Source organism: Acidicapsa acidisoli, from assembly GCF_025685625.1.
GTDB lineage: Bacteria > Acidobacteriota > Terriglobia > Terriglobales > Acidobacteriaceae > Acidicapsa > Acidicapsa acidisoli.
The window spans coordinates 748100-805770 of the sequence record NZ_JAGSYI010000003.1; the positions used below are offsets into that span (position 1 = coordinate 748100).

At 58.7% G+C, this 57671-nt stretch carries 54 protein-coding genes (2 of these 54 running past the window's edge); 34 read left to right on the plus strand and 20 right to left on the minus strand.

The window, feature by feature from the left end; translation table 11 throughout:
* From OHL23_RS20960 to OHL23_RS20985, 6 genes are all read left to right on the plus strand, one after another.
* Positions 1-754, plus strand: the 3' portion of a protein-coding gene (locus tag OHL23_RS20960) for an undecaprenyl-diphosphate phosphatase (RefSeq protein WP_263353915.1). It extends 128 nt beyond the left edge of the window; 754 of the gene's 882 nt are visible here — the last part of the coding sequence; the start codon falls outside the window, past its left edge; the stop codon is at positions 752-754.
* Positions 755-1211: 457 nt separating this feature from the next.
* Positions 1212-1655: a hypothetical protein gene (locus OHL23_RS20965; RefSeq protein ID WP_263353916.1), complete on the plus strand. Its 444-nt coding sequence runs from the start codon at positions 1212-1214 to the stop codon at positions 1653-1655.
* A 494-nt stretch (positions 1656-2149) separates the two neighbouring features.
* Positions 2150-4906 (plus strand): DNA translocase FtsK, encoded by a 2757-nt coding sequence (locus OHL23_RS20970; RefSeq protein WP_263353917.1) that lies wholly within the window; start codon positions 2150-2152, stop codon positions 4904-4906.
* Positions 4907-4938: 32 nt separating this feature from the next.
* The gene (locus OHL23_RS20975; RefSeq protein WP_263353918.1) at positions 4939-6246 is read left to right on the plus strand and encodes a YncE family protein; all 1308 of its coding nucleotides are present in this window, start codon (positions 4939-4941) and stop codon (positions 6244-6246) included.
* A 64-nt stretch (positions 6247-6310) separates the two neighbouring features.
* Positions 6311-7099 carry a response regulator gene (locus OHL23_RS20980; RefSeq protein ID WP_263353919.1) on the plus strand — a complete coding sequence of 263 codons (789 nt, stop codon included), beginning with the start codon at positions 6311-6313 and terminating at the stop codon, positions 7097-7099.
* An 80-nt stretch (positions 7100-7179) separates the two neighbouring features.
* Positions 7180-7860 (plus strand): response regulator transcription factor, encoded by a 681-nt coding sequence (locus OHL23_RS20985; RefSeq protein WP_263353920.1) that lies wholly within the window; start codon positions 7180-7182, stop codon positions 7858-7860.
* Between the two features lie 16 nt (positions 7861-7876).
* Here the strand turns inward: OHL23_RS20985 and OHL23_RS20990 are convergent, their stop codons facing one another.
* Both OHL23_RS20990 and OHL23_RS20995 read right to left on the minus strand, forming a co-directional pair.
* A complete protein-coding gene (locus OHL23_RS20990) occupies positions 7877-8257 on the minus strand; it encodes a DUF3037 domain-containing protein (protein WP_263353921.1) in 381 nt (126 codons plus the stop codon).
* Complete coding sequence (locus OHL23_RS20995; protein WP_263353922.1) at positions 8241-9023, minus strand: HipA family kinase; 783 nt, start codon at positions 9021-9023, stop codon at positions 8241-8243. The genes OHL23_RS20990 and OHL23_RS20995 overlap by 17 nt, the downstream gene beginning before the upstream one ends.
* A gap of 93 nt (positions 9024-9116) precedes the next feature.
* On the opposite strand from OHL23_RS20995, the gene OHL23_RS21000 reads away from it, so the two are divergent.
* Positions 9117-10010: an NAD(P)-dependent oxidoreductase gene (locus OHL23_RS21000; RefSeq protein WP_263353923.1), complete on the plus strand. Its 894-nt coding sequence runs from the start codon at positions 9117-9119 to the stop codon at positions 10008-10010.
* A gap of 88 nt (positions 10011-10098) precedes the next feature.
* A complete protein-coding gene (locus tag OHL23_RS21005) occupies positions 10099-10893 on the plus strand; it encodes an SDR family NAD(P)-dependent oxidoreductase (RefSeq protein ID WP_263353924.1) in 795 nt (264 codons plus the stop codon).
* Between the two features lie 18 nt (positions 10894-10911).
* On the opposite strand, the gene OHL23_RS21010 is transcribed toward OHL23_RS21005, so the two are convergent.
* A complete protein-coding gene (locus tag OHL23_RS21010; RefSeq protein ID WP_263353925.1) occupies positions 10912-11166 on the minus strand; it encodes a hypothetical protein in 255 nt (84 codons plus the stop codon).
* A 90-nt stretch (positions 11167-11256) separates the two neighbouring features.
* On the opposite strand from OHL23_RS21010, the gene OHL23_RS21015 reads away from it, so the two are divergent.
* A complete protein-coding gene (locus OHL23_RS21015; protein WP_263353926.1) occupies positions 11257-12267 on the plus strand; it encodes a zinc-dependent alcohol dehydrogenase family protein in 1011 nt (336 codons plus the stop codon).
* A gap of 93 nt (positions 12268-12360) precedes the next feature.
* Here OHL23_RS21015 and OHL23_RS21020 read toward each other — a convergent pair whose 3' ends face one another.
* Together OHL23_RS21020 and OHL23_RS21025 are read right to left on the minus strand one after the other, a co-directional pair.
* Positions 12361-14064, minus strand: a complete 1704-nt coding sequence (locus tag OHL23_RS21020) for an alkaline phosphatase family protein (protein ID WP_263353927.1) — start codon at positions 14062-14064, stop codon at positions 12361-12363.
* 204 nt (positions 14065-14268) lie between these two features.
* Positions 14269-15543 (minus strand): GAF domain-containing SpoIIE family protein phosphatase, encoded by a 1275-nt coding sequence (locus OHL23_RS21025; RefSeq protein WP_263353928.1) that lies wholly within the window; start codon positions 15541-15543, stop codon positions 14269-14271.
* Between the two features lie 363 nt (positions 15544-15906).
* On the opposite strand from OHL23_RS21025, the gene OHL23_RS21030 reads away from it, so the two are divergent.
* The 4 genes from OHL23_RS21030 (at position 15907) to OHL23_RS21045 (ending at position 21103) form a co-directional block, all read left to right on the plus strand.
* Positions 15907-16794 carry a hypothetical protein gene (locus OHL23_RS21030; RefSeq protein ID WP_263353929.1) on the plus strand — a complete coding sequence of 296 codons (888 nt, stop codon included), beginning with the start codon at positions 15907-15909 and terminating at the stop codon, positions 16792-16794.
* A 180-nt stretch (positions 16795-16974) separates the two neighbouring features.
* Complete coding sequence (locus tag OHL23_RS21035; RefSeq protein WP_263353930.1) at positions 16975-17916, plus strand: ATP-binding cassette domain-containing protein; 942 nt, start codon at positions 16975-16977, stop codon at positions 17914-17916.
* The gene (locus OHL23_RS21040; protein WP_317891712.1) at positions 17909-18760 is read left to right on the plus strand and encodes an ABC transporter permease; all 852 of its coding nucleotides are present in this window, start codon (positions 17909-17911) and stop codon (positions 18758-18760) included. Before OHL23_RS21035 ends, OHL23_RS21040 begins: the two co-directional genes overlap by 8 nt.
* A gap of 45 nt (positions 18761-18805) precedes the next feature.
* Complete coding sequence (locus tag OHL23_RS21045; protein ID WP_263353931.1) at positions 18806-21103, plus strand: hypothetical protein; 2298 nt, start codon at positions 18806-18808, stop codon at positions 21101-21103.
* 51 nt (positions 21104-21154) lie between these two features.
* Here the strand turns inward: OHL23_RS21045 and OHL23_RS21050 are convergent, their stop codons facing one another.
* Both OHL23_RS21050 and OHL23_RS21055 read right to left on the minus strand, forming a co-directional pair.
* A complete protein-coding gene (locus OHL23_RS21050) occupies positions 21155-23038 on the minus strand; it encodes a sensor histidine kinase (RefSeq protein ID WP_263353932.1) in 1884 nt (627 codons plus the stop codon).
* Between the two features lie 38 nt (positions 23039-23076).
* Positions 23077-24138, minus strand: coding sequence for a YpdA family putative bacillithiol disulfide reductase (locus tag OHL23_RS21055; RefSeq protein WP_263353933.1), 1062 nt, complete (start codon positions 24136-24138; stop codon positions 23077-23079).
* A 108-nt stretch (positions 24139-24246) separates the two neighbouring features.
* Here OHL23_RS21055 and OHL23_RS21060 point away from each other — a divergent pair, with 108 nt between their 5' ends.
* Genes OHL23_RS21060 through OHL23_RS21075 form a run of 4 tightly spaced genes read left to right on the plus strand, consistent with a single transcriptional unit; the run spans position 24247 to position 27564 of the window.
* Positions 24247-24507 (plus strand): type II toxin-antitoxin system VapB family antitoxin, encoded by a 261-nt coding sequence (locus tag OHL23_RS21060; RefSeq protein WP_263353934.1) that lies wholly within the window; start codon positions 24247-24249, stop codon positions 24505-24507.
* Positions 24504-24905, plus strand: a complete 402-nt coding sequence (locus tag OHL23_RS21065) for a type II toxin-antitoxin system VapC family toxin (protein ID WP_263353935.1) — start codon at positions 24504-24506, stop codon at positions 24903-24905. Before OHL23_RS21060 ends, OHL23_RS21065 begins: the two co-directional genes overlap by 4 nt.
* 24 nt (positions 24906-24929) lie before the next feature.
* Positions 24930-26030 carry a lysozyme inhibitor LprI family protein gene (locus tag OHL23_RS21070; protein WP_263353936.1) on the plus strand — a complete coding sequence of 367 codons (1101 nt, stop codon included), beginning with the start codon at positions 24930-24932 and terminating at the stop codon, positions 26028-26030.
* A gap of 22 nt (positions 26031-26052) precedes the next feature.
* On the plus strand, positions 26053-27564 hold the full coding sequence (locus tag OHL23_RS21075) for a fumarate hydratase (protein ID WP_263353937.1): 1512 nt from the start codon (positions 26053-26055) through the stop codon (positions 27562-27564).
* A gap of 100 nt (positions 27565-27664) precedes the next feature.
* On the opposite strand, the gene OHL23_RS21080 is transcribed toward OHL23_RS21075, so the two are convergent.
* Complete coding sequence (locus OHL23_RS21080; protein ID WP_263353938.1) at positions 27665-28414, minus strand: hypothetical protein; 750 nt, start codon at positions 28412-28414, stop codon at positions 27665-27667.
* A gap of 246 nt (positions 28415-28660) precedes the next feature.
* A complete protein-coding gene (locus OHL23_RS21085; protein ID WP_263353939.1) occupies positions 28661-29434 on the minus strand; it encodes a hypothetical protein in 774 nt (257 codons plus the stop codon).
* 168 nt (positions 29435-29602) lie between these two features.
* On the opposite strand from OHL23_RS21085, the gene OHL23_RS21090 reads away from it, so the two are divergent.
* The 6 genes from OHL23_RS21090 (at position 29603) to mqnC (ending at position 32950) form a co-directional block, all read left to right on the plus strand.
* On the plus strand, positions 29603-30184 hold the full coding sequence (locus OHL23_RS21090) for a c-type cytochrome (protein WP_263353940.1): 582 nt from the start codon (positions 29603-29605) through the stop codon (positions 30182-30184).
* Between the two features lie 51 nt (positions 30185-30235).
* The gene (locus OHL23_RS21095) at positions 30236-30706 is read left to right on the plus strand and encodes a DUF3574 domain-containing protein (RefSeq protein ID WP_263353941.1); all 471 of its coding nucleotides are present in this window, start codon (positions 30236-30238) and stop codon (positions 30704-30706) included.
* An 18-nt stretch (positions 30707-30724) separates the two neighbouring features.
* Positions 30725-30862 carry a hypothetical protein gene (locus OHL23_RS21100; RefSeq protein WP_263353942.1) on the plus strand — a complete coding sequence of 46 codons (138 nt, stop codon included), beginning with the start codon at positions 30725-30727 and terminating at the stop codon, positions 30860-30862.
* Between the two features lie 62 nt (positions 30863-30924).
* Positions 30925-31662, plus strand: coding sequence for a cytochrome c biogenesis protein CcsA (ccsA, locus tag OHL23_RS21105; protein ID WP_396127392.1), 738 nt, complete (start codon positions 30925-30927; stop codon positions 31660-31662).
* On the plus strand, positions 31655-31822 hold the full coding sequence (locus tag OHL23_RS21110; protein WP_263353944.1) for a hypothetical protein: 168 nt from the start codon (positions 31655-31657) through the stop codon (positions 31820-31822). Before ccsA ends, OHL23_RS21110 begins: the two co-directional genes overlap by 8 nt.
* A 66-nt stretch (positions 31823-31888) precedes the next feature.
* Positions 31889-32950, plus strand: coding sequence for a cyclic dehypoxanthinyl futalosine synthase (mqnC, locus tag OHL23_RS21115; RefSeq protein ID WP_263353945.1), 1062 nt, complete (start codon positions 31889-31891; stop codon positions 32948-32950).
* A gap of 24 nt (positions 32951-32974) precedes the next feature.
* Here the strand turns inward: mqnC and OHL23_RS21120 are convergent, their stop codons facing one another.
* The 3 genes from OHL23_RS21120 to bshC all read right to left on the minus strand — a co-directional run bounded on the left by OHL23_RS21120 (position 32975) and on the right by bshC (position 36583).
* Positions 32975-33877, minus strand: coding sequence for a hypothetical protein (locus OHL23_RS21120; protein ID WP_263353946.1), 903 nt, complete (start codon positions 33875-33877; stop codon positions 32975-32977).
* A gap of 74 nt (positions 33878-33951) precedes the next feature.
* Positions 33952-34914 carry an alpha/beta hydrolase gene (locus tag OHL23_RS21125; RefSeq protein ID WP_263353947.1) on the minus strand — a complete coding sequence of 321 codons (963 nt, stop codon included), beginning with the start codon at positions 34912-34914 and terminating at the stop codon, positions 33952-33954.
* A gap of 58 nt (positions 34915-34972) precedes the next feature.
* Positions 34973-36583 carry a bacillithiol biosynthesis cysteine-adding enzyme BshC gene (gene bshC / locus OHL23_RS21130; RefSeq protein WP_263353948.1) on the minus strand — a complete coding sequence of 537 codons (1611 nt, stop codon included), beginning with the start codon at positions 36581-36583 and terminating at the stop codon, positions 34973-34975.
* Between the two features lie 243 nt (positions 36584-36826).
* On the opposite strand from bshC, the gene OHL23_RS21135 reads away from it, so the two are divergent.
* The 5 genes from OHL23_RS21135 to OHL23_RS21155 all read left to right on the plus strand — a co-directional run bounded on the left by OHL23_RS21135 (position 36827) and on the right by OHL23_RS21155 (position 41605).
* Positions 36827-37726 (plus strand): NUDIX hydrolase, encoded by a 900-nt coding sequence (locus tag OHL23_RS21135; RefSeq protein ID WP_263353949.1) that lies wholly within the window; start codon positions 36827-36829, stop codon positions 37724-37726.
* Positions 37727-37919: 193 nt separating this feature from the next.
* Positions 37920-38150 carry a cold shock domain-containing protein gene (locus tag OHL23_RS21140; RefSeq protein WP_263353950.1) on the plus strand — a complete coding sequence of 77 codons (231 nt, stop codon included), beginning with the start codon at positions 37920-37922 and terminating at the stop codon, positions 38148-38150.
* A gap of 262 nt (positions 38151-38412) precedes the next feature.
* The gene (gene polX / locus OHL23_RS21145) at positions 38413-40158 is read left to right on the plus strand and encodes a DNA polymerase/3'-5' exonuclease PolX (RefSeq protein WP_263353951.1); all 1746 of its coding nucleotides are present in this window, start codon (positions 38413-38415) and stop codon (positions 40156-40158) included.
* A 190-nt stretch (positions 40159-40348) separates the two neighbouring features.
* Positions 40349-40975: a hypothetical protein gene (locus OHL23_RS21150; protein WP_263353952.1), complete on the plus strand. Its 627-nt coding sequence runs from the start codon at positions 40349-40351 to the stop codon at positions 40973-40975.
* A gap of 111 nt (positions 40976-41086) precedes the next feature.
* The gene (locus OHL23_RS21155; protein WP_263353953.1) at positions 41087-41605 is read left to right on the plus strand and encodes an REP-associated tyrosine transposase; all 519 of its coding nucleotides are present in this window, start codon (positions 41087-41089) and stop codon (positions 41603-41605) included.
* 44 nt (positions 41606-41649) lie between these two features.
* Here OHL23_RS21155 and OHL23_RS21160 read toward each other — a convergent pair whose 3' ends face one another.
* A complete protein-coding gene (locus tag OHL23_RS21160) occupies positions 41650-42492 on the minus strand; it encodes a hypothetical protein (RefSeq protein ID WP_263353954.1) in 843 nt (280 codons plus the stop codon).
* 497 nt (positions 42493-42989) lie between these two features.
* On the opposite strand from OHL23_RS21160, the gene OHL23_RS21165 reads away from it, so the two are divergent.
* The gene (locus OHL23_RS21165; protein ID WP_263353955.1) at positions 42990-44126 is read left to right on the plus strand and encodes a citrate synthase; all 1137 of its coding nucleotides are present in this window, start codon (positions 42990-42992) and stop codon (positions 44124-44126) included.
* Between the two features lie 54 nt (positions 44127-44180).
* Here OHL23_RS21165 and OHL23_RS21170 read toward each other — a convergent pair whose 3' ends face one another.
* Together OHL23_RS21170 and OHL23_RS21175 are read right to left on the minus strand one after the other, a co-directional pair.
* Entirely contained in the window at positions 44181-44597 is a 417-nt protein-coding gene (locus tag OHL23_RS21170; RefSeq protein WP_263353956.1) for a DUF2442 domain-containing protein, read from the minus strand.
* A gap of 341 nt (positions 44598-44938) precedes the next feature.
* Positions 44939-45532: a DinB family protein gene (locus OHL23_RS21175; protein ID WP_263353957.1), complete on the minus strand. Its 594-nt coding sequence runs from the start codon at positions 45530-45532 to the stop codon at positions 44939-44941.
* A gap of 222 nt (positions 45533-45754) precedes the next feature.
* Here OHL23_RS21175 and OHL23_RS21180 point away from each other — a divergent pair, with 222 nt between their 5' ends.
* The 4 genes from OHL23_RS21180 (at position 45755) to OHL23_RS21195 (ending at position 49111) form a co-directional block, all read left to right on the plus strand.
* Entirely contained in the window at positions 45755-46915 is a 1161-nt protein-coding gene (locus OHL23_RS21180) for a cysteine desulfurase family protein (RefSeq protein ID WP_263353958.1), read from the plus strand.
* A 3-nt stretch (positions 46916-46918) separates the two neighbouring features.
* A complete protein-coding gene (mnmA, locus tag OHL23_RS21185) occupies positions 46919-48085 on the plus strand; it encodes a tRNA 2-thiouridine(34) synthase MnmA (protein WP_263353959.1) in 1167 nt (388 codons plus the stop codon).
* Positions 48086-48236: 151 nt separating this feature from the next.
* Positions 48237-48731 carry an SRPBCC family protein gene (locus OHL23_RS21190; RefSeq protein WP_263353960.1) on the plus strand — a complete coding sequence of 165 codons (495 nt, stop codon included), beginning with the start codon at positions 48237-48239 and terminating at the stop codon, positions 48729-48731.
* Positions 48732-48778: 47 nt separating this feature from the next.
* Positions 48779-49111, plus strand: coding sequence for an ArsR/SmtB family transcription factor (locus OHL23_RS21195; protein WP_263353961.1), 333 nt, complete (start codon positions 48779-48781; stop codon positions 49109-49111).
* Between the two features lie 7 nt (positions 49112-49118).
* Here OHL23_RS21195 and OHL23_RS21200 read toward each other — a convergent pair whose 3' ends face one another.
* From OHL23_RS21200 to OHL23_RS21220, 5 genes are all read right to left on the minus strand, one after another.
* Positions 49119-50228, minus strand: a complete 1110-nt coding sequence (locus OHL23_RS21200; RefSeq protein ID WP_263353962.1) for a beta-propeller fold lactonase family protein — start codon at positions 50226-50228, stop codon at positions 49119-49121.
* 112 nt (positions 50229-50340) lie between these two features.
* Complete coding sequence (locus OHL23_RS21205) at positions 50341-50853, minus strand: hypothetical protein (RefSeq protein ID WP_263353963.1); 513 nt, start codon at positions 50851-50853, stop codon at positions 50341-50343.
* 160 nt (positions 50854-51013) lie between these two features.
* On the minus strand, positions 51014-51409 hold the full coding sequence (locus tag OHL23_RS21210) for a YtxH domain-containing protein (protein WP_263353964.1): 396 nt from the start codon (positions 51407-51409) through the stop codon (positions 51014-51016).
* A 363-nt stretch (positions 51410-51772) separates the two neighbouring features.
* The gene (locus tag OHL23_RS21215) at positions 51773-55399 is read right to left on the minus strand and encodes a protease pro-enzyme activation domain-containing protein (RefSeq protein ID WP_263353965.1); all 3627 of its coding nucleotides are present in this window, start codon (positions 55397-55399) and stop codon (positions 51773-51775) included.
* A gap of 232 nt (positions 55400-55631) precedes the next feature.
* Positions 55632-57461 carry an acyl-CoA dehydrogenase family protein gene (locus OHL23_RS21220; RefSeq protein ID WP_263353966.1) on the minus strand — a complete coding sequence of 610 codons (1830 nt, stop codon included), beginning with the start codon at positions 57459-57461 and terminating at the stop codon, positions 55632-55634.
* A gap of 179 nt (positions 57462-57640) precedes the next feature.
* On the opposite strand from OHL23_RS21220, the gene OHL23_RS21225 reads away from it, so the two are divergent.
* Positions 57641-57671, plus strand: partial view of an AbrB/MazE/SpoVT family DNA-binding domain-containing protein gene (locus OHL23_RS21225; protein WP_263353967.1) — the beginning only. It continues 263 nt past the right edge of the window; only the first 31 of its 294 coding nucleotides appear in the window; it begins with the start codon at positions 57641-57643; its stop codon lies beyond the right edge, outside the window.

Genomic DNA, 57671 nt, shown 5'->3' on the forward strand with positions numbered 1-57671 from the left:
CTGGAAGATGTACACGATCGTGATCCAACTGGGCGCAATTGTGGCCCTCTGTTTACTGTTTATGGGGCGGATTATCGAGTTCGTGCGCACCTTCCCCGCCGGGGAAAATGGCAATCGCACGATATGGAACCATCCGATTTCGCTCACTCTTATCGCCTTTGCGTGTACCTCAGTCCCCGCGCTGCTGCTGAAGAAGCTGATCAGCAAGAACCTTGAGAGCCTGCAACTGATGGCCTTTGCACTGCTGATTGGCGGCGTGGTGATGTGGATCATCGATGCCTGGACAGTGCGGCATGAGGCCGGGACCGTCGATGTGGAAGAGATGAACCTGGTGCAGGCGATCTTCGTTGGTCTCTGCCAGACGCTTTCGGCTGTCTTTCCGGGTACATCCCGTTCGATGTCGACGATCGCATCCGGCCAGCTCGTCGGGCTAACCCGTTCCACAGCGCTGGAGTTCAGCTTTTTGCTCTCGATTCCGACGATGATTGCGGCCACCGGATGGGATCTCTACAAGGAAGTTCTCCACCCTTCGGCAGCGGAAGCTGCAGAGTTAGTCAAGCCGCTGGTAATGAACACCGAGCGCTGGATCGTGCTGGTAATCGGCCTGTTTGTATCATTCATCGTGGCGCTTGGCGTGGTGGAATGGTTTCTGCAATGGGTGCGCAGGCACGGGCTTGTTCTCTTTGCCGTTTATAGAATTGTGCTGGCAATGATCCTACTCACTTTAGGGAAGCGGTTTCTGAACATGCAGTGATCAAGCGGGTTTTGCTAGTCGGCGCTCGTTCGCACTTGCCTGGCTCTCTTGCTCCGCAGGGCGATGCGGTACAGGCGCATTCGGATTCAATCTCATCGATCTTTCGACCTCGAATAAGCCCGAAAATCACTAACCCAACTTAGATTCAACAAGTAATAACAGAATATAAAATACTTATTCAGATTTACTTATAACAGAAATAGAATAAAACGATCATAATTCTGAACGTTTTGATCACTTATCCCGTAAGTGCATGATTTAATGCCTCTTATCGCCATCATGACGTTAGCCTCCATTTCTGCAACTTATTGATTTTATTGGATTTCCGTTCAATCGAAGCGGCGCTCGCGGCAGCGCTCGCCATGGTTCGTGCGCTTTTTCTGTTGCATCGAATAGAAGCCAGGCAACAGACGCTGACCGTAGTAAGAGATCTGTTGCGGGCAAATGAGGAGGAAAGTTGTTGTTCAATAAGAAGTCTGTTAGTGCAGTCCTTTATCTCGGTCTCATTCTCGCCGGCGGTGCTGGTGTTGCGAAGGCTCAGGTTATCGATACCGTTCAAGCTACAATTCCGTTTCAGTTCCAGGCCGGCCTTGCCGTCTTCCCGGCGGGCACATATACCATCCGAAGCGTCGATACGCTTGTTCCTTCCGAAATGGAAATCAGAAGCATCGATGGCCGGAAATCCGCACTTTTCATTGTAGAATCCGACCAGGCCAAGCAGGCACCTGAAAATAGCGAACTTATATTCGAGAAGGTTGGCGACCGCTTCTCTCTCGAGAACATCTTCGACGGCGGCAGCGCATATGGAGATGAAGTCGTCGGATATAAGCACGAAAAGCATCTCACAATGGAAGCAGCGGCCCAGCAGGTAACTGTTCCGGCAACTCACGCTGGCATGTAACACTCCTTCTGATTCCGGCAGAGATTAGTTGGCTTTCGATAAATTCAAACTCCAGGAAATTATCTTTATCCCGGAAGTTAGAGGTGGATGTCAGTGTGTCTCAGTATGCCGGAAAGCAACAGTTGGAGAAGAACTCCGGCTTGGTGACGACCAGCCCAACGGTCAACACCGAAGCAGGAAAGTGTCCTTCCCCGCTCGGATTTTGCTCCTGAGCCCATGGCACGCTCCCGGTGATGGCCGCCCGGGAGATGCGGAGGAATTCGAAGCGGGGTGCGGGGCCTCAGATTGCCATTGGCTCGCATCGCGCGATCACTGGCAGGGCGACTCAGTGCTCCGGGGGTTCGCAGCAAGGTTCCCCTGAGTCATCTTTGCCTCGGTTTCGAGTGAGATCGGGTCCAGCAAAAGCGATAATAGGAACTGCTCTGGGGTTTTCGACCGTTTTCTGGCTCGCTGAATAGATAGAAGCGGGCAGCCGATACGGTTGCGTCCCTGCCATGAAACCCATTCGTATTGCCCAGACGCCTACGCGCAATCGCCCCCTGAACATGCTTCTGGGAGTGGTGCTCATGCTTGCCGCGGCGCTCCTCCTGCTGTCTCTCGTCACGTATCATTCCTCTGATCCATCCTTCAATTCTTCAACCGGCGTCACCGGCCCCCATGCGGTGCGCAACCTGGTCGGCCCCTCGGGCGCGTATCTCAGCGACGTGCTGCTGCAGACATTTGGAATCACAGCCTTTGCTCTTCCTCTTTGGTTGGGCGGCCTAGGCTGGGTGTGGGTTCGTTCCCAGTCCAATGGCGTGGCGTGGCTGCGCTGGACGGGCGTGATTTTGACCCTGGCATTTCTGCCCGCGGTAATCGGGCTGATTCCCTGGCATTGGCACTGGCTCCATGCAATGCCCATCGAGGGTGTGACCGGCCGCCTGATGGCCGACTTCCTGACCGGCTACCTGAATTTGACCGGGGCATGGATTGTGGCCGGTGTGGTGGCTGCCGGTGGACTGTACCTTGGCTCGAATTTCAGTTTCCGCGCGGCTTGGGAGTGGAGCCAGGAACGGTCGATTCAACTCGGGGCATGGCATGATCGCTGGCGGCACTGGCAGGCCGACCGGGCCGATCGCAGAGCGGAGGAAGCTGCGATCCGGGCAGCCGAACGCGGGCCAATGGATGCCGAGGACGAGATGGACGAGGATGTTCGCGAACCCGGCATATTCGCGCGTCTCTTCGGATTCATGCGCCGCCGAAGTCGCTCCGACGAAGATCTGCTCGACGAAGTGCCCGCGTTTCAGCGCATGGCCAGCCGGAGCGAAGACGCCAACGGTGCCATTGAAGCAGCCCGGCCCGACTACCGCAGCGCCCACCGGCCAAGCATCTGGGAGAAGCGCGAAGCGTCACAGGCCCCGGCTGCCTATTCGGCTCATCCAACTCACCCGGCTCACCAGGCGGAAGAACAGGAAGAAGTGGTGCCGATTGCGGGCAGAGTCTCGAACGTTTCGGCCTTTTCAGGCGCGACACCTGATGCCGAGTCTGACAGTTTTGGAGATGTTGTCCGAATGCCCCTGCGCGGACGGGCGAAGGAAGCTGCGGAAGAAGCCGCGAGAGAGCCTGCGGAGGCGAACGCTTCGGCCTATTCGCCGATTGCGCCAATCGCTGCGGCAGCACCGTCAGCCCCGTCAGCGGCAGCGCGCGCACGGGCCGCCGCTCCGCCGCCGGAAAGCCTGCCGATCCACGAGCGAGCCGACGCGGATCTGCGCACGACGACCGTGGCTCCCAAGAATGTCAGCGGATTCAAACTGCCGCCCAGCACGCTGCTCAACCAGGGCGAGGAGCCGCTGGCGATCCGCGAAGACATGCTGCGCGAAGAAGCCCGCAAGCTGGTCGAAAAATGCGCCGAGTTCAAGGTCAACGGGCAGGTTGTGCAGATCAATCCCGGCCCCATGGTCACGACATACGAATTCAAGCCTGACGCCAGCGTGAAATACAGCCGTGTGGCCGGTTTAGGCGACGATCTCTGCCTGGCGATGCGGGCCGAGAGCATCCTGATCGAGCGCATGGCGGGCACCAGCCACATCGGCATCCAGGTGCCCAACCACGACCGCGAGACGATTCACCTGCGCGACGTAATCGAGTCCGAGACATTTGCCAAGGCGAAGTCGCGCCTGACCCTCGCCATGGGCAAGGACATCAACGGCCGCATCGTAACCGCGGATCTGGCGGGGATGCCCCACGTGCTGATAGCCGGTTCTACAGGATCAGGTAAGTCGGTGGCCATCAACGCCATGATCATGTCACTCCTCTTTCGGACAACTCCGGCGCAGGTACGGCTGATTCTCGTCGATCCGAAGCGCGTGGAACTGGGAATGTACGAGGGCATTCCGCACCTCTTCACGCCGATCATCACCGAGGCGAAGCTTGCGGCCAATGCCCTGCGCAATGCTGTCCGCGAGATGGAGCGGCGGCTCAAGCTGCTGGCCAGCCGCAGCGTGCGCAATATCGACCAGTACAACGCCAAGCTCTTGGAGTCCGGAATGGCCAGCCTGTTTACGGAAGCTGGCGAGGAAGAAACGCCGCTGCCGTTCATCGTCATCATCATCGACGAGTTGGCCGATCTGATGATGCTTGACCGGGCCAACGTCGAGGAATCCATCACGCGACTGGCGCAGATGGCCCGTGCGGTCGGCATTCATCTGGTTCTGGCGACGCAGCGGCCCTCGGTCGACGTCATCACTGGCCTCATCAAGGCCAACGTGCCAACGCGCATCAGCTTCCGGCTCGCGTCGAAGGTCGATTCGCGAACAATCATCGACGACAACGGAGCCGAGTCGCTGCTCGGTCGCGGCGACATGCTCTTCCGTCCGCCGGGAACTTCGCGGCTGATGCGGCTTCATGCGCCGTACGTCAGCGAAAAGGAGACCGCCGCCGTCGTCGATTTCTGGAAGGCGCAGGGCGAGGCCGAATATGTCGAAGGCTTCCTCGAAGCTCCCCGGGAAGAGCGCAAGGAGATGGAGGGCGACGGATCGGCTGAGGGGGATGACGACGAGTTGTTCGACGACGCAGTTCGTCTGGTCTTCGAGTTCGGCAAAGCTTCGACTTCCCTGCTCCAGAGGCGGCTGCGTATCGGCTACGGCCGCGCCGCGCACTTAATTGACCTGATGGAGCGCGACGGGCTGGTCGGTCCGGCGGACGGTTCGCGCCCTCGGGAACTGCTGAAGCATCCCGGCTGGCTGCATGAGGTTCCGACCGCAATGGAATAAATGTGAGCGCAGGGCGTCGAAAGAGCGTCAAAATGGCTGAGGAACAAACTGCGATGCGTCGAGTTCTGGCCCCAACGCGCATGGTCTGGCTGGCAATCTGTCTTCTGGCCTGCGCCGGTCTGGCGGCGCAGACTCCGCAGGCGACTGAGTTGCCGGGGCAGCCATTTGTCATCAAGAAAACATGGAACATCGGCGGCGAAGGTAACTGGGATTACCTGACGCTCGACCCGGATTCACTGCAACTCTACATCGCTCATGGCCCCGTCGTGCAAGTAGTGGACGTGGATGCAGGCACGGTCGCCGGCGAGATAGCGGGAATGCGCGATGCGCATGGCATCGCCCTCGACAGCAATGGCCAGTACGGCTATGTCAGCGATGGGCCGTCCAATGATGTCAAGGTCTTTGACCGGGAGACGCTGGCGGTCGTGGCCAGAATTCCTACCGGCAAGAATCCGCGCGCCATCGTCTTTGAGCCAGCAAGCCGGTTGGTTTTTGTCATCTGCCCGGCCACGGCGGAAGAGAGCAGGATTCCGAGACGCACAAGCAGCGGACAGCGGATTGTCACCTCATCCGACCCGCTCGTCAAATCGACCGTGACAGTGATTGACGCGGATTCCCGGAAGCCGCTTGCGGATTTGCTTCTGCCTGGCAAACTCGGCTATGCGCAGACCGACGGCAAGGGCACCGTGTATGTGAACATTACGGATCGCAGCCAGATTGCCTACTTCAATGCGCAAGGCATCGGATCGCACTTGCGCACCCTGTCTGGCAACAGTTCGCCCGATGCTGTTAAGCCTGCCGCCGCTAAATCCGAACCTGTCGATCCGTCCGCGACCTCTGTGACAATTGACTGGAGCGATACCGCTCTGGATGTACAGCCGATTCCCAAGGCGCTGCACGTCTTTCGGCTCGGCCAGGATTGTCAGGCCCCAAAAGGTCTAGCCGTCGACAGCGCCAACCTGCGGTTGTTCACCGCCTGCGACAACATGAAGTTGCAGGTGCTGAACTCCACCAACGGGCAGCTCGTCGCGTCGCTTCCGATTGGCGCGGGAACAGATGCAATCGGCTACGATGCGAACCGGGGGCTAATCTACGCGTCGAACGGCGGCGGGGTAGGCAGCCTGACCGTCATTCGCCAGCACCTGACCGACTCGTACGCCGTAATTCAGGAGTTGCCGACGCGGGCGCGGGCGCGAACGCTGGCTGTCAACCCGGTCTCCGGCGAGGTTTATCTGGTCACCAACATAACGGGATTCGATCTCACGCACAATGGCGGCATCGGTGGTCTAAAAGAGGCTCCGGTAGCCGGCAGCTTCCAGGTCCTTGTCGTTGGAAATTAAGCCGACCGCGCCAAACTCGCTTTTCCATCCCGATGAACCGGTTTGAAGTGGCAAACTAGACGGGATGGCGCATCCCAATGCAAGCTCAGCGTTTCCCAGAATTCTGCTGATTGACGACGACGTCATCAGCCTCGAAGTGCTATCGACAGTGCTTGAGATGAAGAGGTATCCGGTTGACTGCGCCGAGGATGGCGCAAAGGCGCTGGAGTTTCTCAAGACCAGCGCAGTGCTGCCGGAAGTCATCCTGATGGATTCCCAGATGCCGGGGCTGAGCGGTCCGGAGCTGGTGACGGAACTACGCCGTCTAAGCGATGCACAGCTCATCGCCATCAGCGGCAGCGAAGTGAGCGCAGAGCTGCGCCAAGCCACCGACGGATTTCTGTTGAAGCCCGTCGAAGTAGACGCTCTCATCGCGCTCCTAGAAGGCGGAAGCTCCGCAACAGCGCCAGCGGGCTCAGCAGCTGTTCCGGAAGCGAATTTGGTTGCCGCATCGGATCTGCCTTCCGTAACCGCAGAGGCAGACCTCTTAATTGATCCAATCGTGCTCGGCAAGCTTCGAGCCATGATGTCCGCATCAGCGGTATTGGAGATCTACACCGCCGTGGCCTCGGATATGAAAACTCGGCTGGTAACACTTGCCGCCGCCATCGACGCCGGAAACACGACGGAAGTATCGCGAATCGCACACACAATCAAAGGCGGTTGCGCCATGGTTGGGTTTTCAATCGCCACCGCAGCCGCCGCTCGATTGGAAAATAGTAACCGGCCAGAGACTTGGCTAAAAGAACTGTCGCAATTACACTTCGCACTGAGCGAGTTGCAAGGTATGCTTGGGAATGGATTACTGGAGTAACCTGAAACTACAATTTCCAGGCTGGATAACTGGAAATCGCTGCGGTTGAAGATGGGCGTAAACGGGGAGGTATAGCTCGAATGGATCGGACTGAAAGAAATGATCGCCAGATTCGCATTGTGCTGGCGGATGACCATCCTGTCGTACGCATCGGCGTGCGCAATATGCTCTCCGCAAATCCAGGTTTCGAAGTAGTAGGCGAGGCCTCGGATGGAGATGAGGCGATCACTCAGACGCTTGAGCTTGAGCCGGATATTCTGTTGCTGGACGTGCAGATGCCGCGCTTGCCCGGTCTCGAAGCGATGCGCGCCATCATGAACGGGACGCCGACGGTCAAGATCATCCTTCTCACCTCGCTCATCAGCACGCAGCAGATCATCGAAGCTCTACAGATCGGCGCGCGCGGCATCGTCCTCAAGGACGCGCTGTCGGACCATCTGCAGACCGCGATCAAAACCGTGATCGCCGGAGATTACTGGATCGGCGGCAAGCGCGTCGTCAACCTGGTCAGCGCGCTCCACACGCTGATGCAGCAGGCCGCCGTACCGCAGCGCAAGACCTATGGACTGACTCCGCGAGAGCTTGAAGTAGTAGGCTGCATCGTGGAAGGCTGCAGCAATCGCGACATCGCCAAGCAATTCACGTTGAGCGAGGAGACGGTCAAGCGGCATCTATCGAATATCTTCGACAAAACCGGCGTTTCAACGCGCCTGGAACTGGCTCTGTTTGCGATTGCGCATCAATTAGTCACGCCGTCGTAGAAGACTTGCCCCGTTTTCAAATATCGAGAAGCTGCTTCGCCAGCCGTTCCGGCAGATCGTCGGTGTTTTCACATAGGCCTGTGTGCACCGGCGACGGCTGGATGATGGTGCTGCGCGGAGAAATGAGCCAATGGAAGCGCTCCCGCTGCGAGAGCTTTGCTATCGGGCCAGCGGATTCGTCCCCGGCGCAGATACGGGAAATCGCTTCCAGATGCTCGCGGACGAGCTCGACGTCCGTTCCCGGCCACAGTGCCTTCAGGCGCGCCTCGTCGAGGTGAATGCGAGCCGCCAGGAATTTCTTTTCCAGGCAGAAGACGACAACTCCGGCGTTGATGAACTCCTGCCGCTCCACGCGAGGCACTACGCGAATTACAGCGTAATCAAACGAGCTGGGCATGCGCGCGCATCGCCTCCTCTTCAAAGATCCTTGAAGCAGCAAGCCGCCTGACGAAGAAGTCCGCGTACGCCGCCCGCTTTTGCGCCGGGGTCAGCGCTGTGCGGCCGTCGTCCAGCCACTCGTCCGGAACAAGATCCAGAACTCCCTCGAAAATCTCCCGCGTCAGCCGTGCATGCGCATGGGCCGAAGCCTGCTCAATCCGCGATGCCCACGGCAAAAGAATGTGGTGAGCTGTCTCCGCAAATGCGGATTCGATCTTGCTCGGCATTGTCTCCCAGTTGTGGTGGAAATACAGTGCTGCGCCATGATCGATCAGGTAGAGCCTGCGATGCCATACCAGCAGATTGGCGTTTCTCGGGGTGCGATCCACGTTCTGTGTAAACGCGTCGAACCATACAATCAACGACGCTTCCTCTGCCGAAGCGGCATCCCGCGCCGCAGGATCGAACATCGTCGAGCCGGGTAGATAATCGAGCGCGAGGTTCAGCCCGACACTGGCTTTGAGCAGTTGACGAATCTCATAATCCGGCTCGTTGCGGCTCAAAGCCGCGTCCATCTCAATGAGGACGATCTCGGGAACAGGCAGTCCCAGCGCCCGGCCAATTTCGCCCGCGACCAGCTCGGCCACAAGCGCGCTTACGCCTTGCCCCGCTCCGCGAAACTTTGCCACGTAGATTCCGAGATCGTCCGCCTCAACAATGGCGGGCAGCGAACCGCCTTCGCGCAGCGGCAGCACATAACGGGTCGCGGTCACAGTTCGGATCATGCAGCCACCAGTTTACGATGAGGCGATGCGCCTACCTCTATCCAGTCGAGCGGCTGCGGCATCAGAAACGAGGGGAATCTCTCAGGAGAGGAATTGACTTTGAAGATCGGCTTTCTAGGATTGGGCAAGATGGGTTCGCTGATGGCTCGACGGCTCATCGCTGCAGGTCATGATGTAACGGTATGGAACCGGACACCTCCGGCGGCAGAAGCACTCGCCGCCGAAGGCGCGGCAATTGCAAAAACTCCCACCGAAGCCGCGCGCAGCAAGGATGCTATCGTTTCAATGCTCTTCGACGACGCAGCCAATGAAGAAGTGCTGCTCAGCGCAAATGGCTCTGACGGTGCGATTGCAGCTCTGGACGCAGGCGCGCTGCACATCGCCTGCAGCACCATCAGCGTTGCGCTCTCCGAGCGGCTTGCTCAGGAACATGCGTTGCGCAGGCAGCAATATGTGGCTGCGCCCGTTTTCGGCCGTCCCAACGTGGCCGCCGAGGGCCGTCTGTGGATCGTCGTCGCGGGCACAGACGAGGCCGTCGCCAAAGCACGGCCCATTCTGGAGCCGCTCAGCCGCGGCATTTCCGTGGCAGGTTCGCGGCCTTCACAAGCTCATGCCGTCAAGCTCGCGGGCAATTTTCTGATTACGATGATGATCCAGTCGTTGAGCGAGGCGGTCGTCTTCGCAAAGGCGAGCGGCATCGATCCTGCCACCATGCTCGAAACGGTGAACTCTGCGCTCTTTCAATCACCCTTTTATGCCGCTTACAGCAAGGTGATGCTGGAGCCTCCCGCGCAGCCGGGAGCCACCATCGCGCTGGGAGTCAAGGATCTGAAGCTGTTTCTCGAAGCGGCCGAAGCAGGCAAAGTCCGGCTTGCCATCGCCGAAAGCATGGCCGACCGGTTTGCGGACGCCCTTGCCGCAGGGCTCGCGCGTGCCGACTGGCCCAGTGGTATGCTTGCGTCGGCTGAACTGGCCGCGCACCGGTAATGTATTTCCGGCGGACTTGAATAAACCTCAACTATTGCCGATCGCTCTCATCGGCAAATCCCTGCTTCAGATTGGATACGATAAAAACATGAGTATTTCTGGAAAAACCGTCTTCATCACCGGGGCCAGCGCCGGAATCGGCGAGGCCACAGCCTACGCCTTCGCCGCCGAAGGAGCCCGGCTGCTTCTATGCGCCCGCCGCAAGGAAAAAGTAGATATCGTCGCTGAACAAGCTTTAGTCAAAGGCGCGCAGGCCGTCCAAACCTTTGACTTGGATGTGCGGGATCATGCCGCCGTGGGCGCCTCAATCGCAGCTTTGCCCGCCGAGTGGTCCTCAATCGACATCCTGGTGAACAACGCCGGGCTGAGCCGCGGATTGGACAAGCTCTATCAGGGCCAGATCGACGACTGGGAAGAGATGATCGACACCAACGTCAAGGGGCTGCTTTATGTGACCCGCGCCGTCGTGCCGGGCATGGTGGAGCGCGGTTCGGGCCACATCGTGAACCTCGGCTCCACCGCAGGCGAGCTTCCCTACCCCGGCGGAGCGGTCTATTGCGCCACCAAGGCAGCGGAGAAGTCAATCAACGACGGCCTGCGCCAGGATCTGCTCGGGACGCCAGTTCGCGTAACGAGCATCGATCCCGGCATGGTGGAAACAGACTTCAGCAAGGTTCGCTTTCGCGGCGATGAGTCCCGTGCCGCCAAGGTCTACCAGGGCGTAGTGCCGCTCACGCCGGAGGACGTGGCCGATGCAATCGTCTGGGCAGTCGCCAGACCTGCGCACGTGAATATTGCGCACGTCCTGATGACCTCCGTGACGCAGGCCAATTCGTTGATGTTTCACCGCGAACAGACTGGAACCACAGGCAATACGCGTTAGTTTCAGTCGCAAAGGATGTTAATTTAACGCTTGAATCTGTGCCTCTATATGCGCCAGGGCGGCTTCCAAAGCCGCTCTCCGGCCAGGATTTGATGTACGTTGCGATAGAATGAATTCCCGTTGCAGGTTCAATTCCTGAATCTGACGAGTGCGATGAGCTTTATCCACTTGTTGCTTCCGGAGATCCTGCGCGCTGCCGGAAAATATGGACGACTGCTGCTGGCTTGTTGCCATTTGCTCCTCCACCGATTTGCTTTCCCAACCACGTGCCATGCTTTGATTGTACTTCGATTCTACGTGGATCGGGCGGAATCGCGTCTCATCCCGTGCGCATCGAATCACCCAGAGTTATAGGAGACCCCCTTGCAGCAGTGGCAAATTCCCGCCTTCGGCATCGATTCGCTTGTCCTTTCTGAAAAACCCTCCTCGCAACCCGGACCAGGCCAGGTACTCGTGCGCGTCCACGCTATCTCGCTCAATTACCGTGACTTGATGGTCGTCAAGGGCCTCTATAACCCGCGCCTCGCAATGCCGCGCGTACCTTGTTCCGATGGGGCGGGTGAAGTAGTGGCTGTGGGAGCAGGAGTCACGCAATGGAAGGCTGGCGATCGCGTGGCCGGAATCTTCATGCAGAACTGGCAGGATGGCCGTCACACCGCAGCCAAAGCGAAAGGCGCGTTGGGCGGCGATATTGACGGAATGCTGACCACGGAGGTCGCGCTCGCTGAATCCGGCCTGGTGCGCATTCCCGATCACCTGAGCTACCAGGAAGGCGCAACGCTTCCCTGCGCAGCGGTGACAGCCTGGAGTGCGCTCTTCAAGGCCACCGATACGCAGCCCGGAGATACCGTGCTGATTCAGGGCACGGGCGGCGTTTCGATCTTCGCGCTGCAGTTCGCCAAAATGGCCGGCGCGCGGGTTCTCGGCATCTCGAGCAGCGACGAAAAACTGGAGCGCGCAAAAACTCTGGGATTAGACGCCGGACTCAACTACCGCACCAATCCCGACTGGGAGAAGTGGGCTTTGGAGCAGACCGGCGGCACGGGCGTGGACCTGGTGGTCGAAGTCGGCGGATCTGGGACCCTGCCGCGCGCGATTCGAGCCGTTCGGCCCGAAGGAACCGTGGCCCAGATCGGCGTGCTCTCGGGCGTGGCCGAGGCCGTGGATGTTCGCCCGATCCTCTCGCGGCAAATCCGGATTCAGGGCGTTTACGTTGGATCTCGCGCCGACTTTGTAGCGATGAACAAGGCCGTCGCTCAGGCAGGACTTAAGCCTGCCGTCGACTCGGTCTTCGCCTTCGCCGAGGCTCCTGCCGCCCTGCGCCGCATGGAAGGCGCAGGCCACTTCGGCAAGATCGTGATCTCAGCGGAGTAATCGAACCGAAATCGGTGCGAACGAAAAATGCGCGGGCATCTCGGAAAGACGCCCGCGCATTTTTGCGTTTCAGTCGTAGCGGATCTTCGAGTATTACCGAGGCAATACTGCCGTTCCTTCCAGGCGAACACCATCAAGACTCTTGGGGTCAAGGCCAAGCGAATCGAGAATCGTAGGTGCAACCTGGTTGGTTCCGACGCCCGAATACACTGTTTTCGGCGCGATGGCGGGGTTGGAGACCAACAGGATCACATTGGTGTCGTCATGCCCAAATCCGCCGTGTTCCGACAGCTTCTTGTTGCTGCCCGTATAGACAACGCCGACATTGGGCGTAACGATGATGTCGGGCGTGCGAGGATCGCCGTTGGGCGGCAGGCCAGGGACGTTGTAGTTCAGCGCGAGGGAACGGGCGTCAAAGATCTGCCCGATCCCCGCCTTGGTGATGTTCGACTCGAGAGTCGATACAGCGCCCAGGGTATTAGCGGAGTTGGCTAGCCAAAGCAGCGAGACATCATCTTCCGTCGGACCGATGCCGCCCGGCGTATTGGGATTCTCCGAGGTGGGCAGCAGACTGGCAAGCAGCGTCGCCGGGGAGGTGCCGGTGTTCAGAATCGGGTTATAGAACTTGGGATCGATCGGTGATTGCCCGTGCTTGGCCGTGATGATGATCAGGGTCGACTCGTAGAGGCCGTTGTCCTTGATGGCATTGATCATTTCTCCGATGGAGTCGTCGATATATTGGAATTCGCTGAGCAGCGCCGGGGTTGGCGTTCCTGCCGCGTCCCGATAACCGCCGGTCGTGGAGTTGCTCGACTCAACCAGCTTCTGGCCGACGCTGACGGCCTGGAAGTTCATGCCGAAGATCGTCGGTGTATGGGCCGATTTGCCGTCGTGGGTCTTGCCCGCGATTTCATTGAGAATTGCATTGACCTTGAGCGTGTCGTAGCACTGGATGTTCTCGAAGCTGTTGGTCCAAGCGGTAATATCGGAGCCAGGATCGCGGACGACAGCGCACGAAACGCCCTCCGGGGTGCTGACGCCCGGCAGACCAACGACATTGGAATTGATCTCAGGCGCGTAAAAATCGTCCAGAGCGCCCGCGCCGAGAGGATTGGGCCCCGCAACGGAAGAATACGCAGGATGCTTGTCCGACCAGGCTGTGTATCCGCCAGCCGCGTGGATCACGCTGAAGATCGTGTTGGTGCGAACGAAATTCCAGGGCCACACGGGAGCGCAGCCGTTCTTGGGGTCGCGAACCAGACGCGTGGGGTCGATCGAGGCAATGCCGCCATCCGTCAGCCCCGCGCCGCTTGCGCCACCATTCACCTTGGTCTGGTCGAGATCGATGCCTTCCTCGTACTCGGTCGTCGTGCCGGTAGGCGCAGCTCCAGAAGTGCATGGACCTGAAGAGAGACCGTTGCCGGTCGTCTTCGCCGGCGCATCGAGCGAGCGATCATACGCAACGTCGTAGTAGATGCCCATGGTGCGAGGAGTCGCGCCGGTAACGATGCTCATCAGGCCGGGAAAGGAATCGGATGGCTTCGAAGTGCTCGCGCCCACGTAGTTGATCCCCGTCGTGGCAAGAGCGGCAAGATTGGGGCAGTAGGGAGCGCCGTTGTTGATTACGGAGATGCCTTCCGAGCAGTTCTTGAAATCAACGGCATGCATGCCATCGACACTGATCAACAGTACGTGGCGGATTTGGCCGTGATGCCAATCCTTTTCATTGCTTTGCGCCGTCGCATTAGCCGCCGCGAAAACGGCCATGGACAAAATCAACAGGGATGTCTTTTTCATATCCCCTCCTTGGCACCGGATGCTAGCAAGCGGAGACCCGAAAAGGGATTGCTGAATTATGAATCTTGCGTCAATTTAGTCGCGAATAATGTGCGTGCAATCAGCGACTTGGCGGGTGTAGTATGTGAGCGCTCTCGAAGCGCTCCGCGCCGATTCCGCAATGCTCTGCCCCGTCCGATCCGGATTGAGCAAGTCCTGCAGAGCCTATCGGCTGCGGATGAGAACAGCGGTTGCGTCGTCACTTTGGTCCGATCCTCCACCGAAGTGCTGGACCTCCGCGATGAGGCCGTCTACACATGCGTCGGATTGCAGAAAGTGCTCAATCAGGCGAGCCGGTCCGTAGTCTTCCTCGTTGCTATCCATGGCTTCCGTGATGCCGTCGGTATAAAGCAGCAACTTGGTGCCGGGAGAGAGCGTGATCGTGCACTGCGGGTAGGAGGACGCACCGAGGCCAAGCGGCAGGCCTGTATCTAAATCAAGAAACGCACAGTGATGATTGATCAGCAAGGGACGAAGGTGTCCGGCGCTGGCCAGGGTGAGTTCGCGGGAGTTGACGTCGAGCACTCCGTAGACCATGGTGACGAACTTGCCCGGCGGGAAATCTTCGGTGAGTATCCTGTTCAAGTGCTCGAGCGTTTCAGCCGGAGATGCATAGAGAGGCGCGAGCGAGCGCAGGATGGCGCGAGTGGCGGACATGAGGAGACCAGCCGACATGCCCTTGCCGGAGACGTCGGCCAGAGCGATTCCGTAACGCTGCTGACCAAGATCGATGAAATCGAACCAGTCCCCGGCGACGTCTCCCGCGGGATGCCAGGCCGTTTCAAACGCAAAGCCGGGGATGAGCGGCACCGGCTTCAGAAAAAGCGCTTGTTGGATGGCGCGGGCGTCGGCCGATTCCCGCTGCATGCGTTCGCGCTCACAGCGTTCGCGCATGAAGAGACGCGCGTTTTCGATGGCGATGGCAATGTGGCCGGCTAGCGCCTGAAGCACCTGGAGCTGGTCCTCGGAAAAGGCGTCGATCTCGTGATGGTCAACGCAAAGAACGCCGATAACCTGACCACCAGCTTTGAGCGGGATGCTGACTTCCGAGTTTGTTGCGGGTTCGCAGGCGATATAGTAAGCGTCCTGGTGAACATCGCGGGCATATCGCATTCTGCCCGTAGCCGCCACGTGGCCCACCATGCCGCACTTGCCGATTTGCAGGCGCATACCCTTCTGGCACACCGTGCAGCCACACACTTCCTGCAGGACCATATCGTCTGTTTCGCCGTCACGGAGCCATATCGCAACCTTAATGTTTCCAAGCGAGGCGGCGATGTCATTGACCACGCGATCGAGAATGGATTCGAGATCGAGGGCGGAGGCGATCAGATGCGTAGCCCGCTGCAGCTTCATCAGCGTCTGAACGAAATCGCCGGACGAGTGAATGCGCGGCGGGATGGCGTGGCTGGTCTGAACGTCAGGGAACAAGGTGGCCATAGGTTGCCTCCATTGAACCACAAGATATGGATTACGGAGTAGATGTACAGGTCGGAGACGCGATGCAATCTATTTGAGATCGGCATGTTCCGGTTTCCGAATGCTGCTTTCGCGCGTCCGCCGAGAGGGAAATCTCGACCGGGTAAGAATTACTCGATCGTGAAGAGAATTCCCTCCAAATCATGACTTTGCAGTTACGCCCGTCATACGCGACCCAAGGCCAACTGATTCCACGTCAATCCCTTGCGGAGATCTGCGCTGAAAGCGTCGGTTTGGCACGGCATTTGCAACTTATTTATCCCGAGACCTTCACGACCGTGTCACGCGAGGATACGGAAGCGTGGGAACCAACGGAGGTATTTCATGAAAACAGGCACAGCGCTTGTGACCGCCCTATTAGCTCTGACAAGCTTCCCCCTCCTGGCACAGCAGCCATCGCAGCAACCATCCCCAGCCAGTCCACCGGCCAATCCCACTGCCCAACAGAACCCTCCTGAAACGACGGCTCCTTCGCAGCCGGCAGCCACGGCCGCAAGCCCCAATTCGAGCCCAGAGTCGTCCCCTGCCGCCGTAATGAGTCCAGTCAACGGCGAACTTGAGAGCAAACTGGACTCAAAGACCGCCAAGACGGGCGATAACGTCGTCGTTAAAACCAAGGCGTCTGTAAAGACAGCGGACGGAACCGAGATTCCCAAGGGGTCAAAGCTCATGGGCCATGTCGTCGCCGTGAAACCGAGCGGGGCCGGAGAGAACTCCCAGGTAGCGCTCCAAATTGACCATGTTGAGCTAAAGGGCGGCCAGAGCCTGGCGGTCCATTCACAGATTCAGTCAATTGCGCCACCTGCGAGCGAAGCATTGGATAACGGGTCCGCCGCAGCCATGCCCGGTGCAGTTTCGCCCGGCGGAGCCCCGAGCGGGCTTGCTGCAAACGGCCCAAGAACAAGCGCGAATCCGGCGAGTAGCAGCACCCCGGCGGTCGGAGCGCCGCAAGGCGCAGGCGGCGCCGCTGGAGCAGTCCCCGCAGGAAGCAATATTCCCGCGGCGGGAACTGTCGTTGCGACCAACGGCAATATAGCCATCCGCACCACATCGATTCCGGGCGTGTTGTTGGCTAACAACGAAACGGGGCAGCAAGATCCCAGAATGGCTCAGGCTTCCAGCATCCTGCTCGGTGCGAAGAAAGATATCCAGTTAGAGGGCGGGACACAAATGGTAATTGCCCTTGCCGCCACAGGCGGAGGACCCCAGTAAACCTGGCGGCGAAGACCGTCGTCGATGCGCAACGGGCCGGAGTCTGACTCCGGCCCGTTGCGTTTGTCCGAGTGTTGTCCGACTGCGCAGGCCAACAGCGGGAATTTCCTCTCGACCCAATCGTAATCACCGGTACTGTAATCTGAGAAGGCAGAGTATTCCTCCCAGAGCGAGTATGCGTTGATTGTCAAAATTGAATCCTTAACCAAGGTCTACGAGGGCAAGCAGCGTGTAGTGGCCGTGGACGGCATAGACCTTGAGGTCCAGCAGGGCGAGATTTTCGGCCTCCTTGGCCCCAATGGAGCCGGAAAGACAACCGCCATCGGTATCTGCACCACACGCACGCTGCCGACCAGCGGAGTCGTTCGCATTGCCGGGATCGACGTGGTTAAGCATCCGGCGCATGCGCGGCAATTTATCGGCGTCGTGCCCCAGTTCAACACGCTCGACCGCTCGCTCTCGATCTACGAAAACCTCTACTTCCACTGCCGCTACTTCGGTTTTTCGCATTCCGAGGCCAAGTTGCGCAGCAACGAATTGCTGGCGCAGTTTCTGCTGACGGAGCGCAGTAAGGCATATCCCAACCAGCTCTCCGGCGGTCTGGCGCAGCGCGTTCAGATCGCCCGCGCAATCGCCCATCGGCCCACGGTGCTCTTCCTCGATGAGCCAAGCGCTGGGCTCGACCCGCAGAGCCGCATCGCCATGTGGACCGCGGTGCAGGGCTTGCGCAAGGAAGGAATCACCGTCGTTTTGACCACGCACTACATGGAAGAAGCCGACGAATTGAGCGACCGCGTCGGCATCGTCGACCGCGGCCGGATGCTCGCTCTCGGTTCACCGCAGAAACTGAAAGACACCTTTGGCGCCCAGACGATCATCGACCTGAAACTACGGAACATGGAAGGCGCGGAGTCGGTAGCCGAGGATCTGCGTCGGCGTGAGGGCGTGCGGTCGGCGGAAACGACGCCAGAGGGATTGCGGGTCTTTGCGGGCAGCGTCGATGGCCTGCTGCCCGAAATCATCCAGACCAGCGCCCGTCTGGGTCTGCGCGATATTGCCATCACCGAGCCGAGTCTTGAGACAGTCTTCATCCACCTGACTGGGAGGGATCTGCGTGAGTAGCCCGACCATGAATCCAAGCATCAATCTAGCCCGCCCCCCCGCGCGCAGCGCCCTGTTCCTGCGGTCATTTCTGGGCCTGTACCTGCGCGATCTGCGCGTCCTGAGCCGCGAACTTGCGCCCTTCATCCTGCGTGTCGGTATGCAGCCCCTGCTCTTTCTCTTTGTCTTCACCTTCATCATGCCGCGCATGTCCGGGGGCAACCCGATGGCCGCCGGAGCGGGTCCCGCATTCGGAACGGTCCTGTTGCCGGGGCTGATGGCTGTGGCCATCATGTTCAGCGGAATCGCCGCCGTGGCCCTACCCCTGTCGACCGAATTCGGCATCACCCGCGAAATCGATGACCGCGTGATGTGTCCGGTTTCTGTCTGGGCCGTTGCGTTGGAAAAGGTCTGTTTTTCGGCGATGCAGAGCATCATCGGCGCGCTTCTGGTCATTCCCATGGCCATCTGGATTCCGGCGACGCCTGTCTATCCCGACATTCACAACTGGTTTCTATTCATTCTTGTGCTGATTATGGCCAGTCTGCTCGCGGGCTCGCTCGGCCTCGCCATCGGTTCGATCGTAAGCCCGAAGCAGATCGGACTGGTTTTTTCCATCATTGTAGTGCCGATAACCTTTTTGGGATGCGTCTATTACCCGTGGGCCTACCTGAAAGAACTACGCTGGTTGCAGATTGCGGTACTCTTCAATCCCATCGTATATATCAGTGAGGGGCTCCGTGCGGCGGTCACTCCCGGTGTCCAACACATGCCGGTATGGGCTATTCTGCTTGCGTTGACGTTCTTTCTGGCAATTCTGGGCCGGTTTGGTGTGCGAGGCTTTCTGCGCCGGGTCATTTCCTGACGCGCAGGTGTTCGCCAAACCACCAATCAGGGTTGGAGCAGGTATTTGCATCGGAATCTGAAAAATGCGCTCGCGTGGCTGCTGGCCCCGGCGGCGCTGCTCGTGGCTGGCTGCGGCGGACGCGTCTCCGCCTCAGATGTCGGCGCTGCGCAGAACCTGTCGAGCATTTCGATTCAGGCATCCGAGACGCGCATCGACACCAACCGGACGACGCGCTACTCCGCAACGCTCGCGGACGGAGAACCGGCCAGCGTCGAGTGGTCCGTCTCCGGCGGCGACCCGACCGCCGGGCCCGGAAGCATTAGCCGGGAGGGCGTCTACACTCCGCCCAGCTATCTGACGCAGGACGCCGTAACGGTCCGTGTAAGCGCTGTTCTAACCGGTAGAGCTGCCCAGCCCTCCGGCAATACCGCCTTGACCGTTACGCCAGGATTTCTCCAACCCCTGACTCCGGCCAATCTTTCCCTGGGCGCAAACGGCTCGGTCACCATCTCCGGCTCCATGACCGAGGTTGGGGGCACCGGGGGCATGCGGTTTGCGCTGGCCAGCAACACTGCGGGTACGCCCAGCATCCAGGGAACATTGAGCGCGCCCCGCTGCGTGCGAGGCTCCGTCGGAGGTTCGAATCCCGCCTACACCGTCTGCTCGGTCACGTACACTGCTCCCGCTGTGATTCCTGCTTCGGATTCGGTCTACATTCTCGGCACCGTGGCGTCCAATCCCACGCTTAGCTGGACCCGCGTGCTCCTGAATGCCGCGGGAATCAGCAGCAATCCTGCCGAGCACCAGACGCGGTTGGCAGTGCCCGTCCCGCTCGGCTCCTCAAGCGGCAGCAATATGGATTATGACGCCAGCCGAGGTCAGCTCACCGATTGCTGCGGCGGAACGCTCGGCGCGCTGCTGCAGGACACCAGCGGCAACCAGTTTGTGCTGAGCAACAACCATGTCTTCGCGCGCAGCGACCAATCGATCCCCGGCGAGACCATCATTCAGCCCGGCTTGATCGACAATGGCTGCACTCCCTATGGCGTCGGCCCCGGAACCAATCCCGTCGCGACGCTCACCGGCTATCCGGCTCTGAGTTCCCCGTCGACTAATGTGGATGCAGCCATTGCCCGCGTAACACCCGGCCTGGTAGACCCCAGGGGAAGCATCCTGGAACTCGGCACTAAGCAGCCCGACGGCACACTTGCCGCCGCCGCGCCGGGAATTTCATCGACCGCAGGCAAGGGTGAGGCTGCTTCGCTCGGCATGATGGTTGCAAAAAGCGGCCGAACCACTGGACTGACCTGCGCAGCAGTCTCCGCTGTGGATGTCGACGTTGTTGTCGACTACTTCACCGATTGCGCCGAGACCACGCACTCGATGACCAAGACCTTTACCAATCAGATCGCCATCGCCGGCACCAGCTTCAGCGACGCGGGCGACTCCGGCGCATTGGTGGTCGACGCGGCCGATGCCGAGCCTGTAGGGCTTTTCTTCGCGGGTGGCACCGACATAAATGGAGTTGAACAGGCCATCGCGAGCCCGGCTGGCGATGTTCTGGCCGAGCTGAACAGCCAGGTGCCGGAATCGGGAGCGCCCACGACCTACAGCTTCGTCGGCGGCGTAGACCACCCCGTCTCCTGCCTCAGCTACGACGGCGCGAATAGCCAGGAAGAGACACCCGGCAAACCGGCGTTACCGGCCGCCGAACGGGAGCGCGTGGAAGCCGCGCTTGCGCAGGCCCAGCTCCTCATAAACCCTGCCAATGGAATCGTCCGCGCAGGCATCGTAGCCAGCAAAGACCACCCCGGACAGGGAGCAATTGCCCTCTTTGTCGAACCTGTCCCGGCCACGAACTCCGCCGCCAGCGCACCGGCAATTCCAGCTTCTGTCGGGGGAGTACCCACGGTCGTCCTGCCGGTAAGCGGGCCGTCCGGAGAGTCTGCCGCGCCGCCGGTTGCAACACAACCCAAGGCTGCGTCTCTGAATCAGGTGCTGGCCATCAAGCAAAAAACGGCAGCGAGCCTCTTGAAATCGCATCCTGCGCTCTTCGGTGTCGGCGTAGGCCAGAGTCTCGACAATCCCAGCGATGCCGCTTTGATTCTCTTCGTCGATCGCAAGAAAATCACCGGAAGCCTGCCGGATTCTCCTGAATTGGCCGGCGGCGTCCGTGTTCGCTACATTCTGATGGATCGGCTGCATGTTACGCGCTCGCACGGCTTTGCATCCGGTGCGGCAGCGCCTGGAGGAGCTTGCTTTTCTTCCCGCCGTACCGATGCCGCCAAGGATGCGGTTCAGGAACAATTCACCCCGCGCGACCCTGACATCTTTGAGAACCAGCTCAACCAGCCTGAGTAACACCCGTGATTGCCTCGTGCCTGTCTGAGATGAGATTCACACAATCTCATCTCAGACAGCCGAGGGAATGACCTGAGCCTCTGTGTCCGCCGCAGCCGGAACTTCGATCTCATCGGGGAAAAAGAGTTCGAAGATAGTTCCGGATTGGCCGCCCAGCTTTTCCGAATGGCTGCGGACACGCATCGAACCTCGGTGTTTCGCCACAATCTCAGAGCTGACCCAAAGTCCGAGTCCGGTTCCGGTAACTTCCTTGGTCGTAAAAAAGGGCTCGAAGATGTGCTTCCTTACCTCCGGCGTCATGCCAGAGCCCGTATCCGCAACCTGAAAGCGCACCCCAAGTTTGCGCGGATCGCTCCAATCGCGAGAGCGGCGAGCTCGCAGCACCAGCCTGCCGCCGCCCTGCATCGCGTCAATCGCGTTCCCAATCAGATTGGCAAAGACCTGCCGCAATTCCCCTGCAAAGCAATAAAGGTTTGTATTCGAGTCGTACCGCCGTTCGACGGTGATTCCGAGGTTGCGCAAACGCCCCTGATGCAGGCTGAGCACCGAATCCAGCAGTTCTGAGAGATTAGTGAGGGCCGGCAAGGTCGATTGGCGATAGAAGCGCAGTGTCTGCTGCGTAATCTCGGAGATTCTGCGAACCTCATGCTCCGCCATTTCCACGTAGCTGCGCGCCGGTTCTTCCAGCTGGGCGTGGTTGCTGAGCAGATAAAGCAGGTTGGTAATCGCTTCCAGAGGATTGTTGATCTCGTGAGCAATCGAGGCTGCCAGACGGCCCGTCGCAGCGAGCTTTTCGGTCTTGCGCAGTGCCTCTTCGCTGCGTTTCCGGTCGCTCGCATCCATCACGATCAAACCCACCCAGCGAACCTGCTCCGAAGTGGTGTGGATCGGATAAGCACTGACAATCCACGTTAGCGCCCGCAACGCGGATTCGGCGCTACCGGTTACCTCAAGATCGCGCACCGGCGTGTCCTGATCGAAGACGCCTTGCACAGCCTTCTCCAACTGGTATGCGACGGAAGTTGGAAGCACCTCCGGCAATGTTCGCCCCAGATGACGGCTGAGCGGAATCCCAGTGGTTTCCGCAAAAATACGGTTCACGCGAACGAAACGGCAGCGTCGATCGAAAAACGCTAGCCCGATCGGCGCGTTGGCAAGCATCGAATCCAGCAGCGAAAGGGTGTCGCTCAGGCCAGCGCGCTGTTCCTCAATCGAGGCGACCATGCGGTTGAAGGTCTCGATCAGTTCTCCGATCTCGTTATGCACAGTCACCGGCAGGGGAAAATGCGTTTCGCCCTCCGGCGACCGCATCAAGGCCCTCGTGCCGCGGTGAAGCAAGGCCAGCGGACCGGTAATCGAACGCGCCAGCCCCCAGGCCAGCAGGATAGAAGCGCCGATCCAGATCCCGCCGAAGACCGCCGTTGATCTCAGGACGGACTTCAGTAGCTCTCCGTCCCAGTCCTTATCCGTCTTTACCCACGCAAAGCCGTAGAGCTTACGTTGGACGTAAATCGGCCTGACCCCCTCCCAATCCCCGGCACTCAGCGGAATAAAGTACGCCTTGTTCTGGTTCAGGCGGGGGATGAGGGCAAGCTGTTGTGGCCGCAGCGGTTGGCCCACCGAGAGGCCATCGCTGGCAAACAGCACCTTTCCCTGAGAATCTGTGACCCGCGCCGTATCCACGCTGGGTGCCTGGCCCATCATGGTGACAGAGATGCTTATGACCTCCGGGTGTGCATCCTGCAGCGCCTGCTCCGCCTGCACCGCTACCGACGTAGCCTGATGCTCCAGCCGCTGTTGCGCGCGTTCATAGCCTTCACGTGTCTGCTGGCGGCGAAGAACAAAGACAAACAGCAGCAACGAAAGGGCTTCCAGCAGCACCAGCCCGCACAGCAATTGAATTCGAATGGATCGCGGCCATCCTCTAACCTTCATCAGCGAAGCACCCCCGGGAGTTCGCGACAACACACAAGTCAGTATTTAGATGCAGAAAGTGTGGCACCACTGAGCTTGTTTGCCAAATCTCCCGCGATTTGCTGGCCGTGGAACCTGCCATTTTCGATGAAAATCTCATTCGTCCGCGCCCCAGCCACGATGACCCCAGCCAGATAGACTCCCGGAACATTACTCTCCAACGTCTTAGGATCGCAAATCGGCAGGCGATCCTTGCCCTCGGAACGCACTCCGAGGCTTTCCAGGAATTCGAAGTCGGGATGGTATCCGATCAGCGCAAAGACGAAGTCGTTTTTGAGCACCAGATTTCCCGATGGCGTCTCGATCAGCACCGTGTCTGGCGTGATCTCCGCCACCTGCGATGAGAAATGCGCGGTCACCTCGCCTGCTTTGATGCGGTTCTCAATATCCGGCTTGATCCAGTACTTGACGTGCCGGTGAATGTCGGGTCCCCGATGAACGAGGGTAACACGAGCCCCATGCCGCCATAACTCCAGAGCCGCAATCGCCGCCGAGTTCTTACCTCCAATCACCAGAACGTCCAGACCGGAATACGGATGTGGATCGTCGTAGTAGTGCATTACCTTGGATAGATCTTCACCCTGAATCCCAAGATAGTTGGGCAGGTCGTAATATCCTGTCGCAACCACCAGCTTCCGTGCCGTGAGAACTCCCGCACGACCGAACCGGTCCCGGATCTGAACCTGAAAGCCGCCGTCGGAGCCCGTCACCCGCTCGACATTCTGGTACTGGCGCACATCGAGCCGGTAGTGCGCGGCTACCTGGCGGTAATATTGCAGCGCTTCATTACGGCTGGGCTTCGGATTGGGGCTGGGAAACGGGATATTGCCGATCTCGAGCAACTCCGGAGTAGTAAAAAAAGTCATGTGCGACGGATAGTGGTACAGCGAATTGCACAGGCACCCCTTATCCACCAGCACCACGCGAAATCCCGCGTTCTGCGCGTCAATGGCGCAAGCCAGCCCGGTCGGCCCAGCACCGATCACCAGCACATCGTAGATTGGGTGGTTTGCCCCGTTTGTGTCTGCGCCAGCGCCCCGCTCCGGAATGAAATCGCTCATGTCCTTTAGATTAGGCCATCCGTGCATTCGAAGCAGAATGTGTCTGTTATGCAGTTCCATGCAGGTCATCTGGTAGAATGGTAGAATTAAACAGCAGAAAGGTAGACCATGACCAGCCTGAATATCAAAAATGCGGAAACCGTCCGGCTGGTGCGGGAGCTAAGTCAGCGCACCGGACAAAGTATGACGGGAGCGATTACGCTCGCCGTGAAGGCTCAGTTGGCGCAAGACCAGCCCAATCCCAAGGCCGGGCTGGCCAAATGGTTGGATGAAGTTACCTGCGAGACGTCTGCCATGATGAACGACGGGCGCACCTCCAAAGAGCTGATCGATGAACTATACGATCCTGAAACGGGTTTGCCCATATGATCGTCGACTCGTCGGCGCTGATCGCTATTCTCAAGGATGAGCCAGAAGCAAAAGCATTTAAAGCGGCGATCCTTGGACCAGAGACGGTCGCTATTTCTGCCGCCACCTACTTTGAGGCGTCCATCGTGGTGGATGGCTACAAGGACCCACGGCTGAGAGCGCGCTTCGATGCAATCCTCGAAGCGACGAACTTCCTGATCGAACCGTTTACAGCTGAACAAGCACAGATCGCCCGCCAAGCTTATCGCGACTACGGCCACGGCAGCGGACACCGAGCCAACCTGAATTTCGGCGACTGCTTCGCCTACGCCCTCGCGCGCGTCAAACGCGAACCCCTGCTCTACAAAGGTGACGACTTCGTGCATACGGATATCCGCCCGGCAGTACAACAGAGCTAAGACCCCTGCATTATCCTTCTTCGCATGGGAAAGTATTGTTTTGTGCTGCCGGTGCTGGTCGCCTTCGCCATACCCACGTTCGCGCAGGTCGAATACGCCGACGCGAAGACCAAAGCTGAGTGCACGCAATACGCGCAAACGCCGCTTCCCGCCGAGGCAGCTTCCTTCTCGGCTCCGGCGCAATGGCCAGCTTGCGCATCCTACAAACTTCACTCCGGCATCGGGACTAAAGTTGACCTCGAAGCTGCCCGCAAATGCGCATGGCAAGAGCGGCTCGCCTCTCAGGCCGGGCTTGAACCCCGCCACACAGTCGCCAGCGTTCTGGGTGGAGCGGCAACGCTGGCGCAACTCTACGCGAACGCGGATGGAGTAGAAAGAAACATCCCGTTAGCCATTCGCTTTGCCTGCGAAGCTGGCGGCGCTCCGGCAGAAATCGGAGGACGCATCGAGCATCTTGAATCTCTCGCGAAGCAAACCATTCCCCCAAAGGAAAATTTCAAATTCTGCGACGACATCACCAGCGGATTCATGCAAGGCTTCTGCGAAGCCTACGAATCCGAACTCGCCGATCAAAGTCGCGCCAACGCACTGAGCAATCTGTCGTCGAAATGGTCCGAGTCGCAAAGGCAAGCTTTTGCAACTCTGACCAAGGCCCACGCAGCATACGCCAAAGCACATGGGAGCGGCGAAATAGACACATCTGGCACCGCGAGAGCCGCAGAAGAAATCAGTGCCGAGCAAAGCCTCCGCGACAGCTTCCTCGCCGCTATCCAAATCTTCGAAAAGGGCAGCCTTCCCAACTATTCCGCCACCGAAGTTCAAAAAGCCGACACAGACTTGAACCAGATTTATCGCAAGGCCATTACCGATGCCGAAGCCAACAAATCGAAATACGGAGCAGTCCAGCCCGAGGGCATTCGCGCAGCGGAACGCGCATGGCTCACGTATCGCGATGCTTGGACTCAGTTCGCCAAACTGCACTATCCAGCAGTAAGCGCTGAATCCTGGCTGACATTGCTCACCAAAGACCGCATTGCCACCATCCAAGGCGGTCCATGTGAGTTCGATCCCGACAACTCGCAATGCGAGCAACAGGACACTCACGCTCCTCGTCCGTTACCCTAGATAGTTCTGAGGAGCTTCGAGCATGACGGTGATTCGCCAGGAAGATTTTATCGCCAGCGTTGCAGGCGCATTGCAGTACATCAGCTACTACCACCCAGTCGACTACATTACAAGCCTCACAGCTGCTTACGAAAAAGAGCAGTCCCATGCCGCCAAGGACGCGATGGCGCAGATCCTCATCAACAGCCGCATGTGCTTCGAGGGCCACCGCCCCATCTGCCAGGACACTGGCATCGTCAACGCCTTCGTCAAAGTCGGCATGGACGTGCGCTTCGACGGCGACATGGACCTGCAGGCCATGGTCGACGAAGGCGTCCGCCGCGCCTATCTCGACCCCGACAACAAGCTGCGCGGATCGATACTCGCCGACCCTGCCGGCGCGCGCAAAAACACCAAGGACAATACGCCCGCCGTGGTCAATGTCGAACTGGTGCGCGGCAATACCATCGAAGTGACCGTAGCGGCCAAGGGCGGCGGCTCCGAAGCCAAAAGTAAGTTCGTCATGCTCAACCCCTCCGATTCCGTGGTCGACTGGGTGTTGAAAACCGTCCCGACCATGGGCGCAGGCTGGTGCCCGCCGGGAATGCTCGGCATCGGCATTGGCGGCACTGCGGAAAAAGCCATGCTGCTAGCCAAACAATCGCTCATGGACCCCATCGACATTCAGGAACTCATAGCGCGCGGCCCCAAAACCACAGCCGAAAAACTCCGCGTCGAGCTCTACGACAAAGTCAACCGCCTCGGCATCGGAGCACAGGGACTGGGCGGCCTCACCACCGTCCTCGACGTCAAGGTGCTGGACACTCCCTGCCACGCCGCCAACCTGCCGGTCGCCATGATTCCCAACTGCGCCGCCACGCGGCACGCCCACATCGTGCTCGATGGCTCAGGCCCCGTTTTCCTCGATCCGCCGTCGATCAGCGACTGGCCGAAGTTGACCTATGACGTTTCGACAGCCAAACCGGTCAATCTCGACACCGTAACACGCGCCGAAGCCGATTCCTGGAAGCCCGGCGAAGTCCTCCTGCTCACCGGCAAGCTGCTCACTGGCCGCGACGCCGCGCACAAGCGCATGACGGACATTCTCAACCGCGGTGAAAAGCTGCCCGTCGATTTCAAGGACCGCTTCATCTACTACGTCGGCCCGGTCGATCCCGTCCGCGAAGAGGTCGTTGGCCCCGCAGGTCCCACCACGGCCACGCGCATGGACAAATTCACGCGCCAGATGCTCGCCGAAACCGGCCTGCTGGGTATGATCGGCAAAGCCGAGCGCGGCCCTGCGGCGATTGATGCAATTCGCGAATTCGGAGCCGTGTACCTGATGGCCGTAGGCGGCGCAGCCTATCTCGTCTCAAAGGCCATTCGCGGCTCGCGGCTGCTGGCCTTCGACGATCTCGGTATGGAAGCCATCTACGAATTTGACGTAGTGGATATGCCAGTTACCGTGGCCGTCGATGCCAAAGGCACCAGCGTTCACCAGACCGGCCCAGCCGAATGGCAGCAACGCATCGCTGGCATTCCGATCCTGCAGTAGGAATCAAAAGAAGAAACTGCCGCAATAGAAAAGAGGCACGGACTCGGGTCCGCGCCTCTTTTTGCTGTCTTCGGAAATCGTCCGCTCTTGCGCGATCCGCTTACTGCTTACCCCAGCGAACCACGATCCCGCCAGTAAAGCCCAGGTTGTTCTGCGTCGTGGAACCGAAGTTGGTAAGCAGATACTCGGGAGCAATGCGCAGGCCAACCCCCGGGCTTACGTTGTACTCAACCGGAACGCTTGCACTCAGGGCGAGGCCCGCCCCGTTGGGATACAGCCCGAGTTCCGCGGGCGTAAACGAGCCAGTATCGCCGGAGAAGTTGCCGAAGGCGCCCCCGACAAGAATCCTGCCAGCGACCGAATATCGGGGCTCCAATAGAAACCGGTACGTCGGCCCGGCCATCGCGGTATATTCGCTGATTGCCGGTTTGTAAACGGCGGTATCGCTGGCTGCATTGGGACCGATGTACGCAGAGCCATAGGTTCCGCGTCCATCGACCGTTACACCGAAACGCTCGCTGTAGTAACGGGTAACGCCGACGTTCCAGGAATACTCATTCACGCGCTGCAAAGCCGTTCCCGGGGTAAAGCGGAGGTATCCTGTGCCGACGTAAGCCTCATAAAGGTGACTGTAGACGTCATGAATGGCAGCCGCGCGACGCTGTTCGCGGCGAGCCTTGAGACGAGCCTGTACCGTCAAAGGTCCCGTGGTCTGGGGCTGTGGAGCAGCGGCAGGCTCAGCGGGCTGAGAGCTGCTGCTCGCCTGTGCTTGCAATTGCGGAGCCTGCGATCCGAGGCACGCGGAAACGGTAAAAGCGAGCAAAAAAGCAGAACGACGAAACGAAAACATCAGGATCGAGATACCTCCAGGTCTTTCAAGAAGCGCACCAACGGTTACAAGACCGGGCAGCGGTCCCTTTCGTATTAAAGCATCTTGGGCCATGGCCGCGCGAAGCCACTCCCGCCATTCCTGGCTCCAGACCAGCGGCCAGCCAGCAAATCTCCGAAGTAACAGCAGTCTGACGGCTGAAAACGCCGTTTGGTATCCCCACCAGCCACATCAACGCGATTTTTGCCCGCGTCGTTACCCGTCCCTCTACTTGATCCGTCCCAGGTCGGCCTTCAGCTCGTCAAGATCGAATCCCGATGGCGCTCCCTTTTGCTCCAGCCAGTCATGACTCAGCAGCGCGTGGGCCTCATCGACATATTCCTTCCAGAAGGCGACCGTCATCTGCTTGAGCGCTCCCCACGTGATGCAGGTGAAACTGTGAGCGTCATATTTTGGGACAAACACGGCATGTCCGCCCCAACTGCCCGGCTTGGCGTCATCGCCCCCATTTGGAACGACATCCCAGACAGCCTGCGTCTTCGCCGTCATCGGCAGCGCTAGTCCGATATAGACCCCGCCAAACAGTGTGATCGCCTGCCGAATCTCTTCCAGGTTGGCGTAAGCCGCGTCGGCATAAGCGATCAACTTGTGCTGCTCGAAGGAGGCTTTCTGCCAGTTGTTCAAGACATCCAGTTCGACCCCGCCGGCATCCGTATTGGGATCGCTCGGCTTATAGCCATCCCACTTCTCGAAATAGCTCAGAACAACAGAGTCCGGCAAGGTCACTTCGTCCTTTTCGCCCTTGGTATTGGCCGACCACACCTGAACCGCATGAGCCGCCGCGGCAATCGTGCAGTCTCCATGCACATCGTTGAGCATCATGCCCCAGCTCGCGATTCCCTTTGTCCAATCCTTGGCCTCGGGAGGAGCAGCCAATCCGTCCTTGAGGTACTTACCCAGTCTGAGTGTCCGGCTGTCCTTCTTGACGTGCCTCCGGCCCAGCTTCATCTTCGAGTGATCCACAATCGAGTGACCCGCCATCCAAAATCTCCTGTCTCAATCTCCTGTCCGCTGCCAACCGTGCCAAATCCGAACGCCTTTGTCCAGAAAATTGTGAGCCGGAACGAAAGAGGCGAAATGAAGCAACTCACTTAACTCTTTTCTGGCTGCACCCTGCGTATGATGGTGAAACTGGAGGTTCTAGCTGAAATGATTCGTTTGTTGGTTGGCATCGTGATCGGGATTTTGCTTATACCCGTGGGAGTCTGGGCCTGGCTCAGTTACGGTCATCCTCCGGTCGCGGTTACGGATGCCGCAATGCCGTTTGAACGCGCAATTACGCATACCCCATTGCATACCCGCATCGATCTCGAATTGCCAAAGACCGTTCCCGTCGAAGCCAATGAGGCTACCTTCATCGCCGGCGCGCACATCTACCGTCAGCAATGCTCGTTTTGCCACGGCGTCTATGGCAACCCCTCAACGGTCGGCAAACACATGTTTCCAGATGCGCCGCCACTCTGGGAAAAGCACCACAACGGCGAAGTCGTCGGCGTCAGCGATGACCCTCCGGGCGAGACCTATTGGAAGGTCGCAAACGGTATCCGCCTGACCGGAATGCCCTCCTACAACAAGGTTCTTTCCGAAACCGAAATGTGGCAGGTAAGCCTCCTGCTGGCCAACGCCGACAAGCCACTCCCTCCCGCAGCCATCGCCCTGCTCAAAGAGCCTCTGAATCTCGACCCGGCTCTGCCGTCTATGCCGGCCCTCCCGGTCAAGCCTGCAAAATGAGAAATTCCGGTCCCCATGCGGAACTGAGCCAACGAAAGGAAGCGCCATCGAATGCGAATCTGGCCATGGAAGAACGTGCTGGCAATTTCGGCAGCGTTGCTGCTCGGCTTCGGCATCGCCCACTATGCATTCTCCTCGCAGACTGCGCCAAGTCCCACGCTCCACGGCGACGCAGCGCACCCGGCTAAAACACAAGGCTGGGTCGACACCCAGCTTTACTTCGGCCTCGGCCCCGCGAACGCTCCGGAAAAGGGCGTAAGCGAGGCCGCATGGCGCGATTTTCTGGACAAGGAAGTCACTCCGCGCTTCCCCGATGGCCTCAGCGTCATGGATGTCTACGGCCAATGGCAGGGCAAGAACGAGACAGCTCCCGAGCGCATTCGCTCCAAGATGCTGGTCATTGACTACCCGAAAACATCCGAAAATACGGCAAAGATCGAAGCCATCCGCGCAGCCTGGAAGCAGAAGACTGGCGACCAGTCTGTCCTCAAAGTCTCCCAACCCGCCGATGTGTCGTTCTAAACAAAGAGGACCAACCCATTGAATCTGCTCGACAAACTCCGCAAGGGATTTCGGTTCTTCCTGATGAGCATGGGCGTCTCCACCTATGAGAAAAAATCTCAGCCAAAAGAGAAGGCATCGGATACCCCGGCCATCCCACCAGCAAAGCCAGAATAGGACGTCATGAATTCGGCGAACGAAGCGAATTGGAGAGACAGCATAAAGTGATTAGTACCGGCGTGAGACCTTCAATAGGATATCTTCGGTGGTATTGGCTGATCGCAACCTTGGCATTGATTGGATACGGGCTTGATTTGGCCCTGAGAGTATCGCCCCCGGATGCCGCCCAGGGAAACATGATTCGCGCCTTTTACTATCACTTTCCAAATTGGATTGGCACGTCAATTTTCTTTCCGCTGAATCTGGCAGCCTCGATTGTCTACCTCTCCTTTCGATTCAAGAAACCAGTCCTGGCTATGAAAGCAGATGCTTTGGCCTTCGCCTGTGCTGAGATGGGCGTTTTGTACTGCACACTTGGACTCGTCACAGGGTCGCTTTGGGGGCGAGTCACCTGGGGAATCTGGTGGACCTGGGACGCCCGACTAACCACGACGCTGATGCTATGGCTGATCTACGTCAGCTATCTTATGGTTCGTGGTTTCTCGTCGGCTTCAACACGGGGAGTGATTTGTGCGGCTCTTGCAGTCTTCGGATTTTGCGACATGCCCATTGTTTATATGTCCACTCGCTGGTGGCGCACCCAACATCCCGCTCCGGTATTCGGAGGAGGAGCTGATTCCGGGATCGCACCCAACATGCAAGCGGCAGTCTGGTGGAACGTTGTGGCTTGGTTAGCATGGGGCGCGTTGATCGTGAGCTTTCGGTACTCGGTGGAATTCCGCCGTCAGGAACTGGAATCTGCTAAAGCACTTGATGCTATTCAAGAAAATGATCGCGCAGGAGCGGTTCATGGCTAAACTTCTTCTCTCCAGCGGGTCCATCTTCCCATTCGATCCCGCGATTGACAGCCAGATGGGGCACAGGCATCTGATCATGATTTATTGCGCGGTGTGGGGAACACAGCTCGCTTATGTCGGCTACATCGCATACAAGAGATGGTCGTTGCGGAAAGATTGAGATCCTCAGATCCAGCGTTCCGTCGCTACCGTGGTTGAAAACCGCGCATGTGACTACAATAGAATCATGTCGATTACCCGCCAGCAGGCGCTCGATTACTTCAACTCGGATGACCTGATCGGCCTCGGCATGGAGGCTGATGCCGTCCGCCGCCGCCTTCATCCCGAGCGCGTCGTCACCTACATCATCGACCGCAACATCAACTACACCAACTTCTGCACCGAGTACTGCACCTTCTGCGCCTTTTACCGACCGCTGCCAAAGCCCGGCGTAAAGAACCCTCGCGCCGAAGAAGGCTACATCCTCGACTTCGAAAAGATCTACGAAAAGATCGCCGAGACGCAGGAGATGGGCGGCACAGGCGTCCTGATGCAGGGCGGCCTCCATCCCGATCTGAAGATCGACTGGTTCGAACGCCTCTTTACCGGCATCAAGCAGCGCTTCCCGCAGATCTGGCTCCATTGCCTATCCGCCAGCGAAATCCTGGCCATCGCCGAATACTCCAACCTCACGCTCCGCGACACCATCGCCCGCCTCCGCGACGCTGGCCTCGACTCCATCCCAGGCGGCGGCGCTGAGATTCTCGACGACGAAGTGCGCCATCGCATCGCCCGCCTCAAATGCAAGACGCAGGACTGGGTCGACGTGCATCGCACCGCACACCAGCTCGGCATGAGGACCACGGCCACCATGATGTTCGGCGTAGGCGAGACCTTCGACCAGCGCATCAACCACTTCGAAGTCGTCCGCGGTTTGCAGGAAGAGACCGGCGGATTCACGGCCTTCATCCCCTGGAGCTTCCAGCCGAACCACACCGCCCTCGGCGGCCGGGGCTGGGACGAGGCCACCTCAGTCGAATACCTGAAAGTCCTCGCTATCTCGCGCCTCTATCTCGATAACATCGAAAACGTCCAGGCAAGCTGGGTAACTCAGGGCTTAAAGGTCCTTGAGTTAGGCCTCCACTTCGGCGGCAACGATGTGGGTTCCGTTATGCTCGAAGAGAACGTAGTCAAAGCCGCGGGCACCAGCAATTGCACGACGGAAGAGGAGCTACGCCGCATCATCCGAGATGCCGGCTTCAAACCAGTCCAGCGCGATACCCTCTATCGCACCATGTTCCTGAACTAAATTGAAAAATCATTGAAGTCCGACTCAATGAGCGGACTTCAGTGTTTTCACTTCCCTGCATTCCCCATCCCCGCCAGCCTTGCTGATGAAATCAGGATCAAGCAGATCATCCGCACGCCCCGGATACGGCGCAACCGAGATGCAGCTGCAGCCAGCCTCCTTCAGGCTGACGTTCTTCAGCACATACTCCGGCGAAATGGACTTCGCCAGCAGTTGCGCCGTGCTCATCGGCTGCGTGTCCAGGAAATATGAGTCTTTGACAGAGAAGCCCAGTCCACTGAAGGCCGGAAAGACCCCGTATTGGGTATGCAGCCAGTCCGCAAGCGGCTTATGCTCCGGATCGAAAGCCTGCGCGGCATAATCGAAGGTTGCGGCTAAGGTACGCGGCACCGTCGACCCCGCAGGATCGCTGAAACCGTGAGCAAAGCAGAAAGCCTGTGTCCCGGAATCTTGCGTAGCCGTTGCCGCCGAGCACTCCGCAGGATCGCTGTGCACATCGCGCTCGATCGCGTGAAAGAGATTCGGCCAGGTCGCCAGAACCGCGTCCACACTCTCAGGGTGCGCCGGACGGCAGCGCAACGCCACCAACGTCTTCGTGTCGTCATTCACCAACCCGGAGTAGAGCGGAAACTCCTTCAGCGGCAGCGGCGGCAGATAAAACGCAGTCGCCGTAGCAAAGGCCCGCAGCGCGCCAGGGCGGGCCAGCGTCGTCACGCTCACCCCGGCAGGCACAAACGTCACCCGCAGGAAGTCATTGGGCGTCTCTTCGCGCAGATCGTCCGTGATCCGGGCTGCGTCTTCCCCGGCTTTCTTTGTCTCATGACTGGCCTGCCCATGCGAAACGGGGGCAAACAACAACGTCGCAGCAATCACTATGGAAAACGGGAAGGTGACAAGGGACCTCTTCGGAAATATGTGGGGGTACATATCGCTCCTTGGAATTCAGAAACGATAAAAACATGGGTCCGAAATGGTGTCAACGTTACGCCAGTCAGTAGTTCCTAGTGGACGACAGCTTCCGGAGTCAGCAATCCCCTGTCGCGCAGCCAGTTTTCCAGCAGATTCGGCCATTGATCCAGCGTTGCGTTGCCGGAGCCCAGCCCGCTTCCATGCGACCCGTGCGCGAAGATATGAATCTCGCCCGAAACTCCCGCTTTCAGCAGTGCCTCATAGAAACTCAGCGCCTGTTCCACCGGAACCGTCGCGTCATCCGTCGTATGGTAGATAAACGTCGGCGGCGTGTCCTTCGTCACGAACAAATCGGGTGAGTAAGCCTTCTGCAATTCCTCGCAACGATCCATCACATCCATCAGCTTGCAATAGCTGAGATGAGACACGTCCGGAGAGACAGCGCCGATCCACGGATATCCGAGAACAACATAATCCGGACGGCTGGAGACGCGGTCGATCGGGTCTTCCGCATCCGGATTGCCGGGAACAAACTGCGTCGCCGTCAGTCCGGCCAGACTGCCTCCCGCCGAAAACCCGATGATCGCAATTCGATTCGGAGAAAAATGGTAATCCCGCGCCCTGGCCCGCACCAGTTGCACAGCCCTCCTCGCGTCCACCAGCGGTACAGGCAGCAGATACTTCTTACCCAGCCGGTATCGCAGCACAAAAGCCGTAAATCCCCGCGCAGTAAACCAGTCCGCCACTTCCCTGCCTTCCAGGATCGAAGCCAGGTGCAAGTAGGCTCCGCCCGGCATCACAATCACCGCGCTGCCGTTTTCGTGCCCCGGTTGCGGACGCAGAATCGAGAGCGTCGGAATGTCGTCGCAACCAGCGCCTTTCGCTTGCGGCGCGTCGCCGGGCCATAAGCGGATCGTCGAGATGCCGAGAAATTCGTTACTGGAAGAAGTCTCCGCGCAGGATGCGGACGAAGTGGGCTTTATCTCAGTCTGGGCCGCCGTAACCAACGCGGCCGAAGCCAACAAAGCCATGGAAATATAGGAAAGAAGCCGCACGAAATGCCTCCGCTCAGAAATTGAGTCCACTTGAGTCTCGATCTGCAAACGGGGCGAATTATAGCCGAATGAGCTTATGTCCCGGACAGCCACCCGCAGCCTCACTAACCAGCTTGTCGATAAGCCCATCGCCAGACCGGGCCAGATAATAGGCCGCGCCAACCAAACGCTCCTGCAATCCTCCGTGTGGATATAGCGACTGCATCACGGCCTGAGCATGGCGTCCTAGAGAAGCTTCCTTCTGCAATTCAAAGTTCGCGGCCATCCGCCGCAGACGATTCATCTGGTACCGCATCTTGCTGGCGGAAACCTGCGCCGACCGCCCCAATCCCGTGTCCAATGACCCAAGGTATTCGGTCAGAGCCGTCAGTTCGCCATCCAGCGCGTTGCCTGCGGAAGCCAGCAATCGCTTGCCTGCAATGGGCATCGCACGTGCCGCAAGCCGCTGCGCCAGCGACTCTTCCGTACTGGCAAAAACGCCCTCCAGCGTGAGTTCGTGCCGGTCCCATAGCTCGGCAATCGCCGGCTCGACCAGCGTAGCCGTCAGCCGCGGAAGCACCGGAGTCAGCCTGCTGAGAATGCGCTCGTAGAGCACCGCAGACTGGGCAAAATAGGCAATCTCAGCCGGACCGCCAATGTAGGCCGAGGTCGGCAATATCTGATCCTGAAAGACGGGCCGCAGCAGCGCCGAAGGAGAAATCCTCTCCGGTTCGCTCGCTAGAATTCCGAGCAGATCGTCCGTAGAAAGTTTCTCGCGTCCCGCCTGCCACAGCCCTGCCGGTTCAGTAGCAGTCGCCTCGATCCGCTTCAGCGCGTTGCGAGCACCGGTCTCGCCATCCAACAAAAAGAGCAAACTGCCGCGCTCTGCCACCGCAACCTGGACGTGATACCCCGCAGCCTGCAGCTCCCGGTTGCGTTCCAGCAGCGCAAAATGCAGCTCATCGGCGCGCTCGATCGCCGCCCCCAACACCGGCGCGCCAAGCCGGTGCGCCTCTCGCCCAGCGGCGTCGAAAACAAGCAGACCGTGTGCAGCAAATACCTTGCCGTAGAACTCGGCGAACGCACCAGCAAGCGTCTGACCTGGCCGATACGCGGCAGCCAGCCATTCCATCGCGTCCGAATAACCCAGCAACTCCCACGCTTGATCGATCAGCGGCGTAATCGATTCATCCAGCACCATGCCGCCGACGGGAACCGCAGCCTTCGGAGCCGAGTCATAGATCAGCTTTCGCAACTCCCGCCGCGCCGGAAATGTGACGTGATTCACTTCCGCGAAGTCGTGATCCTCGCTGGCGAGCCAGAAGACCGGCACATGCGCGTGCCCCGCACCGGTAGCTTCCCCCGCCAGCGCAACAGCGGTCGCCGCCTTATGCGGCGTAAACAACGGCCCACCCAGAATGCCTACCTGCTGTCCGGTGACGACAACATTGGCTCCATCCCGAAATTTGAACAAGGCCGGCGCCAGAGTTGCCGATGGATTCTGTGCTGCGAGCAGCTGCACCAGTTGGTCACGATGTTCGCTTGTATGACGAAGTTGCGTGTGCTGCCAGGCGCGTTCTCTGGGATCACCGCCAAACCACCCACGCACGGCCGCTTCCCCGGCGCAGAAATCCAGGAATATCCGGGAGAGACCCGGCACGACGGAGATAGGGAAGCATTCTGCGGTCAAAATCGCGTCTCAAGTCTTCCAGGAACAATTTACAAAACCTGCTCCTGAATGAGTTTAATGCTGAGGCTATATTTCAACCTAACGGATGTTGCAAACATCCGTTAGGTTGCAAAGTTCCATGCACGCAAACAAAAAAGGCCGTTGGCCTCGTGGTGAGCGAAACAGCTAATTCTACGACTACCGCACTGATGGTACCGTAATTGTTAGCAAACATTGAGATTTAGCCCCGGGAGCGACAGAGTAATGACAGCGAAGAAGAAATCGACAAAAAGCACCACAAGTCCTTTGGCCGCAGGCGCAGCCGCAGATGTATCCGCAGAAGAAGTCGTTGCGGTAGTGTCCGGCAATCCCACCAAGTCCGCTCGCGCTGCAAAACCGGCGAAGTCCACAAAGACCCCTGCCAAAATCCCGAAAGCCAAATCTCCTAAGGCCGCCAAGGCTGCAAAGCCCTCCGTTGCGCCCTCAGTGGAAGTCAAAGCGCCAGCGAAGGCTGGCAGGAAAACGACCAACGTTGCCGAGGCCAAGCCCAAGCCCAAGGCGGTCTCCAGGCTCAAGGCAGGTATCCGCGCAGGGGCGGACAAAGACGAGAAAGAACAGATTCTGGATTCGCAGGTTGCCTACGAGGGTAAGCTTTTCCGTGTCCTTCGGGACCACATCATCGAGCCTGGCGGACGTGAATCGCATCGCGATGTCATTCGACACAACGGTTCGGTGGTCATTCTGGCCGTCGACCCGTCCAAGCGCAAAAAGGACCCCTGGATCGTCATCGAGCGCCAGTATCGCCACGCTGCCGGCCAGTTTTTGTGGGAGCTGCCCGCCGGCAAGCTCGACGCAGGCGAAGCGCCTCTCGACGGTGCCAAACGCGAACTGGCCGAAGAAACCGGCTACCAGGCCAGGAAATGGTCTTCGCTGTTCTTCTACTACGCCAGCCCCGGCTTCTTGGGCGAATCAATGAATGTCTTTCTCGCCGAAGGCCTGGTCGCTGGCGACGCCCATCCCGAGGAGGACGAACACATCGATTTCCGCCTGGCAAAGCTCTCGGATGTGCTCGATATGGTGGACAAGGGCAAGATCATCGACGGCAAGACTCTGACCACAGTCCTGCTCTATGCGCGGCAGTTAGGGCTGAAGCGGAAAAAATGACCGGGCAGAATCGAATCAGCCCGAACTTGCCTTGAACATGCCCTGAACCGTTTCCTGTAAGGAAATGCCATCCGGAAATTCATATGAAAATCGCGTACATCGTTCCTTCAACTTTTCGTCTCGTTGCTACGTCATACCATTTAGCGGCTCCAAAAAACGTCGCAAGCATCGAGAAAAGGAAGGATGAAATCCGGTGGCTCAATACAAAGGCACAGTCAAGTGGTTCAATAACGCCAAAGGCTTCGGCTTCATCGGTCGTGAAGACGGACCGGATGTTTTCGTACATTACTCGGCCATTCAGGTAGATGGATACAAGTCGCTGAAAGAAGGAGACGAGGTCGAATTCGACATCGTCAACGGTCAGAAGGGTCCACAAGCCGACACCGTAACCCGGCAAAAGGACTCCAGTTCAGCTGCGGCGTAGTTGACTGACTTAGCTCGAATCCGGGCTCTTGCAGTGCCACAATAACTTCACTTTCTGTGACCTGCCCAGGTGTGCCATCTGGGCAGAGCGTGGCTCAATCGAGTTCCTTGCGTAACGACAAGTAGTTCGTGTGCGCGGATGCTGCCCGGATTACTGTCTAGATTAAAGTATGGGTCCGCGCCTAGTTGTCGCTGAACATCTAGCCTGCTCTGGCAGACTCCGCCTGAAGTAGCGGATACTGTCCACGGAGAATTCACTTCCCATGGACAATGCAACCCTTGCCCGCCTGCTGTCGGAAACCGGCGACCTCCTGGAGATCAGCCGCGGAGACGCCTTCCGCATTCGCAGCTATCGCCGTGCAGCCGAAGCCGCCGAACAAAGCACGGTGGACCTTGCAGCAGCCTCCGGCGACCTCGCAAAACTGCTCGAAGTCCCCGGCATTGGCAAAAGCATGGCGGCCAATATTCAAGCCGCCGTCGCCACCGGCTCAATCCCTCTCCGCGACGAACTCCTCGCCCGCTACTCGACCGGCATTCTCGACCTCCTGAAGCTTCCCGGCATGGGCCCCAAAACCGTCGCTCTGCTCTGGGATGCCGCCAAAATCTCCAGCATCGACCAGCTTGCGGAGGCGATTGACGCAGGTCGTCTCAACGGCCTGCCGCGCATGGGCGAAAAGCAGATCGAGAAGCTGCGCAAAGGCATTGAGGACTTTCGCAAGAGCGCCGGGCGATTTCGCATCGACGAAGCCGAAGAGTCGGCCGACCGGATCATCCAGTATCTGCTTGCCTTTGACGGGATCGAGCGCGTCACTCCCGCCGGTTCGCTGCGTCGCGGCCGCGAAACCGCCGGCGATCTGGATCTTCTCGTCACTGGCCCTGCCTGCGAACCCGACAAAGCAAGCGCCGCCGTCGAATACACAGCCGCCTACCCCGGCATCCGCGACATGATCGCAAAAGGCGAAAATAAGGTCAGCTTTTACCTCGCCAACAGCCTCCAAGTGGACGTGCGCCTGCTACCCTCCGGCTCCTATGGCGCGGCCCTGCAATACTTCACCGGCTCCAAGATGCACAACGTCTCCCTGCGCCAGCGAGCGTTGAAGATGGGTTACACACTGAGCGAGTGGTCGCTGGCCAGGTTGGATGACGAATCCGTCGTCGCCGCCGAGACCGAAGAGTCGATCTACGCAGCCCTCGGCATGGACTGGATGCCGCCCGAGATGCGCGAAAACCTCGGCGAGATCGAGGCCGCCGCTAAGCATCAGCTTCCTAGCATCATCGAGCTCTCCGACCTGCGCGGAGATGTCCACATGCACACCCACGCCACCGACGGCCGCAATTCCATCCGCGAAATGGCCGACGCGGCGCTGGCTCGCGGCTACGAATACATCGCCATCACCGACCACTCCAAGAACCTCGCCATGACCAACGGCCTAGACGAGGCGCGCGCGCTCGAACACATCAAGCAGATCCGTCAGGTCGACCGCGAAATGGAAGGCCGGATTCGCGTCTTCACCGGCATTGAAGTCGATATTCTGGGCGACGGAGCCCTCGACCTTCCCGACGAAGTCCTGGCCGAGATGGATGTGGTCATCGCCAGCGTGCACACCCTCTTCAATCAATCCCGCGAAGAGACGACCGAACGCGTTCTCAGGGCGATCGAGAACCCCTATGTGCGAATTCTCGGCCATCCGACCGGCCGCCTGCTCCTGCGCCGCGAACCCTTCGCCATCGACCTGCCCTCCGTGCTACGCCGTGCCGCAGAGCTTGGCGTAGCCGTCGAGCACAACGCAGCGCCTGAACGGCTGGACCTAAACGACCGCGACCTGCGCCTGGCCAAAGAACTGGGCTGCAAGATTGTCGTAAATACAGATGCTCACGACACACGTCATCTGGATAAAATGAAGTATGGCGTCCGGCAACTCCGGCGAGCCTGGCTAACTCCTCGGGATTTGCTGAACACGGGTAACGCGCAAGAGTTTCTAGCCGGGTTACGGCCACGTCATGGATAAACCTGCGAAAGAAGCATCTCATCTACCCTGAGCAGGTAAGTGCATAGCTTCATTCGTTGCTGTATTCTGCTTCGGTCTGTTTTCCGATTACTTTGCCTTGACTGGAATGATCGACTCTGACCCGCTCTGGACGGGCGTGTCCCGCTTTTTATCGGCTTTCCTACCGAGATCGGAGTAAGATGAGTTCGCTATGAGCCTCCTCCATGTACAGAACGATCCCGCTCACGACTTCGATGCTAGTTCCGAAGGAGAAGACCTCGCCAAAGGCAGCAGTTATCTTCTATGGACAACCCTGGTGGCCTTTGTTGCGGTCACGGTCGGCATCACGCTCTTTCTCATGGCCAACCGCGTGCCTCCTGTGGCTGCGGGAGAAGTGACGCAGGTGTGGACTCACGGCGTGCACACACTCACTTCCCCAGTCGACGCCAATGGCGTGCAGGCCCCGGATGAGCAGTTCGATCAGGTGCTGGTGCTCGCGCAGATCCGGGTACGCAACCAGAGCAAAGATCCGATTGTGCTCAAGGACATGCTGACCAACGCAACCTTCGAGGACGGCATCCACTCCAGCTATGCAGCTACCGCGCTGGATTACGACCGCATCTTCATCGCCTATCCCGAACTCAAGTCGCTGCACGGCAAAACGCTGATCCGAGAGACAGTCGTCGCCCCCGGTCAGCAGTTGGACGGAACGATCATCTCGTCCTTCCATGTAAGCAAAGCCCAGTGGGCAGCCCACAAAGATCTGAACTTCTCCATCCAGTTCAAGTACCACCCCGACCTGATCCTCACGCCTCAAGGGCCAGTCACCGAACTGTAGAACGCAAATCTGATCTTGCAGTTCCGGAGGGAGCAGGGGCCTTCAGGCCCCTGAAAAATCCGCAGGAAACGAAGGGGCTTCAGCCCCGGGCCGTTCGTTTATCCTGCCGAAATGCGAAAGGCCCCACAAGAAATTCGGACCTACTTCGTCACCTCCGTCGCTGCTCAACGCCACAGCCTCTTCCAAGTCACCGCAACCGCCGAATTGCTCCAGCAAACCATCCTCGACTATCAGAGCCAGGGAAGATTTCTGTTGCACGCATTTGTGATCATGCCGGATCACCTGCACGCTCTGATCACACCGGCACCTGATGTCTCCCTCGAAAAAGCGATGCAGTTTATCAAAGGCGTTTTTTCCTTCCGCTTGAAGAGCAAGCACGATGTGTGGATGCGGAGCTTCAATGAAAGTCAGATCTTGACAGACGAAAAGTTCAGAGCTTGCGTGCGGTATATCGAAGACAACCCGGTCCGCAAAAGACTCGTATCGGCGAGGGAAGACTATCGTTACAGTTCTGCAACCCACGAAGAATTGGACCCGATGCCGTTGCACATCCGGGGCGGAAGCCCTCAAAAACACGACAACGATTTCCGGGGCCTGAAGGCCCCGGCTCCCTCCGTCTCGAAGACTTAGATCGAATATTCAGTAGCCCGGAAAAATAGACGCCGAACCACGCCTTAGTTCACCGTAGGCGGCACCGGCGCATTCTTCGGCACCGACAAATACCCTGTCACAGTGTTCTTCGCGCTCACCGAATTCACCACAATCTCGTAAAGCGCCGGGTCCTTGCCGCCATAAAACTGCAGAGGTTCGTTGAGATTCCGATCCTTCTTCTCGTAGCTCTTGTCATCGGAATACACTGTCAGCGTAAATCGGCTCTTCTTCGCATCCGCCTTCTTCAACTCCAGGCTCACCGTGCCCACGGGCTTCTTCTGTCCCTTGACCAGGGTGAACTCGTAGAAAGTACGGTCGCCCTTGTGCTTCAACACTTCCAGCTCATCATGATTGCGGGCAATCAGGCTGGAATGGCCGCTGAGATCGCCCTTCATCGACTGGAGCTGGCTGACCGCAGCAGCGAGGTCGGTCTGCGTCTTGGCCACGTCTGTCTTCACGCCGCCGACATCGGTCTTCACATCCGAAACCTGGCTCGACACGGCCGTAATCTGCTGGCTGGCAGCCTGCGCAGCAGCCTTCTGGTCCCTCTCAAGTCTCGCGCTGTCCGCCTGTTCCCTGCGTAGAATGTCCTGCGAACGCGCTTCGAGTTGCTTCTGCGTCAGTCCCAGGGACTGGCCAAGCTCCTGCGTAGCCACTTTCAGCCGGGCGTCCGTCTCGCGCAGTTCGGCAGCCAGCTTGGCATTCTGTTCATTGGCCTGATTGAGTGCTGTTTCCTGGTGAGAGATCTTTGTGGACAGCACGTAGCTCCAGACCAGGCCTCCCACTGCCAGAAGCAGGGCTGCCGCTACGACGCCGATCAACGCTCCAGAGATAGACCTCGATGGTGGGGTATCGAATTCGCTCATGATTTCGCCTCTCGTTGGCGACGGCCTGTATGCCTTCCCTCAATTGCGGAAGTTTGTGCCGTTGCGCCATGTTGCACAGCAGGTTGGGTAATAACTTCCGGCTTCTGCCGTCAAGATCTATAGACGACGTAGTTTACCGGTCGAAATAAGCATACTGAAAACAACGGCCTTCTAGGGAATTTTGCCGCACTTTGATACCCGCAATAAATTTCGCTCGAGCATCCGGATGCCGCATTCCGGTACGGTCGTCATCCATTGCAGGAATCGCTTGCAGCAGTACTCCCCTTGCGCCATGCCATCTCACCGAACTTCACGTCACATCGTGAAAAGCACAAGAGTGACAACCATGGAATCGCTGCGCTATAAAGAGTTTTGCCGTCCTTTTCGGATTGCATAGCCTGTTTCGCTGTATCGCTTTTTTCAATTGATGGACGGCCGGATGGCCTTGTCTCCACGAAGCACTTGCCAACTAAAAAGACTGGGAGCATCGAAAACATATGTCGACTGCGGTTGCTGGAAAGGGACTCGAAGGCATTGTCGCCGCGCACTCGGGTATCTGCTGGATTGACGGTGATGCCGGGATTCTCTCGTATCGCGGCATCGATATTCACGAACTCGCGCAGCGTTCAAACTTTGAAGAAACCACGTTTCTGCTCTGGAACGGGCGTTTGCCCAATCAGGCGGAACTGGAGGACTTCAGCGCCCAGTTGGCCGCGTCGCGGGTGCTCGCCCCTGCCATCCTCCAGTTGCTCAGGAGCTTTCCCGCCAGCGCCACGCCCATGGAAGTGCTCCGCACCGCTGTCTCCGCGCTCAGCATGTACGATGCCGATGAAAACGATAACCTGCACGACGCCAACGTCCGCAAGAGCTTCCGGCTGACCTCGCAGATCGCCATGATCGTGGCCATCTATGACCGCCTGCGCAAAGGCCTGCCCGTCGTCGAGTCCGATCCTTCGCTGAGCCACGCGGCCAACTTCCTGTGGCTGCTCAATGGCGAAAAGCCCACCGAGACCGCAACCCGTACACTCGACGTCGCGCTGATCCTCCATGCCGACCACGAGTTGAATGCCTCCACCTTTGCCGCCCGCGTCATCGGGTCGACCCTCTCGGACATTCACTCCGCGGTAACAGGCGCCATCGGCGCACTCAAAGGCCCGCTTCACGGTGGGGCCAACGAAGCCGTGATGCGAATGCTCTTCGCCATCGACAAAGCAGGCGCGGACCCGGTCGAATACGTTCGCGAGATGCTGGCAGCAAAGAAAAAAATCTCCGGCTTCGGTCATCGCGTCTACAAGACGGAAGACCCGCGCGCCACGCATCTGCGCCGCATGAGTGAGCAGCTCTCGAAGGACTCAGGAGTCACCAAGTGGTACGACTGGTCGCGAGCGATCGAACTATACATCAACGCAGAGAAGCGCCTGAACGCCAACGTGGACTTCTACTCCGCGTCCACTTACACCACGCTCGGCATTGATGTGGATCTCTTCACACCGATCTTCGCCGTGAGCCGCATCGCAGGCTGGGCCGCGCATGTCATCGAGCAGTTGGACGACAACCGCCTGATTCGCCCGCGAGCCGAATACATCGGGCCAATCTATCCAACTCGTTACATCCCGCTGTCGGATCGTACGTAGGCTCCTGCCACCATGACGCAACCATGCATGACTGGCGGGGATTCTACCCGCCAGTCATGCAGCCGGCTGTTTCTTCCGCGGTCTGCCGCCAAGGCTCCCATTCTTCTTTGCCGCTTCGGACTTGGCCTCGCTTCTTGATCGGCCGCCTTTCGCGCCCATCCTTGCAGCCATCCATTTTCTCGATCCGAGAAATCCTTCCAGAAGTGCAGGCAGATAAAGATCCGCGTCCAGCTTCGGGAAATGGATGCCAAAGCCGGACGGAGAAACCTCGATCGGCTCAAGTTCCTCGGGACGAGCAGCTTCCAGGCCCTCGGCATCCCGTGGCGAAAAAGCGATATCCAGCTTCGTATTGAGACGAATCACGACCCGCCCAATGCGGCGATCATAACGGGCGCTGATCGCCCGAGGAAGCGATGCCAGGCGTTCCTGCGCCCTCAAGTTTGCCAGATCGATCTGATCCTCAACGTCCATGTATGCTCTCCCACGCATTACATAAAGTGGCCAGATTGCCATCGAGCATCTCTGCAATTCGCGTCAGTTCCCGGCCAGAAAACCCATAATTCTCGCGCAGTTCAACCGGACCGTTCTGACAATTCAATTCAAAAACTGCCTCATGCCCATGCCAATCACATGGACATGGGCTGGCCGGTGATCGTTCGGATAAACAACAATCCGAAATCCGCCAGCCCTCAAAACGTTGGCATAGAGTCATCCTAACATTAAACCGAAGCGTTTAGGTTATTGTAAACGAAATCTATCCCGGTAGATGAGCGGGAGCCGGAAATACCAGCTCCCCCAAGTCCAATGACGATCTACATGCCACCGCGGCTGGCGGGTGGAACGATGCCGTTCATGCGCAGATAGACGCACATCTGGCCGTAGTGATCCATGAGATGTGCAATTCCGAAGGCCGCCATCCCGCCACGGGTTCCGTGCGCAGTCTGCTGGAAGGCATTCTCCGGCGTAATCGTCGCGACAAACGCATGCGCATCCGTAAAGGAATCCTTCAGCGCCTTGACGATATCCGCCTTGGTCGTCAGCTTCTCAATGGCCTCGGACCTGGTCTTGCTTTCGGCCTCGGAGTAATTCGGCCCACCAAAGAAGTAGTAGCCCGCCTCAGCGATATGCTTCACCTGTCCGCCAAAGGTGCGAACGCCCTTGAATTCCCCGGCTCCGGCAGGGGGCGCAAAGTTATATTTGTCCTCTGGCATAGCCTCGGCGGCATCCACAAATTCCTTCTCCATCCCGGAGAGCAGCTTTTCGTAGACCTGCGCAGGCGGAATCTGTGTGCCGACGGCGGGCGACGCCGGTTTCGCGGCAGCCTGAGCCATCGCAACGTGAGAAGTCGCAGCCAGCAAACAACAGCCAAAGAGCGAAGCAGCAAAGAAACGAGACGAGATACGCATCCGAACAACCCTCCGCGCGGCGCAAATCAACGTTCAGGCCGCGCAATGAATGTACCAGCAGCCCAATGCGGATTGCCAACCAAAGATCGATAAATCGGAAGGCCAGCTTCCATCCACATTCCCTTTTCCGCCATCAGCCCGTCAGAATCGTCGTTTCAGTCCACTTCCGTTTCCGTCGAAGACAAACTCTACGTACAATGACAAAATAAGGAGAATTTTGCCATGCGCCGAGTCTATATGGACGCCAATGCCACCACACCCCTTTTACCGGAGGTGGTGGAGGCCATGCGCCCCTATTGGATGGAGCACTACGGCAACGCCTCTTCGATCCACCAACAGGGGCAGCGCGCCCGCACCGCCGTCGACCAGGCCCGCGAAACGCTCGCCGAGTTCTTCGGCTGTCACGCCGCCGAAGTGGTCTTCACCTCTGGCGGTACGGAAGGCGACAATACCGCCCTCTTTGGCCTCCTGCACCCCGGCGACCACCTCATCACGACTTCCATCGAGCATTCCGCCGTACTTGCCGCCGCCGACCGCCTGGCGCACGATGGAATCGCGACCACCAAGGTCGACCCGCGTCCCGACGGCCTCATCGACCCGATGGATGTCCTGCGCGCCATCCGCCCGGAAACCCGCTTAATCAGCGTCATGCTCGCCAACAACGAAACCGGCGTCGTCCAGCCTGTCGAAGAGATTGGCCGCATCGCCGCGCAGACCGGCGTTTTCTTCCACATCGACGCCGTGCAGGGCGCAGGCAAGATTCCTATCGACGTAAACCGCATCGGCTGCCATGTTCTGACGATCAGCGGCCACAAGATGTACGCCCCCAAGGGCATTGGCGCAATGTACGTGCGCAAGGGCACGCCGCTCGATCCGCTCATGGTCGGTGGCAGCCACGAGCGCCGCCGCCGCGCCGGAACAGAAAACGTACCCGCCATCGTGGCGCTCGGCAAGGCCGCCGAACTGGCCATGCACAGCCTCGAAACCGGCGCAATGCACCGGCTCGCAGGCCTGCGCGACCGGCTCGAGAACGGGATTCTCGCGCAAATCCCAGGCACCGGCGTAAATGGCAGTGGAACTCCCCGCGCCGCGAACACATCCAATATATGGTTCGACCAGTTAGAGGGTGAGGCGTTGGTGATCGCACTAGATCTGAAGGGTTTGGCTGTTTCCGGCGGCTCCGCGTGCCACTCCGGCGCGACCGAACCGTCTCATGTGCTCATGGCCATGGGCCTGGACAAAACCCGCGCCCGCGCCAGCCTGCGCTTCAGCCTGCTGAAGACCGCAACTGAGGAAGACATCGATTACGCCCTCGAAGTAGTTCCCGCAGCAGTTGGACGCCTTCGTGAACTCGCCCCCGAGCTGGCCGGAACCGCAGGTTAGCTCATGGCAACGACAACTGAAACCGAAACCTTAACCGGCGGTAAGGCCCAGTCCGGAACCATCGCAGTCGCCATGTCTGGCGGCGTCGACTCCTCGACCGTTGCAGCCATGCTGCGCTCTGAAGGAGCCGACGTCATCGGCCTGACCCTCCAGCTCTGGGACCAGAACCGCCTCGCCGGAAAGCCCGGCGTCCCCGAAGCTCCGAAGACCGGCCGCTGCTGCTCTCTGGACGATGTCTACGACGCCCGCCGCGTGGCCGAAACGCTGGGCATCCCTTATTACGTCGTCAATCAGCAGGAACGCTTCGAGCACGACGTCGTGCAGCCGTTCGTCAACGACTACCTTGCCGGACGCACGCCCATCCCCTGCTCGCTCTGCAACAACCACCTCAAGTTCGACCAGCTTCTCCGCACCGCGCGCCAGATCGGCGCCGAGCGCATCGCCACCGGCCATTACGCACGCAACGAGTACGATCCTGCACGCAGTCGCTGGATTCTCAAGCGCCCCGCCGACCTCGCCAAGGACCAGACCTGGTTTCTCTTTGGCCTCACCCAGGATCAGTTGGCGCACACACTCTTCCCGCTCGGTCATCTGACCAAGCCCGAGGTTCGCGAGATTGCGCGTGAAAGCCACCTCACCCTCGCCGACAAGCCCGACTCGCAGGAGATCTGCTTCATCCCCGGCGGCAATTACAAGCAATTCATCGCCAACTATCTAGAAGAGCAAGGCCGCGAACTGCCAGACTCATCCGGCGAACTCGTAACCACCGCCGGCACACCGCTCGGCCATCATGAAGGCATCCACAACTTCACCATCGGCCAGCGCAAGGGCTTAGGCGTCACCTCGCCCAATCCGCTCTACGTTCTCCAGATCGACGCCGCCAGCCGCAACGTCACCGTCGGCCCGGAGTCGGAGCTGAACCGGAACAGCTTCACCTGCACCCGCGCCAACTGGATCAGCATCGCCGCCCTCGACGCCCCGATGCGCGTTCAGGCCCGCATCCGCCACAGCCAGAGCCCCGCTCCCGCCAGCATTGAACCAACGATCACACCGGACGGCATCGAGGGCGTCCTCGTCACTTTCGACGAGCCCCAGCGCGCCGTCACGCCCGGTCACTCGGCCGTCTTCTACAACGGCGACGAAGTCGTAGGCGGCGCCTGGATCATCTAGTCCTCTCTTAAGTACCCTCGAAAATCCTCCAAATCCATCGCCTTCGCAGGAACAGGCAAATTCGCCTTCAAATACTTAAGTTTTTACTTGACAATAGGAAACTTCAGCGCATACTTAAGCGTGTACTTTACTATTTGACCCGGAGGATACGATGGAAACCATGCAACAGCCGACCGTCAACCACTCGACCTTCACTCTCGAACGCAGCTTTCCCGCCTCGCCAGAGCGCGTCTTCTCCGCCTTCTCCGACCCGGCCAAGAAAATCCGATGGTATGCCGACGGCCGCACCATGGAGGTTTTGGAATTCACCATGGACTTCCGCGTCGGGGGCAAAGACTGCACCCGCTATCAGACACCGGCCGACAGTCCTCTCCAAGGCGTGATCCTTCGCTACGACACAACGTACCTTGAGATCCAGCCCAACCGCCGCATCGTGATCGCCTACACAATCGGGCGCGAAACGGTCGGTGCTAATCGCCCATTTTCGGCTTCCCTAGCCACTTTCGAGTTGATGCCAAGCGATGCGGGCACCGACATTCTCTTCACCGAACAAGCGGCCTTCTTCGAGAACTCGGACGGACCGGAGATGCGCAAAATGGGCTGGACCAGCCTTCTCAATAAGCTGGCTGAGTCATTGGCCAAGTAGTGCCCGCTCCAACCTCATTTCCTGCCGGGTCGACACCTCCGAATGGAGTGCCCGACAACATCCACCGCATCTTCCATGCGCTCGGCGACCCCACGCGCCGGGCGCTGGTAGAGAGGCTGAGCGAAGCGCCGGTCACCGTGTCGCAATTAGCCGAGCCGCTGGCCATGACGCTGGCGGCCGTGGTGCAACATTTGCAGATTCTTGAAGAAAGCGGGCTTGTGCGCACCGAAAAAGTTGGCCGCGTGCGCACCTGTCGAATCGAACCGAAAGGATTTTCTGTGATGGAACAATGGATTCGGGACCGCCGCACAACATGGGAGCGCCGATTCGACCGGCTGGGCGAATTCCTCGCCGAGACAGTTGAGTCGCCAGACGAATAGAACCGGGCTACTGCTGCACCGCCCATGCCAGCCCATCCGGTTCGCCGCCAGCATCAATGTGGCCGGTGACTTCGAGCGTCTTCAGATCCAGCACCGCGACATAGTTGTCCGGCCCGCAGGAAATGAACGCCCGTGCCCCATCCGGCTGCATTAGGATCCCCGCCGCACCGTGGCCGATCTTCACGCGTTTCACCTCTTTTCGGCTGGACGTGTCGTAAATGACGAGATCCGCGTCTCTGAGGCTGGAGATAAGCGCAAGCTTGCCATCCGTGGTGAATTTGAGCCGGTTGGCGCCGAAGACTTTGGCAGGCAGCGTCGCCACAACCTTCTTGCCTGGAATATCTACGATGGAGATCGTGCCATCCTGCGCGTCCGCAGTCCAAAGCTCGCGCCCATCCGGCGAAACATCGAAACCCTCATCACCCTTGCCGACCGGAATGACGGTCTGAGTCCAGTCCATCTGAGGCGGCCCGTTCATTCCAGGCCCAAGTCCAGGTCCTCCCGGTCCACCATTCGCGGCGCCCGGCCCATGCTGCATCTTCGGCGGCGGAGGCGGAGCCATCGGCGGACGGGCAGTCTTCTCCAGAATGCTGACCGTGGCCGAGGCGACGTTGGTGGTGTAAATCTGCTTCTGATCCGCCGTGACATAGATCATGTGCGTCCGATTCTGGCCGGTACCCATGATCCAGTCAATCTTGCCGGAAGCAGGGTCGTAGCTCCCGATAGCCTTAGCGCCCTCCGCCGTAAACCACAGCTTCCCGCCAACAAATGTCAGGCCGTGCGGCCCATTCAACGCGCCCAGATCAATATCCGGCAGCGCCTTCTGACCTACAAGGTCGATCACGGAGAGCACATGAAATGCGCCTCCGCCATAAATCGAAACGTATGCCGTCTTACCATCCGAAGAGGCGATGACTTCGTGGGGATCCTGTCCCACGGGTGCGTGGGCAATCACCTTTAAGGTCGCTGGGTCAACAATGGAGAGGGCGTGGTCGTGCTTCGAAAGCACCAGCAGTGACTGCTGCGGCGTGGTTTGCGCGATAGCAGGTTGCATTGCCGTCAGTGAGAACGCCAATACAACGCCGCCTGGAAGGAAACACCTGAATCCTGCTGGCAAGATGATCTCCCTTGAATGACAATCGGAATATTACCCGATTAGACGCCCAATGCGAATCCGGAGCGACCGTCACTCATGAAATTGTCATCGGAGGACATTTTCGGATTCCAGCTCAGATTCCAGCGCCATCCTGTCCATTCGAAGGCTCGGATTTACGGCGGGGAACATCCGAACGATACGTTTCAATGACAGCCTTTATCGCCGCCAGTACTCCATTGACCTGGCGCACCGGTGCGGCTACGGTTGCCTCGACTACCGCTCCTGCACGGTCCACGGCATTCAGGCCATTCGTCAACATCTCGTCCAGCCGCTCAGTCTGGCGACTGACGCGTTGCATAATCTCCGCTGCGGAGAAACTGACCCCCCGTGTCTCTTTCTTCAAACTCGCCGTCAATTCAGCGAGGTCGGCGGAAACAGTGATGATTTGCGGACTGATACGCTCCACCAGTTCCCGCGTTGAATGCACCATTGGCAGAACGGTCGCCTTCAGATCCTCAGCCGTCTGCGCTGCGGATTGAGCTGTCTTACGCAACGAAATAAAAATCGCGAAGAGCACACAAGCCTGCAGCAGAACTGCCACGCCCGTGAATGCGACGAAGACGATCAGAATTGTTTCGGTATTCATCGGGATGGTCTCGCTGAATCGACGGCCAGACGGAGTTCTTCCTCCGGTCGGCAATAAAAATGTACAGGATGCCGTGTTGACGCGGCATCCTGAACATGAATGAGGAACAATTCCGAAGAGAGTTCGCTCAGGACGGAGAGATCGGAATTGGAAACCGGCGCTAGGAGATTGGTCCTTCGCCCGGAGCCGCAGTTGTCTCCTGATAGGCATGACGGCCTGCATCAACGGCAGCCGCAACCTTCACAGTCTGATCGTTAACGAAACCCTTGCCGCGATCCACGAAGTCTTCCCACTGGGCGCGCCCGCGCTCCACGACTTCCTTGCCTCGCTGAACATATTCGACGGCCTGGCCCTTGCCACGCTCGACGAGAACGTTCGCCTGGTCTGCCACTTCACGCGCCCTAACACGCACATACTCCGTGCCGTCCTTGGCAGTAGCTGCTATATCCTCGCGGGTCTCACGACCGCTCTTCGGCGCATACAAAATGCCAACCAGTGCGCCAATCCCAAGACCTGCAAGGAACCATCCAAATGCCTGCTGATTATCCGTTGCCATGAAGGAAACTCCTTTCGCAAAACCTGAAGTAGGACTGAGACTAAAATCCCGCGAGTGCAGGAAGCTTTTTCACTGCGCTCAGCCAGTGTAGATCAATTCCCTTCCCTTACTCACCTCCATTGGACGCGATGTTGCGAGTCCATGTTGCCCTGTTATGCTCAATTGCTGTGATCCAGTCCAGAATTTGAGCAAGTTGGTGCTGTTTCAGTGGATTTCCCGCGCTGCTGCGATAGCAGCCGTTCCGATCCGCTTCCAGGGATGCAAGCGACTGTGTGCAATAAACTTCCTCGGAAAACAGGGAAGGCCATCCCGTCCTGCGATGGCCTTCCTATCTGAAGATGATTGGTTACCGTCTCGGAAGACTTACAACACTTCGACCGATACAGTTGCCGTCGAGGTGAGCGTACTGTCTTTCGAGTCTGTGCCCGTTACCGTGAAGGTATAAGTCCCGGATGTAATCATCTTTGCCGAACTGGAGCAGGCGCTGAACCCCGCGACAGAGATCAGCAGGAGGATCGCCGACAGCATCGACCTCCAGCCGCGGCGTCTTGCAGGAATCCCGAATAGCAGGCTGAGAGCCAGCACCGCGCTTCCGGCACCAAACCATCTGGCATTGCTGCTGGTCGTTGTGCTGGTTGGCAACTTGGTCCCTTTCCCAAAGATCAACATCAGCGGACCGGCGGTGCCTCCCGCCGCCAGAGTCGCCGTCGCCGGATACATGGAGCATTCGGGCGGAGCTGCCGTCGTCGTCTTGGTGGTGAGCTTGCACGTGTAGTTGATCGTCCCGGCATAACCGCCCTCCGAGGTGGTAAGAATCGGCGGAGCTGCGGTTGAATGCTCCGCCGGCAATCGAACGCTGATGTTGCTCAACACAAAACTCGGACGGCCCGTCACCGAGACAGCACTCGACGTTGACCCGTCATAATTGGCATCCCCAACATAGACTGCGACGACATTCGACCTGGAAGTAGGCAAATCCAAGGTGGAAATAGTGGCCATAGCACTGGCTCGGGCGGTTTTTGTCGCACCCTCCCCAACCAGCGAACCCTCCGCAACGACCTTCGATCCCACCTTCAACTCAACCTCTCCGGTAGGAGGCGCACCCACGCTATTGGTGCTCACCGCGGCAGTAAAGACAAACGGCTTGCCATCGTACTTGGTCTCATTCACAGACAGCTTCAATTCCGTTGTCGCCTTTACGACTCCGAACGAAATGGAATCCGAACTGGCTTTGAAGCTTGGATCGCCGCCGTATGCGGCTTCGATGGTGTTGCTTCCCGGCGATGGAAAATAGTTGGTGAGCGCGGCCAGACCGTCGGACGCAAGCGTCACCGTTGCGAGCGCGGCGCTTCCCCGAGTGAACTTGACGCTGCCGGTAGCGTCGCCATCCGGCACGACCACACCGCTCACCACGGGCGAGTTCACACCATACGGGTGCGCCGTGATCGTGAACGGATATCCATAGGGTGTGGTGCCCGTTGTCCAGGGAGCGCCGGAAGTAGGATTCGTGGCAGCAATCGTGAGAGCCGTCTTGCTCGGCTCTGCGGTCACGTTCACATTCACAGGCGCTGAGACGCTCTTGGCGTCCTGCGTCGATCCGCCATAGCTGGCAACGACCGAGTAGCTCCCACCTGGCAGAGAATTCAACTTGAGGCTTCCCGTCGAACCAGAGGTATCGATCGGAAAGGTGCCCAGCAGCGGATTTTCCGGAGCCTTCACACTGGCAGTCAATGTGACAGCCCCAGACTCGAAGCCATTCGCGCTGGTCACGGTAGCGTCAGCCGTTGCTATCGCGCCATGTTCCAGCGAGACAGGAGAAATCGTCAGCCTCGTCGCCGTCGGAGAAAGCCCTGCGCTGGCCCATTTCGAAAGCAGGCTTGAAACGTTAATACTTCCGAGCCCAGTCGCAAGATCATATCCGGTCCCTGCGTTGTACCCGGATAGAAAGTAGTTCCCTCCATAGTTGTTGCAATTGGGAGTTCCTGATTTGCACGAAACAGAGTTGTTTCCCGTAGTCACATCGTGGAAGACACCGGGCGAAGTCCGGGCCAGGTTGTAGAAGGCATAGTTGGCGACACCCTGCCGCTCGCCGGTCTTCTGACGAACCAGGGCTAGAATGCCCGCAAGAGTTGGCGCGGCTGCCGATGTGCCCCCCACTCCCTGGATATAAAACTCGCCATCTGGAAGACCGTCCGCTCCGGGCACACACTCTGTGATAGGACTGCTACCCACCTTTTCCAGATCCGTGCAGATCGCCCAAGTCGCGTTGTAAAGCAGTCCATCGGAAGCGAAAAAGGAAACATCTGGAATATCGCGAACCCCGTCCGTCGGCACTCCCGGAGCCGATTGCCAGGATGGCTTTGCATACCCCGAGGTGCATGTGATGTTGCCGTGACTATCGATCGAGCCTACCGCGCAGCTGCTCTTGCCTCCGCTCCCTGCGGCAATATTCGCGTACTCGCCGGTAAGAGCGATATTCGTCGATATTGGCCCAGGTGGATATGCGATGGTGGAATCGTCCCACGGAACCTCAGGAATGTACCCCAGAGCCGAGCGCAGAGTTTTCGCGTTATTTGTCGTCGAGGCATACTTCGTGAAATCAGAGCCGCTCCCATCGGGACCGATCAGCGCCGCGAAGTCGGTTCCACCAACCGCCGTGTCATAAGGAGTTGACGCCAACCCATTGATCTGCAAACCATACTTGGCTTGCGTTTCTACCGTAGGGTCTGGATCGTCACAGCCAGCCGACCCGGAATCGCCCGTGGACACCGTAACCGAAATTCCCTGCGCGGCAGCCTGCTCCCACAGCGTCGCATAGAACTCATTGCCCGAGGTGCCCAAACCCGCCTCGCACTCACCGAAGCTGAGATTCAGCACATCGACAAGGTTGTCATCAAGGGCTTTGACCGCGGCAATATCTCCGCCGAAGGTCGAACCCGTGCTCGCAGCAATGTAGAGGTACAGCTTGGCATTGGGGGCGATGCCGTTGGCAATCTCCGTATCCAGGTAGGCTTCCAGCGCGTCTTTGGTTTCGCCTGGGTCCGTACCATCTAACTTGACCATGGGAGTATTGGCGGCAAGACCAAACAGCGAACGATAGCTGGCATTGACGCTGGTCGTAATATTGGAGTCCCCAATAATCCCGATCACGGCTCCGGTGCCGTCATACGTGGTGCCGGTAGCCCATGGGTTCAGCGCCTTGTTAGGCGAGTTATAAATGGTTGCTGCATCGGCCGGCCCTACAAACAGCACGTTATACGGCGACTCGGGTGCCGTGAAATCCGGCCGGATCTTTCCGGCAGCCGAATCATAAATGCCGCGCGGCCCTTTCTTCACCGTAGACTTCGGATAGAAATCGTTCAGCCTCGCAACCCCCGCGATCACCGGAGCCAGAGCTGCCGGAATCTGCGGATCGCTGGCATTAGCGTGGTGTATCTCTCCATTGACCTCATAGAGATGAATCGCGGTATGAAAAGCCTCTTGCACCTGGCCCGCCGTACCCGAAAACTCAATCACAGTGCGCCCCTCCGATGCGCCCTTGACCGCAAAACCATGCGACTGCAGCCATGCGGTCACCGCAGTGATATCCGAGTCAACTGCGCCCCATTGCGCCCCGAATTGCGCCGGCGTAAGCCATTGATGAAAATTAGGAGAATTAGGGTCGTGCAGCGACTCAACCAGCATATTCAGAGCCTGCTCCTGCTCCGGGCTGCGTCGCAGCACCAGCAGCATTCGGTCTTCGGCCGTCGATGCAGGCACCGCGCCACGGTCGGCCGCAAGCGTCGCCAGCGGATGAGTGTTCCCGGCAAGGGTTACGAGTTCAGATTCATCCACCGCCTGGGCAATCAAGCCCGGGCGGTTGGATTGCGCGTACATTGCGGTTGAGGAGAGGAGCAGAATAACTGCGAGAAGCAACACCGGTTTGAGTGAGAGCACCAGGCAACGCGCACGACGCCGTGCCGACGAGAATGCAGGGGGGAGAGCATTCATGCGAAACCTCAATGGGAGATCAATGCGGGAAATCCCGCGATTTGCTTGCCGGACATGGTTCTTCCGAGGAGCTAATAACTATTCCCACCGCTTCTTCGCACAAGTAGCCGCAAAGCGAGGTGCAGAAAGCAAACTCGTTTACAAAGAAGCGTGTGGTGATTCTGGGTCGTAGTGCAAGTGTATGACGAACGTAAAGAAATTGCGGGTTTGTTGTCAATAACTTGCCAGATTTTTAAACTTTGTATCGCCCTAGATTAGTGAAGTAACCTGCGATGTTGCGATTTACCGCAATAGCATCAACCGGCACAATTCTGCTCAACCTGCGCAATACACCGAGTTGTATCGCCAGCGCATCGCCCTCGGCGGAGGCCGCAAGCACCCGCCGCGCCGCCTGTTCCACCGTTGCCATCGCCTCGTCTGCGAAGGCCGATGTCATCACCGCGACAATCGAAGCCGCGCCCGAAATTGAGCCAGAAGAAGAGCCGCGCGAACTTCCCGCCAGCTTCCTCGCCCGCAACAGCGCCGACTCCAGCGCATATATAGCCAGGATGCAATCGGCCAGATCGGCCATCACCTCCTGCTGATCCTGCAAGGCGGTCATGTAGCGCTGCGAGGCCGCGCCCGCCGCAAGCAAAAAGAGCTTGCGCAGGCTGGCAAGCACCTTGGCTTCCCGCGCCAGCGGCGCATCGGAGTCTTCGTTGTCAAAAGATGGCGACTCCATCATCTCATCCATCAGCCGCTTGATGGCAGGCAAAAGCGGCAATTGTCCGCTCATCGCCCGTTTCATCAGCCAGCCTGTAATAATCAGCCGGTTGATCTCATTGGTTCCTTCAAAGATGCGGTTGATCCGCGCATCGCGGTAGATGCGCTCAGCCGGGTAATCCTCTACATAGCCATACCCGCCCATGATCTGAACCAGCTCATCGGCAAGGTGATCCAGCATCTCCGAGCCGAAGACCTTCAGAATCGAGCACTCGACCGCGTACTCCTCAATCCGCTTCTGGATCTCCCGCGGCGAATGCGCAATCTCCGGACTCAACGCAGCCAGCGCCGCATCCATCATCCCCGAGGTGCGATAGGTCATGCTCTCGGTCACATAGAGCCGCGTGACGCACGAGGCAATCTTGCGCTGAATCAGCCCAAACTCCGCAATCGGCTTGCCGAAAGCCACCCGCTCCTTCGCATAGCGGATTCCCAGCTCGACCGCCTGCCGTCCCCCTCCCACGCACGCCGCGCCCAGCTTGAACCGGCCCATGTTGAGAATATTGAAAGCGATGTGATGCCCCTTGCCCACCTCGCCTAGCAAATTCTCCACCGGAATGCGGCAGTCGGAGAAGACCAGCGCACAGGTCGACGAGCCGCGAATCCCCAGCTTGTGCTCCTCTTTCGCGACAGAAAAACCAGGTGTGCCCCGTTCCACCAAGAACGCCGAAAACTTCTCCCCATCCACCTTGGCAAACACTGTATACAGATCCGCGAATCCGGCATTGGTAATCCACATCTTCTCGCCGTTGAGGACGTACTGCGTTCCATCCGGCGAAAGCACAGCCCGCGTGCGGATGTTCATCGCGTCCGAGCCCGAAGTCGCCTCGGACAAGGCATACGCCGCGACCATCTCCATCGAAGCCAGTTTCGGCAGATAACGCTGCTTCTGCGCCTCCGTTCCGTACCATACTATTGGCAGTGTCCCGATGCCGACATGCGCCCCAAATGCCGTCGAAAAGCTCGCATTGACCGAGATGTGATCCGCCACCAGCGCCGAGGTCGTCTTGTCCAACCCCAGCCCGCCATACTCCTCCGGCACATCGACGGCGGTAAAACCCAGTTCCGCCGCGTGAGCCAGCAACCCGCGCATCACCCCGTCTTCTTTCGCCTCAATCTGGGCCGACGCAGGCAAAATCTGCTCTCTCGCAAAGCGCACGGCCGTTTCAGCGATCTGCCGTTGCTCGACGCTCAGATCCTCCGGGGTCAAGACCTCCTCCGGAGCGCGATCTTCCAGCAAAAAACTACCGCCCGCGGCGGCTGCGATGAGGCTTACAGGCGAAGAAGTCACAGTGGCCATCAGCAGATTTCTCCAATTGCCAGAACACTACGCCATCCGCCGCGAGATGAGCAAACCAAGGTGCGGCGCGCTGAGAAAACAACCACAGCTTGTCTGAACGTTGCCGATCAGACACTATCTCGAAACCGTTTACAGATATTCAGAATTTCAGATATTCTGAATACACAGAGGTTTCACCTATGCAGACGATTCTCGTAGGAAAACGCGGCA

Coding starts and splice junctions, on each gene's coding strand:
- OHL23_RS20975 (WP_263353918.1), top strand. CDS start 4,939: ATGGCTGAGGAACAAACTGCGATGCGTCGAGTTCTGGCCCCAACGCGC.
- OHL23_RS21175 (WP_263353957.1), bottom strand. CDS start 45,532: ATGCGTATCTCGTCTCGTTTCTTTGCTGCTTCGCTCTTTGGCTGTTGT.
- OHL23_RS21010 (WP_263353925.1), bottom strand. CDS start 11,166: ATGGCACGTGGTTGGGAAAGCAAATCGGTGGAGGAGCAAATGGCAACA.
- OHL23_RS21025 (WP_263353928.1), bottom strand. CDS start 15,543: ATGGCCACCTTGTTCCCTGACGTTCAGACCAGCCACGCCATCCCGCCG.
- OHL23_RS21165 (WP_263353955.1), top strand. CDS start 42,990: ATGTCGACTGCGGTTGCTGGAAAGGGACTCGAAGGCATTGTCGCCGCG.
- OHL23_RS21110 (WP_263353944.1), top strand. CDS start 31,655: ATGGCTAAACTTCTTCTCTCCAGCGGGTCCATCTTCCCATTCGATCCC.
- OHL23_RS21060 (WP_263353934.1), top strand. CDS start 24,247: ATGACCAGCCTGAATATCAAAAATGCGGAAACCGTCCGGCTGGTGCGG.
- OHL23_RS21180 (WP_263353958.1), top strand. CDS start 45,755: ATGCGCCGAGTCTATATGGACGCCAATGCCACCACACCCCTTTTACCG.
- OHL23_RS21150 (WP_263353952.1), top strand. CDS start 40,349: ATGAGCCTCCTCCATGTACAGAACGATCCCGCTCACGACTTCGATGCT.
- OHL23_RS21095 (WP_263353941.1), top strand. CDS start 30,236: ATGCGAATCTGGCCATGGAAGAACGTGCTGGCAATTTCGGCAGCGTTG.
- OHL23_RS21210 (WP_263353964.1), bottom strand. CDS start 51,409: ATGGCAACGGATAATCAGCAGGCATTTGGATGGTTCCTTGCAGGTCTT.
- OHL23_RS20995 (WP_263353922.1), bottom strand. CDS start 9,023: ATGATCCGAACTGTGACCGCGACCCGTTATGTGCTGCCGCTGCGCGAA.
- mqnC (WP_263353945.1), top strand. CDS start 31,889: ATGTCGATTACCCGCCAGCAGGCGCTCGATTACTTCAACTCGGATGAC.
- OHL23_RS21155 (WP_263353953.1), top strand. CDS start 41,087: ATGCGAAAGGCCCCACAAGAAATTCGGACCTACTTCGTCACCTCCGTC.
- OHL23_RS20970 (WP_263353917.1), top strand. CDS start 2,150: ATGAAACCCATTCGTATTGCCCAGACGCCTACGCGCAATCGCCCCCTG.
- OHL23_RS21220 (WP_263353966.1), bottom strand. CDS start 57,461: ATGGCCACTGTGACTTCTTCGCCTGTAAGCCTCATCGCAGCCGCCGCG.
- OHL23_RS21075 (WP_263353937.1), top strand. CDS start 26,053: ATGACGGTGATTCGCCAGGAAGATTTTATCGCCAGCGTTGCAGGCGCA.
- OHL23_RS21085 (WP_263353939.1), bottom strand. CDS start 29,434: ATGGCGGGTCACTCGATTGTGGATCACTCGAAGATGAAGCTGGGCCGG.
- OHL23_RS21050 (WP_263353932.1), bottom strand. CDS start 23,038: ATGAAGGTTAGAGGATGGCCGCGATCCATTCGAATTCAATTGCTGTGC.
- OHL23_RS21070 (WP_263353936.1), top strand. CDS start 24,930: ATGGGAAAGTATTGTTTTGTGCTGCCGGTGCTGGTCGCCTTCGCCATA.
- OHL23_RS21120 (WP_263353946.1), bottom strand. CDS start 33,877: ATGTACCCCCACATATTTCCGAAGAGGTCCCTTGTCACCTTCCCGTTT.
- OHL23_RS20980 (WP_263353919.1), top strand. CDS start 6,311: ATGGCGCATCCCAATGCAAGCTCAGCGTTTCCCAGAATTCTGCTGATT.
- OHL23_RS21020 (WP_263353927.1), bottom strand. CDS start 14,064: ATGAAAAAGACATCCCTGTTGATTTTGTCCATGGCCGTTTTCGCGGCG.
- OHL23_RS21170 (WP_263353956.1), bottom strand. CDS start 44,597: ATGGACGTTGAGGATCAGATCGATCTGGCAAACTTGAGGGCGCAGGAA.
- OHL23_RS20990 (WP_263353921.1), bottom strand. CDS start 8,257: ATGCCCAGCTCGTTTGATTACGCTGTAATTCGCGTAGTGCCTCGCGTG.
- mnmA (WP_263353959.1), top strand. CDS start 46,919: ATGGCAACGACAACTGAAACCGAAACCTTAACCGGCGGTAAGGCCCAG.
- OHL23_RS21160 (WP_263353954.1), bottom strand. CDS start 42,492: ATGAGCGAATTCGATACCCCACCATCGAGGTCTATCTCTGGAGCGTTG.
- OHL23_RS21215 (WP_263353965.1), bottom strand. CDS start 55,399: ATGAATGCTCTCCCCCCTGCATTCTCGTCGGCACGGCGTCGTGCGCGT.
- OHL23_RS21205 (WP_263353963.1), bottom strand. CDS start 50,853: ATGAATACCGAAACAATTCTGATCGTCTTCGTCGCATTCACGGGCGTG.
- OHL23_RS21065 (WP_263353935.1), top strand. CDS start 24,504: ATGATCGTCGACTCGTCGGCGCTGATCGCTATTCTCAAGGATGAGCCA.
- OHL23_RS21080 (WP_263353938.1), bottom strand. CDS start 28,414: ATGTTTTCGTTTCGTCGTTCTGCTTTTTTGCTCGCTTTTACCGTTTCC.
- OHL23_RS20985 (WP_263353920.1), top strand. CDS start 7,180: ATGGATCGGACTGAAAGAAATGATCGCCAGATTCGCATTGTGCTGGCG.
- OHL23_RS21055 (WP_263353933.1), bottom strand. CDS start 24,138: ATGAGCGATTTCATTCCGGAGCGGGGCGCTGGCGCAGACACAAACGGG.
- OHL23_RS21005 (WP_263353924.1), top strand. CDS start 10,099: ATGAGTATTTCTGGAAAAACCGTCTTCATCACCGGGGCCAGCGCCGGA.
- OHL23_RS21135 (WP_263353949.1), top strand. CDS start 36,827: ATGACAGCGAAGAAGAAATCGACAAAAAGCACCACAAGTCCTTTGGCC.
- OHL23_RS21190 (WP_263353960.1), top strand. CDS start 48,237: ATGGAAACCATGCAACAGCCGACCGTCAACCACTCGACCTTCACTCTC.
- OHL23_RS21090 (WP_263353940.1), top strand. CDS start 29,603: ATGATTCGTTTGTTGGTTGGCATCGTGATCGGGATTTTGCTTATACCC.
- OHL23_RS21030 (WP_263353929.1), top strand. CDS start 15,907: ATGAAAACAGGCACAGCGCTTGTGACCGCCCTATTAGCTCTGACAAGC.
- polX (WP_263353951.1), top strand. CDS start 38,413: ATGGACAATGCAACCCTTGCCCGCCTGCTGTCGGAAACCGGCGACCTC.